Genomic DNA, 55,824 nt, shown 5'->3' with positions numbered 1-55,824 from the left:
GACCGGGGCGTAGGGCCCCGAACGAACGAACGCCGCCCGGTGACGAGGACTCGTCACCGGGCGGCGGCGGTGTTCTCGGGCGTTACGCGGTCTTGGCGGTGAGCGCGCCCCGGCGCGGTGCGGCCCGCCACAGCGGGACCGCGACCAGCACCAGCAGCAGGCCGACGCCGCCCGCGAGCAGGAAGCCCCAGGCCGCGCCCGCCTCGTCGATGACCCAGCCGGTGAGCGGGCCGCCCAGGGCCAGGCCGAGCGTCAGCGACGTCGAGTGCAGGCCCATCGCCTCGCCCCTGCTGGTGTCGGGGACGAGGCGGCTCAGCGCGTCCACGGCCGAGGCCATCGACGGCGCGCACAGCAGGCCCGCGGGGATGAGCGCGAAGGCAAGGAGCCGCCAGTCGGTGACGAAGCCGACCGGGGCCGTGGTGAGGGCCATGAGGGCGGCGACCGTCAGGGGGGACATGCCCTTCTTCAGGCCGCCGTAGACGAGGCCGCCGATGAGCGACCAGGCGCACCACAGGCCGATGACGAGTCCCGACCAGGTCGTCGCGTGGTCGTCCTCGAGGATCGCCACGATCGACAGCTCGGTCGCGGTGACCACGAAGGTGCCCGCCGCCGAGACCGCGAGCAGCGCGAGGAGCGCGGGGCTCAGCCACTCGCGACGGCGCGGGGGCGGCGCGGCGGACGCGGCGGGGTCGTCCGACGCCTCCCTGGTCGGCGGGTTCAGCAGGTACAGGGCCGCGCCCGCGCCGACGAGGCCGACGCCGACCGCCGCCATCGTCCAGTGGCTGCCGACGGCCGCGCTCGCGGCGACGGCGAAGGCCGGGCCGATCATGTAGGAGATCTCGCCGAGCACCGAGTCGAGCGAGTAGGCGGGCCGCCGGTGCTCGGGCGGGACCATCACCGACACGCACTGCCGCATGAGGCCCATGATCGGGATCGCGAGGATCCCGGACAGCAGCGCCCCCGCGAGGAGTGCCGCATACGGCAGGAAGGAGGCGGTGAGCCAGAAGGCGAGCTGGAAGACCGTCGTCACGCCGACGACGGGACGCAGCCCGTAACGGTCGATGAGGCGTCCGGCGACCGGCGCGCCGACCGCTATCCCCAGGGTCGCGCCCGCGCCGACGAGGCCGGCCTGGAAGAAGCCGAGGCCGAGTTCTTTGACCACGTACATGGTCAGCGTGAGTCCCGTCGCGGTGACGGGGACGCGGGCGACGAGCCCGACGAGCATGAGGGCACGGACCCCCGGCAGGGCGAGCACCCGCCGGTAAGGATCTACGGACATCTTGTTCATTACCTCCGGCGTCACAGTGTGCCATCTGTTGCACATGTGTTACGCCGCAACCCCGACTTCCGGGCGGTTTGTCCGCACTGTCGGCTTGACCGAGCGCAAACGGATCTGTGACCGTCGCGCGACTTACCGTTTCCGCGCACACGGATATCGCCGTATCGCTTGCCCCAACGCGTTACCGCCACTACATTCTTCCGAGATCGACCCGTGATCAACCCCCGAAGGTTGCGGCAACGCCGAGGAGTACTAGTGGATGCGGTAGGCCAGAAGCTCCTGGACCTCGCTGAGAGCGAACTGGGCTACAGCGAAGGCGCCGGCGGCTACACCAAGTTCGGCGACTGGTGGGTGAAGAACGTCGACGACGACGTCTACTTCAAGACCGCCCCCTGGTGCGACATGTTCATCGCCTGGGCCGCCGACAAGGCGGGGGTCACCGAGTGGGTCGGCCAGTTCGCCGCCACCCGCGACCACGCGCAGTGGTTCAAGGAGCAGGACGCCTGGGGCACCAAGCCCGAGCCCGGCGCGGTGGTGTTCTTCAACTGGGCGGGGTCCAAGGACCTCGGCTCGATCCAGCACGTCGGCCTGGTCAAGGCCGTCAAGGGCGGCAAGGTCGTCACGATCGAGGCCAACACCCACGACACCATCGCGGTCCGCGAGCGCGACCCCTCCGACATCGTCGGCTACGGGTATCCCTCCAAGGTCGAGATCGGCGGCATGACGTTCGCCGAGACCGTCGCCGCCGCCGAGGCCAAGACCGAAGCCGTCGAGGCGGGCACCACCGACGCGGCCTACACGCCCAAGCACGCCGCCCCCGCGCCCAGCGTCGCCGAGCTCGTCGCCCCCGAGGCCGGGGCCGCCGCGCTCACCGGGCAGTCGCCGTCCGACGGGTCGGGCGCGCACGACCTCCCGATCAAGGAGGCGGCGCTGACGGGCGTCGTCGGCATCGCGGTCCTTGCCGTCCTGGCGATCGGGGTCGCCAAGGTCGCCGCGGCCCGCGTCCCGGCCGCCGTCGCCGCCACCCCCAAGCCGCAGGTGCGCAAGCGCGGCCGCCACCACCGCACCTCCGGCGCGCCGCCCGTCGCGCTGCCGGTCGAGATGACCCACTACGACCTCGACGACGCCGAGTCCGGCACGCTGATGATGCCCGCGATCTCCGCCGAGGTCGCCCAGCAGGCCGAGGACCGCGAGTTCTGGGGCCGGATCGCCCACCTCAAGGAGGACGAGGAGCTGAACTTCTGGACCGACCTGCACACCGCGGTCACCAGCGACGGCTCCGCCACACACGCCGGACGGCACTGACCGTCCGGAAACGATCCCTGGGGATGAGGGAACAGAAGGGGTGCGGACCCACCGGTCCGCACCCCTTCGCTTCTGCCCGGCCGGTCAGGCCGAGGCCGTCAGCAGCTTGGCGGCGAACCCGAGGAAGCCGATGCCGACCGCGCTGGTCGCCGTCGCCGAGACCCGCTTGCGCCGCCGGAACGCCTCGGCCAGGCGCGTCCCCCCGAAGATCAGCAGGCTCAGATACGCGCCGCTGAACACCTGAAGGATCACCGCGAGCACAAGGAACGACAGCACGGGCGCGGGGTAGGCGGGGTCCACGAACTGCACGAAGAACGAGATGAAGAACAGGATCGCCTTCGGGTTCAGCAGGCTGATCAGCAGCGCCTTCCGGAACGGATTCCCCTCGGGCGCCCGCGCGCTCGTCGCCTCCGCGACGACGTCGGTGTTCCGCTCCTCGGCGTTCCGCTCCCGCCACATCCCCCACGCCGCCCGCAGCATCCCGACCGCGAGCCACAGCAGGTAGGCCCCGCCGAAGTACTTCACCACCGCGAACACCGTCGGATTGGCCCGCAACAGCGAGGCCACCCCCGCCGCCGAGGCCACCATGAGCACGAGGTCCCCCACGAAGACCCCGCCCGCGGCCCGGTACCCGCCCCGCACCCCGTCCCGCGCCGCCACGCTCAACGTGAACAACGAGTTCGGCCCGGGAAGCAACACGATCAAGAACGCCCCGAGCGCATACCCGGCGATGTCAGTAACCCCAAACATGCCCAGAGTGTGCCATGTCTGGACATGAGGCTGAGCGGGCGGGGCCGTCCGCCCGCACAGCCGATCCGGACCGCCCTGGGGTCAGCGGTGGCGGCAGAATTTGGCGAAGCCGCGGTCGTAGCCGTTCAGCCAGCCCCGGGTGTAGGCGTCGGTGCCGGAGAAGCTGCGGAAGTTGTTCTTTTTCTTGCAGGTGCGGTAGCCGTCTTTCACGCCCTGGCGGTAACCGGCGCGATAGCCCCTGTTGTATTGGCGCTGCTTGTATTGGCGCTGCTTCTTTTTGGGGCGGTAGATCTCGACGGACTGGACGGCCGCGGTGAGCTGGGTCCCCGTGCTCGCCGGGCTGGCCGGGGCCGGTGCGGCGGAGGCGGCGTGGGCCGGTGCGAAGGCTAGTCCGGCTAGGAGAGCCGTGCTCACCAGCAGGTTTTTGGGACGCATCGAGAAATCCCCCCATCTGCGGATCATGCCCGGACGGCATCACTCACAATAAGCGGGTCGCGATGATCCAAGTCAAAGGAAGTGCGGTAAACAATTCCTGGAAAGAACGGTCAGCTTTTCGGGTGGCGCGGGCGTCAGGCGGGGGCCGTGCCCCGGTCAGTGGCCATGCGCAGGGCGAAGGCGGCGAGGAACATGCCGGTGACGCGGCGCTGGAAGGCCATCCAGAAGGGGCGGGCCGTCAGGAAGGCCGCCAGGGACCCAGCGGCGAGGACGAACATGCCGTTGAAGGTGACGGCCACGGCGATCTGGACGAGGGCGAGCAGGAGGCTCTGGAGCGCCACATTGCCATGTTCCGGCACGACGAACTGCGGGAGCAGCGACACGTACAGGATCGCGATCTTCGGGTTGAGGAGCGAGGTGAGGAGGCCCATCGTGAACAGGCGGCGTGGGCCGTCCGGGGCGAGGTCGCGCGGCGCGAACGCCGAGCGTCCGCCGGGGCGCAGCGCCTGCCAGGCGAGCCAGCCGAGGTATCCGGCCCCGGCGAGCTTCAGCGCGGTGTAGAGCACGGGCACGAGCGCGAAGACCGCGACGAGCCCGGCCGTCACCGCTGCCGCGTAGACGGCGAAGCCGCACGCGACACCGCCCAGCGAGACGAGCCCCGCCCGCCTCCCCTGCGCCACCGAACGCGACACCAGGTACACCATGTTCGGCCCCGGCGTCAGGACCATGCCCAACGCCACCGCCGCGATCCCCAGGACCGCCCCGATCTCGATCACGCCTCCCACCCTCCCCCGAGGTGGCCCGCTTTCCCCAGGGCCAATCCCCGCAAGTGGCCTTTTCCGGGGGAACCAATCGCGGCGCGGAAAACCGGTTGGCCGACGGGGTGCCGGGCCGTAGGGTCCTAGCGGGGGTGCGGCATGACGGATCGGACAGACGGGCCCGGGCAAGCGCGCTGGGCGGAGCCTCAAGACCTCGCGGCGCTGCCGTCGGTCGAGGCGAGCGGCGACGCGCTGTTCGCCGCGGCGGGCATCGTGTTCCCGCCGGGTCCCACGGTCATCGAGGAGCTCAGCGAAAGCGCGCGGGTCCTCGTGCTCGGCGACCCGCCCGTCGGGTTCGCGGCGCTCACCACGGTCGACGGCCTGCCCTACCTCGAGCAGATCTCCGTGCACGCCGACCACACCGGCAAGGGTCTTGGCGGCGTCCTCCTACGCGCCGCCATCGAGGAGTCCCCCTCCGGGCTCACCCTCCTCACCTTCCGCGACATCCCGTGGAACGGCCCCTGGTACCGCCGCTTCGGCTTCACCGACCTTCCCCGTGCCGCGTGGGGCCCGGAACTGCGCGCCCACTGGGCGGCCGAGACGGCGGCGGGTCTGCACGCACTCGGCCCCCGGCTCGCCATGCGGCGCGCTTAAGCCGTCCGGGAGGTTCACTCCTTGAGGGCGGCCCCGGCGAGCAGAAGCCGGGTCGCGCTGTGGAGCTCGGCACGGGCGGTGCGTTCCAGGTAGGTGCCCTCGGCGGGCAGAGGGTCGGTGCGCGGGGCCGCGCCCAGGGCCGCCGACAGGGGGAAGCGCTCGGCGAAGTCGGGGGCGGCGTCCTGGAACGCGGCGGATTGGTCAGCCCACCAGGCGGACTCGTCGGAGGTCTCGGCGGCGTGGCGGGCGTCGCCGATGAGGCGGCCCGTATTGCGGCAGAGCGCGAAGAGCGCGGCGACGAGCGCGCGCACCCGGTCCGGGGCGAGGTCAAGGGGCGTCAGCTGGACGAGCAGCGCTTCAAGGACCGCCTGTTCGTGCGGGCCGAGGACCGGCCGCGCCCAGGAGACCTCGCCGAGCCAGTGGTGGCGGGCGTACAGGTCGGTGAGCGCGTCGGCCCAGGCGAGGACGCGGGCGGCCGGGTCGGGGCCGTCGATCTCGGGGAACTCGGCGTGGACGCGGTCGTACATCAGCCGCATCAGCGCGCGCTTGTGCGCGACGTAGGAGTACAGCGCCATGGGGGTGCGGCCGAGCCGGTCGGCGACGAGCCGCATCGACAGCGGGGGCGCGGCCCTGTCGTCGGCGATGGCCGTGCCCGCGTCCAGGATCGCGTCGAGGGTGAGTGACGCTTTGCGGCCCGGCCCGCGCACCGGCTCGCCCCCCGGACGCCGCCACAGCGCCCTCAGCAGCTCGGCGTCGTCGTCTTCCATGAATTCCCCTACGGTGTACAGTAATAATTTCTCTACACCGTACACTATTAGGGGAGTCCATGTCCGAGCTGCCGGTACGCCTGCACGACGGATCCACGATCACCGCCACGGTCCGGGGTTCAGGCCCCGCCGTCCTCCTGCCCGTGCGCACCGAACCGCACGACGCGCCGACCGCCGCCGCGATGCGCGCCTGGGGCGCGGACCCCGATCTCGGCGCGGCCCTCGCCGCCGCGCTCGCCGCCGACTTCACCGTCGTCACCGCCGACTACGAGGGCCACCGCATGGGCGTCCCGGCCCCGGAGACCCTCACCCCCGGCAACCTCGCCGCCGACCTCCTCGCCGTCGCCGACGCCGCGGGAGCCGACCGCTTCGCCTACTACGGCTACTCCTGGCTCGCCCTCGCCGGCCTCCAGCTCGCCGTACGCACCGACCGCCTGTGGGCCCTGGCCATGGGCGGCTACCCTCCCGCCGACGGCCCCTACGCCGCGATGCTCGATGTCACCCGCGCCGCCCACGCCAAGGCGCTCGCCCCGTCCGGTTCCGTGCCGGACGCGACCCCGGGCGACTGGGACGCCGTCCAGCCCACGGCCGCCCCGGAGACGACCCGCCAGTTCGTCACCCTGTACGAGGCCCTTCAGGACTTCGACGACACCGCCGCCATCCGCGCCCTCACCCTCCCCCGCCTCGCCTTCGCCGGTGCGTCCGACGACATCGTCTACGGCCCCGGCTGGGGCGACACGACGGTCAGGATCGCCTCCGCCCTCGCCGCGCGCCGCGCCGACCTCACCGCCCAGGGTTGGACCGTCGCCCTCCTCGAGGGCCTCGACCACATGTCCGCGATGCGCAGCGAGCACGTCCTCCCTGTCCTCCACCCTTGGCTGACCGCCCACGCCCCCCGCTGAACGCCCCGGGTGGCCGAGGCCGCGCGGAGGGTAAGGGTCGGAGATGAGGGTTCTGGTGGTGGGGGCCGGTGTGGGCGGGCTCGCGACCGCGCGCGGGCTCGTCGCGGCCGGGCACCGGGTCCGGGTGTTCGAGAAGGCCCCGAGCCTCCGGACGGCGGGCGCGGCGGTCACCCTGTGGAGCAACGGGTCGGGAATCCTCGCCGCCCTCGGGGTCGGGCTCGAGGGCTCGGGAAGCCCCATCCACCTGCTCGAGCGGCGGGCCGCGACCGGCAGGAGCGTCCTGCGCCTCGACCTCGGGCACGCCGTGCGCAGGTACGGGCACGGGCAGGTGTGCCTTCCGCGCCGCGACCTCGTCGGCCTCCTCGCCGAGGGCCTGCCGGACGGCGCGGTCGAGTTCGGCCGGACGTGCGAGGCCGTCGCGCACGACCGCGACGGGGTCCGCGTGGAGTTCGCCGACGGGGGCTTCGCGGAAGGCGACCTCCTGGTGGGCGCGGACGGGCGGCACTCGGTCGTCCGGGCGCACCTGTGGGGCGCGGACCCGGCGCGGCCCAGCGGCTGGACGACCCTGCAGGGCCTCGGCCGGATACCGATCGACGTCGTCGGCGGCACGACCGGCGTCCACATCGCGGGCCCCGAGGGCACCTGCGGGCTGCTCCCGGCCGGCGACGGGCTGCTGCTGTGGTGGTTCGACGTGCGGCGCGGGCCCGAGGCCGTCAAGGCCGACGCGCTGCGCCGCAGGTTCGGGCACTGGGCCGCGCCGGTCCCGCAGGTGCTCGAGGCGATCACCGAGGTCGAGGAGTTCGCGCACCACGGGCACCGGGTGCCGCGCGTGTGGGGCAGGGGCCGCTGCACGCTCGTCGGCGACGCCGCGCACACCATGCCGCCCGCGCAGGCGCAGGGCGCGAACCAGGCGCTTGAGGACGCGTGGGCGCTCGTCGCGGCGCTGCGGGACGTCACAGACCCGTCTAGCGCGCTACGCCGCTACGAGCGCCGCCGCTCGGTGCGCGCGTCACGTGCCGCGCGCGCGGCCAACACCGAGGCGACCAACGCGCTGCTCCCGTTCCTTTCCCTGGTGCCGGAAGGTCTCGCGGCCCGCGCGCACACCCTGTGGCTCCGCTCGGTCAGCGACTACCTGGCCGCCCACAGCTGACGGGTTTCACCCGAATACCCCGATCAGGTACAGCGACAGCCCCACCACGAGCGCGGCGAGGATCAGGGCCCCGAACGTGCAGACGAGCGCGAGGACGAGGGTCTCGACGGTGGCGGAGGCCCTGCCCTCGGGGGTGCTGACGTGGACGTCGTCACCGGTCAGCACCGGCCCGTGCGGACCGGGGGCGAGCGTGCCGGAGACGTACAGTTCGGCTCCTTCGCGGAGCACCCTCTCGCGCCTGTCCGGACCGTGTCCCGTGCCCTTGCCGAGGCCGCCGACCGGCTCGGCCCATCTGACGCGCCCGCGCCGCACGCGGACGGTCACCGCGCCCCCGTCACCCCGGATGACGAACGGCTCGGCCGACGCCTCCCCCTTGGCGTCGCCCACGGACCACCACACACAGGGTGTCTGGGACAGCGGTGAGGCGAGCGGCCCTTGGGGTCCCGCCTCGGCCCTGCCCGCGAGGACCACTCTTCCCGTGCCGTCTTGCGCGGCGTACTCCGCCCACGTCATGACGCGTCCCCGGTGGCCGAGCCACCGCCGCCACAGCGCGACCGCGGCGTCGCCGACGACCCATGCGCCCCTGCCGAGCAGGCCGATGCCGACGATCAGCGCGACGGTCTCCACCAGAGCCTCCGGTTGCGTAGGCGGTCCGCTCACGCTCCCACCGGACGGCCGGGCCCCGCACGGGACCTGCGTCCCCTCGTCCCCGGGCGGGACACATGCCAAAGGAGGCACCCCTCCCGAGGGGTGCCTCCGCAAGCGCGCTGTCAGGCGTCGGCCGCCAGCTTGGCCAGATCCTCCCGGATGACGTGCTTGGTCAGCTTGCCCGACGGGTTGCGCGGCAGCGCCGCCACGGTGACCGCCGCACGCGGCAGCTTGTAGCGCGCGACCTTGTCCGCGAGGAAGTCGCGCACCTCCTCGACGGTGATGTCCGCACCGTCGGAGGTCACGCACACCGCGACGACCGTTTCGCCCCACTCCGGGTGCGGCCGCCCCACGACGGCGACGTCGGCGATCCGCCCGTGCCCGCGCAACGCCTCCTCGACCTCCTGGGAGTGCACGTTCTCGCCGCCGACGATGATGACGTCCTTGAGCCGGTCGACGATGAACAGGTACCCGTCGTCGTCTATCCGGGCGACGTCTCCGGTGCGGAACCACGGCCCGGCGAACGCGTCGGCGGTCGCGGCCTCGTTGCCGTGGTAACCCTGCATGCGGGTGTCGGCGCGGAGCCAGATCTCGCCGGTGCCGCCCGGCGCGACGTCCTTGCCGTCGGTCCCGACCACGCGCAGGTCGACGCCGGGCATGCCGCCGCGTCCGATCGACCCGGCTTTGGCGAGCTGTTCCTCCGGGTACAGGGCGGTGCCCACCGGGCCCATCTCGCTCATGCCGTAGACCTGGAAGAACCTGTCGGTCCCGTACGCGTCGACAAGCGAACGCGCTACCTGCTCGCCGAGGGGCGCTCCCCCGTACAGCCACTTGTCCACGCTGCTGAGGTCGAAGTCCGAGAGCGACAGCTTGCCTGCGCGCGCCAGCTGCACGGGCGCGAGGTAGGCGATGGGCGCGCCGAAGAACGCGGTCACCCTGTGCCGCTCTACCGCGCGCAGGAAGCCGACGGGGTCGTACTCGCGTTGCAGGACCGTTGTCGCGCCGAGGAAGACCATGGTCAGCAGCCAGTCGTTGAGCGGCGCGGCGTGCCAGATCGGCATCGCGAGCAGGAACCGTTCGTCGCGGGTGAAGCCGAGGGTGCTGGTGATGAGCGGGCCGACCGCCGAGATCGTCCGGTGGGTGTGCACGCAGCCCTTGGGCGAGCTCGTCGTGCCGGAGGTGTAGAGGAACTGGGCGGGCGTCTCGTCGTCGTCTGACACCGGGCCGGCTATCGGGGCTGCCTCGCGGGTGCGGGCGTCGAAGTCGGCGAGCCCTTCGGCGGGCGTCTCGGTGGTGAACCAGACGACGTCGGGGCCCGCCGCCGTCGCGGTCGCGGCGAGTTCGCCGGACACCACGCCGAGGACCGCGCCGCTGTGCTGGACCGCGTAGCGCGTCTCCGGCACGGTCAGCTTGTGGTTGACCGGGACGAGGACTCCCCCGGCGAACCACGCGCCGAAGGCCGCGACGACGAATCCCGGCGTGTTGTACGTCATCACCGCGACCCTGTCGCCCGGCCGCAGCCCGGCCTCGCGGAAGACCGTCGCGGCGCGGCGGGCGAGGTCGAGCAGTTCGGCGTAGGAGACGGTCTGGTCGTCGGTGACCAGGGCGGCCTTATGCGGGACGCGGCGCGCGGCGCGCTCCAGGACTGCGGCGAGGTGCATGGTGCTGGTCTTTCTGGTTCGGGGTGGGGTGGGCCTGGGCGCGCGGCTCAGGCGCGGGCGACGATCCCGGCGAGGTCGAGCGACGGGTCGAGCGCGCCGTACTCGAGGCTCCGGTCCTCGCCGAGGCGCGCCGCGACGAACCCGTCGGCGACGGCGGCGGGGGCCTCCTTGATGACCACAGCGCCTTGCAGGCCGAGCGCGAGCGCCTCGACGACCCTGCGGGCCAGCGCGGGCGCGGCCGACGGGTCCTTGGCGACCCGGCCGAGCAGCCTGCGGGTGGCGGCGATGTGCGCGTCGTACACGGGGTACTGGCCGAGCGCGGAGGCGAGCTCGCGGTCCACCGCCTCGACGGACTCGGGCTCGCGTGCCATCGCGCGCAGCACGTCGAGGGCGATGACGTTGCCCGACCCCTCCCAGACGGCCATGACGGGCTGCTCGCGGTAGCGGCGGGCCAGGGGGAACTGCTCGGTGTAGCCGTTGCCTCCCAGGCACTCGAGCGCCTCGTAGGCATGGTTCGGGCCACGCTTGCAGATCCAGTACTTGCCTACGGCGGTCGCCAGACGGCGGAAGGCGGCGGACTCGTCGTCGTCGCGGTCGTAGGCGGCGGCGAGGCGCAGCGCGGTCCAGGTGGCGGCCTCGGCCTCGAGCTGGAGGTCGGCGATCACCGCGGTCATCGCGGGCTGGTCGATGAGGGTCGCGCCGAACGCGGCGCGGTGGCGGGTGTGCCAGGCGGCCTCGGCGACGGACTGGCGCATCCCGGCGGCGCTGCCGAGCACGCAGTCGAGCCTGGTCTGGGCGACCATCTCGATGATCGTCCGCACGCCGCGCCCCTCCTCGCCGACGAGCCAGCCGACGGTGTCCTCGAGCTCGATCTCCGAGGACGCGTTGGACTTGTTGCCGAGCTTGTCCTTGAGCCGCTGGATGCGGAACACGTTGCGCTCACCGCCGGGCAGGACGCGCGGGACGAGGAAGCACGACAGGCCGCCGGGGGCCTGGGCGAGCACGAGGAACGCGTCGGACTGCGGCGCGGAGCAGAACCACTTGTGGCCGGTCAGGCGGTAAGCGCCGTCCCCGGCGTCGACCGCGCGTGTGGTGTTGGCGCGGACGTCGGAGCCGCCCTGCTTCTCCGTCATCGCCATGCCGAAGATCGCCGACTGCTTGGTGGCCGGGTCGCGCAGCTCGGGGTCGTAGACGCGCGAGTAGACGCGCGGAATCCACTGCTCGGCCAGCTCGGGCGCGAACCCCAGCGACGGGACCACCGCGTGCGTCATGCTCACCGGGCAGCCGTGGCCCGGCTCGACCTGCGCGAACAGCATGAACGTCGCGGCCCGCGCCACGTGCGCGCCGGGCCGCGGGTCGGCCCAGCACGAGGTGTGCGCGCCGTGCTCGATCGCCGCGCCGATGATCCGGTGGTAGGCGGGGTGGAACTCGACGGCGTCGACCCGGTGGCCCCAGCGGTCGTGCGAGCTGAAGACCGGCGTGTGGGTGTTGGCGAGTTCCGCGTCGTGCTGGAAGTCGGCCCGGCCGACCAGCTCGCCGACCGAGGTGAGGTCGTCGGCCGACCACTGCGCGTCGTACCGCTTGACGGCCTCAGTGAGCGCCGCATTGGCCAGGTACTCGTTGACGTCGACGCGCGGCGGCGCCTGGTTCACGACTTCGTGGGTGGTGGTCACAGCGTCTCCTCGGTGCCGAGAGCCCGGAAACAGAACAGGCGGATGCCTTCGACGATCGCCTTGTCCTCCGGCGACGGGGCGGGCTCGTCCCCGTCGGCGGGGCGCAGGCCGCCGATCAGCGCCTCGGAGATCGCGCCCATCACCGCGGACGCGGCGAGGGACGGGTCCTGCGGGGCGAAGACGCCGTCGGCGACGCCGTCGCGGAGGATGGCGGCGAGCAGCTCGGTGTAGGACCTGCGGTAGACGAGCCGTTCTGCCTCCACGGCGGGGGTGACGGGCTCGAACAGCAGCGCCCAGGCCATGCGGCGGCCGCGCAGGGCGCGTCCGGCGAACGTGGTGATCACGGTGTCGAGGCGTTCACGCGGGTCGCTCCCCGCCTCGGCGACGGCGGTGCGCACGGCGTCGAGCTCGTGGCTCGCGGCACTGCGGAACACCTCGGCCAGCAGGTCCTCGCGGCCGTCGAAGTAGGAGTAGACCGACCCGACGCTCGCCGCGCACTCGGCGGCGATCGCCGCGACGGTCGCCGCGCCGAACCCGCGCTCGGCGACCAGCGAGCGCGCGGCCCGCAGGAAACCAGCGCGCTTGAGCTCGGCGTTACGCCGCGTCGTCTCCGTCGGCCGGTAGGCCACCGCGCCCCTCCGCAAGCTCTGAATCCGGTTTCAATCCTTACCCGAAGAAGTGAACCCCAATTCAAAGCTCTCCGCAAGGGGGCGGCGAGAGGATCTACCCCGGCACAGACAAGCCGCGCCCCGGGGAGCCAGGGACGCGGCGTGTGTTGAGCGCCGCGGGGACGCGGCGGGCGGGGGTCAGCTGTAGAAGTAGCGGGAGGCGCGGGTGACGACGGTGCCGCGCTCACCCCAGTAGGTGCGGATGTCCGCGCGGTAGTAGGTGTCCTCGTAGGCGCTGGCGAGGCTGCGGCATGAACTGCCGGAGTGGCCGTAGTAGTTGTTCTGGTCGGTCCAGGACGGGCTCGGGCCCGACCGGCTCAGCGGCACGAGCGTCACCTGGACCCAGCGCGCGCCCTCGGTGTTGTACGCCTGGGCGCAGAACGAGTCGGTGCCGTCGTTGTAGCTGACCGTCCCGTCGCCCACCGCCACCGGGCCGAAGGACGCGGCCGACGCGGGTTGCGCCAGGGCCAGCGCGGAAGCCGCGGCGAAACCCACCACGGCGGTCCTGATCAGGTTCTTCATCGTTTCTCCCTCATGGAGCCGACGTCTTTTCCGGACTCCACGATCTTGACCCGAACCGCCTATCACGGAAAGACCGCGCACGCGTTCTTCACCGTTCATACACGCGCGGTTCACCTTTCCGTCGTGTTGTTATCAAGGCTCTGAGCTGGGAGTTCTTCACTGAACACGTCTCTCACCAGGGGAAAGTCGACGCCCATCACGGGGACATCTCGGATGCCTCTTGAGCCGTTCCGGAAAATTGCCGGATTTGCTGTCGACAATGACCGATCGGGGCGTCTGAGGCACGGCCTCGCCGCCAATACGCGTGCGGGGGCGTGCCTTGATCGTCAATGGGCGCGCGTGCCGGGATGGATCAGGCCGGTCTCGTAGGCGGCGATGACCGCCTGCACCCGGTCCCGGAGCGCGAGTTTGGCGAGGACGTTGCTCACATGCGTCTTGACGGTGTGCTCGCTGACGACGAGGGCCGCCGCTATCTCGGCGTTGGACAGGCCCGCGCCGAGCAGCCGCAGGGTTTCGGTCTCCCTGGCGGTCAAGGCGGCGAGCCGTGACGCCTGCAGAGGCAGGGCGGCGCTACCCGAGGTGAAGGCGGCGATCAAGGTACGGGTCACCGAGGGAGCCAAGAGGGAGTCTCCCGAGGTGACCGCCCGTACGGCGTGCACAAGGTCGTCACGGCGTACGTCCTTCAGAAGGAAGCCGCTCGCGCCCGCGCGCAGGGCGTCGAAGAGATAGTCGTCGTGGTCGAAGGTCGTGAGCATCACCACCTTCGACGCGGTCTCCGCGCAGATGACCCGTGCCGCCTCGATCCCGTCCATCCCCGGCATCCGGATGTCGAGCAGCACCACGTCGGGGGCGTGCTCGCGGGCCAGGCCGACCGCGGCGAACCCGTCACCGGCCTCGGCGACCACCTCGATGTCGGGCTGGGCGTCGAGGATCATCGCGAACCCGGCCCGGACGAGATCCTGGTCGTCGGCGACCACCACGCGGATCGTCATGCGGCGCTCCCCTCAAGACGCGCGGCGACGGGCAGCCGCGCGCTCACCTCGAAGCCGGGCAGGCCGTCGGAGCGCGGACCCGCCTTGGCCGTGCCGCCGCAGGCCGCGGCCCGCTCACGGACGCCGATCAGGCCGTGCCCGCCGGACGGCAGCGCGTGCGCAGCGCCCCTGCCGTCGTCGGTGATCCGCAGGTCGAGGCCGTCGGCGTGCCAGTGCAGGCGTACCTCGGCGCTGGCCGCCCCCGAGTGCTTCACGGCGTTCGTCAGCGCCTCCTGGACGATCCGGTAGGCGGCGACGCCGCAGTCGGCGGGCAGCGCGCGCGGCTCGCCCTCCACGACGCAGACGGCCGCCAGGCCCGCGCCGTTGACCTGCGCGGCGAGGGCCGGCACGTCGGCGACCGTCGGCTGCGGCGCGCGCGTCCCGTCGGCGTCCTTGAGCACCGAGAGCATCCGGCGGAGCTGGTCGAGCGCGTCGCGGCCGGTGCCCGCGATCGCCTCGAACGCGTCGGCGGCGCGTGCGGGAGCGCGCTCGACGACCGCCGCGCCCGCCTCGGCCTGCACCACCATCAGGCTGATGGAGTGGGCGAGCACGTCGTGCATGTCGCGGGCGATCCGCGCGCGTTCCCGCTCGGCGGCGCGCTCGGCGTCCACTCTGCGGTCGCGCTCAAGCCGTGCGGCGCGCTCCTCCAGCGCCTCGGCCTGCGCGCGTCTGCCCGCCGCCGCCCTCCCGAGCGCGTACGCGGCGGCGTACATGACGATCCCCCGGGCCGCCGTGTCGGCCGACCCCACGGTGAGCAGCCCTATCCCGCAGACCAACGTGAAGATCGTGAGCCGCGTCTTGGCCGAGCACAGGGACGCGACCCCGTACAGCGCGACGAGGACCCCGTACCAGAGCGGCTGAGGGGCGACGACGTCAACGAGGTCGTACAGCGAGCCGACGGTGATGCACACGACCAGGACCGTGACGGGGGCGCGCCGACGCGCCGCGACAGGCAGCGACGCGCCTATCGCGACCACGTACCCCCACCAGTGCCAGGGCTGCCCCGACACGTCGCTCCGGAAGAGCAGCGGCGCGGTCTGCGCGGCGGCGAGCACGAGCGCGAGGGCCGCGTCCGCCCACGGCGACCCGGCGAGCCGACGCGCCCGGACAAGGAGGCTCGGGACGGACACAGCGCCGGATTCTTCCATAGTCATCACGAGATGCACGGTTCGCCGGGAGTGCTTCAGGCGGTGAGCGCGAAGGACGGCTCGGCGCGCCGCGCCAGCGGTGCGAGCCCGAGCGTCATGAGGATCCCCGCGACGGGCAGCAGATCGAGCCCGCCGAACGGGGTGAGCACCCCGAGCACCACGCACCCGGCCGCCCACGCGGGCAGCCTCACGAGCGCCGCGAGATGGCACGCGGCGACCAGGAGGCCCACGTAGAAGAGCAGCGGACCCGCGACATAGACGGCGAGTTCGACCCCCGGCACGTCCTTGACCGCCGCGAACATCGGGGACATCGCCGCGTGGTCGGCGGCGCGCGCGCCCACCACGAGGTCGATCACGAACTGGGCAATCGAGCACGCGACGCCGACGAGCGCCGCCCCGGCCGTCAGGGTGGCGAGGGCCCCGCCCCCGGCCCTGCGCCGCATCTCCCAGAGCGCCACGGCGAACAGCGCGAGCGCCGCGAGGAAGGCGAGGTGCCCGCCCGTCCAGGCGAGGCCCGGCCCCCGCTCCCCGTCCCACCCGTCCACCAGCCGGACGGCCCCGTAGACCACGGTGAGCGCGGGCGCGGCCACGAACACCCACCGGCCTCCACGATGCGTGCCGCTGTGTCGAACTTTGTCGTTCCGCGTGTTGTTTGCGTTGTTCATGTCGTTGATCCTCGTCGCGCGCCCCCTTCGCGCACATCGCCGACGCGACCCATTCGCGGCGTCACCCGCACGACGGACGTCCCGGGCTTGCCCCGGACAAGAACACGTTCTAGTTTCGCGTCATGGACGACACCCTGGCCCGTCTCGCGGCAGTCGAGGACATCAAGCGGCTCAAGTACCGCTACCTGCGCACCCTCGACCTGAAGCGGTGGGACGAGTTCGCCGAGACCCTCGCCCCCGACGCCACGGCCGACTACGGCTCCCACGCCGGCGGCACGCCGCTGCGCTTCGCGGGCCGCGACGCGATCGTCGGCTACCTGAGCGGCGCGCTCGGCCCCGACATCACGACGGTCCACGTCTGCCACCACCCCGAGATCACCGTCGACGGGGACACCGCGCAGGCGACCTGGTGCCTTGAGGACACCGTCCTCGCCACGCCGTTCCGCACGCTCATCCGAGGTGCCGCCTACTACACCGACACCTACCGCCGTGACGCCGCCGCCTGGCGCATCTCGCACACCTCCTACACGCGCCTGTACGAGGCGACCATCCCGTACACCGACCTCCCCAACCTCCACCTGACGACGCCCGAGGGGTCGTGAGCCGTCACAGGAGGGCGTACATGCGGATGGCTATGGCGTGCGGGCCTGCGTCGCGCGCAAGGCCGACGAAGACCATGCGCGTCAGCCAGAGGTGGGGTGCGGCGTCGGTACGGAAGACCGGTGAGGTCCGGTAGTAGACGCCGGGAGCGGACGTCTTGAGGGGTCCGTCCTGCTGGGCGGGGGCCGTGGGGTCGTCCTCGTGGTAGTAGCCGCGGTTGGCGATGTCGATGACGGCTCCGTCGTCGGCCTGCAGGAGGTAGCGGGCGTCGAGCTCGCAGACCGTGCCCCGGGTGCTCGACCAGTCGCCGCCGCCGGGCAGGACAGCGCCGTTGAGGAGGGGGCCGGTGACCTTGCCGCCGGTGATGGGGGTGAACTCGGTGCGTTCGCCGGTGCCGTGGCCGATGTGCAGGGTCGGGGCGAGGTCCACGTGGATCTCGAAGGCGAAGCGCAGGGCGGGGACGTCGGTCATGGGGAGCTCCTTGGAAGGAGGCGGCGGGCGGGTGCGTGACGCCCGCCGCCGGGGCGGTCAGGAAGGGCCGATGAGGAGGCGGCTCGGGGAGTCGCCGCCCAGGGTGACCGTGCGCGGGGACGGGGTGCCCGGGAGCGCGGACCACGGGTCGACGCCCGGCGGGGCCTCGGGGACGTGGTCGGGGAAGTCGCTGCTGGTGAGGTCGAGCGCGAGGCGGTGGCCCGCGCGGAGGCGGTAGGCGACCTCGAGGAGGTCGACGCGGACTTCGGTGCGGTCGGTCTGTTCGGCGATCCTGATCTGGCCCTTGGTGATGAGGCGCGCGTCGCCGTCGGGGGCCTGGTCGAGCAGCCTGACGTGCAGGTGGGCTCCTGCGGGCGCGGAGAGCCTCGCGTGAAGGGCGACGGGGCCGAGGAGGTCGGTGTCGTGGTCGGCGGCCTCGCCGGTGAAGCGCAGGACGTCCTGGCGCTCGGCCGTCGCGCGCAGGTCGGCGCGGTCCTTGAGCGCGGCGAACGGGTTGGCCCCCGGCGACGGGACCAGGTCGGCCGGATCGTGCGTCCAGCGGAGTTCCCGTTCCTCAGCGCGCTCCCCGGCAGCCTCCTTGACGAGCCCTGCGGCCGGAGTCAGTACGTACGCCAAGGCATCCGCGGAAGGAGGAGGCCACTGTGAGGCCGTCAGCCGCTCGCCGTGGCAGACCTCGTAGGAGACGCGCGGATACTCCGCCATACGGTCGCCGAGGACGGCGTCGAAGAAGGCGAGCGCGGGATCGAGGTAGCGGGGAAGCAGCCTGACGAGTGCGTCGGGCGAGGTCGTGTGGTCGTCTTCGGGGGCGATGGGCGCGTCGGCGAGGCGGTAGTTCTCGTGGTCGATGGCCTCCATGCGCAGGTGCAGGCGGGACGCCCAGCGTGGGTGCGCCGCGAGGGCGCGCACGTCGTGCCACGACCAGAGCGCGCAGTTGTCGAACCAGCCGATCGTGTAGAGCGCGGGGATAGGCGGGGCCTCGAGCAGCGCCTTCAGCGGCGGCGGCACGAACGGCGACGGCCCGGCGAACTCGGCGTCGAAGTTGGCCGAGCGTTTCCCGATCGCCGCGTAGAACGCCTCGAACTCCGCGCGCAGCGGCCGGACCGACCAGTCGGGTTCCCACTCGTATCCGTCGTTGTCCACATAATGTGCGGCGAAGTAGACCTTGCGGGCGGTCTGTTCGACTTCGCGGGTGCCGTCGCCGTAGTCGAGGACCGTCGAGAGCTGTGAGCCGGTGAGCCGTGGCGCGATCGCCTTGAGCGCGGGATGCGCGCCAACGGCCGCCGCGATCGTGGTGTAGCCGTAGTAGGAGTCACCCCACATCACCACGTTTCCGTCACACCAGTCACGTCCGGCGATCCAGGCGATGGTGTCGTGGCCGTCATCGGGCTCGTGCAGGCCGAACTCGGTCGCGCCCTCCGAGCGGTACTTGCCGCGCACGTCCTGCACGACGACGTGGTAGCCGCGCGCCCGGAAATACCTGGCGATCTCCGGCATGAAGCAGTATGCGCCGTTCTTGTCGTACGGCAGCCGCACAAGGATGACGGGCCTCGGCTCGTCGCCTTCGACGCGGTAGAGGTCGGCGGCGAGCCTGACCCCGTCGCGCATCGGGATCGTCAGGGCTGCGGCGTCGGACGGTGCCGGGGCGGGACCGGCCTTCTGCACGGTGGGCACGTGGCCTCCAAGGGTCGGGGGTTCGCTTTCATGGCGCGGCGCGTTTCACCGGCGCTGCCGCGTGATCTGCCGCGTCGAGCGCGCGGCGGTCGCGCGCGACCCGCTCGAGGTCCCAGCCGGGGCCGGGGATCGAGTCGAGCAGCAGCCGCGTGTACGGGTGCGCGGGGGCGCGCAGGATCTCCTCGGTCGGTCCGCTCTCCACGACCCTGCCGTGCCGCATGACAAGGGCCGTCTCGGTGACGTGCCTGACGACGGCGAGGTCGTGGCTGACGAACACGTAGGCGATCCCTGCGTCCCTGCGCAGGTCGGCGAGCAGGCCGAGGATCTGGGCCTGGATGGAGACGTCGAGGGCGGCGACCGCCTCGTCGAGGACGAGGACGCGCGGGGTGATGCCCAGCGCGCGGGCGATCGCGGCGCGCTGCCGCTGCCCTCCGGAAAGGTCGCGCGGAAGCGCGCCGCCCAGCCGCGCGCTGAGTCCGACCTGTTCCAGCAGTTCGGATACGCGCGCGCGGTGGTCGGTTCCGGGGGCGTGCAGGCGCAGCGGCTCGGCGATCGACTGGGCGATGGTGAGGCGCGGGTCGAACGAGCCGTGCGGGTCCTGGAAGATCATCTGGAGGCGGCGCGCCTGCCAGCGCCTGTCGCGCCGGGACCGCGCGTCGAGGACGCGTCCGTCGAGCTCGACGGTGCCCGAGGTGGGCGTCTCGAGGCCGGCGAGGATGCGTGCCGTGGTCGTCTTGCCCGAGCCGGATTCGCCGACGATCCCGAGAGAGTGGCCGGGCGGCAGCTCGAAGCCGACTCCGTCGACGGCGGTGAATCCGCCGAACCGCTTCACCAGGGACGTCACGCGCAGGACGGGTCCGGTCATCTTCCCGTTCCTTCCGGGTCGAGGCATGCCACGAGGGACAGTCCGTGGGCGATGGCGGCGGGCACGTCGGCCGCGCAGGCGTCGGCGGCCTTCGGGCAGCGGTCGCGGAACGCGCAGCCCGTCGGGGCCTCGGCCAGCGCGCGGGGGCGTCCGGCGATGGCCCGCAGTTCGGCGCGTTCTCCGCGCACCGAAGGGCTCGCCTCCAGCAGCGCCCGCGTGTACGGGTGGCCGGGAGCGCCGAACAGCGCGGCCCCCGGGGCCTCCTCGACGGTCCGGCCCGCGTACATGACGTACACGCGGTCGCAGATCGCGGCGGCCAGATCGAGGTCGTGCGTCACGAACACCATGCCGGTGCCGTGCTCGCGCTGGAGGCCGCGCAGCAGCGCGACGACCTCGGCCTGGGTGGTGACGTCCAGGGCCGTGGTGGGCTCGTCGGCGAGCAGGAGCGCGGGTTCGGTGGCCAGGGCCCCGGCGATGACGACGCGTTGCAGCATCCCGCCGGAGAACTCGTGCGGGAACCTGCGCAGCGCGCCGCGCGGGTCGCGGATGCCGACCCGTTCCAGCAGGTCGAGCGCGCGCGCTTCGGCGGCGCGCCTTGGCACGCCGCGGGCCCGCAGCCCCTCGGTGAGGTAGTCCCCGATCCTGCGGACGGGGTTGAGCGCGGCCCTCGGGTCCTGGAACACCATCGAGGCGCGGGTGCGGCGGATCTCCCGCAGCGCGCGGGGCGAGGCAGTCAGCACCTGCTCGCCCGCGACCGCGACCGAACCCGACGCCCTCGCCCCGCGCGGCAGCATCCCGAGGGCCGAGCGCACGGTCAGCGACTTGCCCGACCCCGACTCCCCCACCAGCCCGACGGTCTCGCCGCGCGCCACCCGCAGCGTCACATCGGCGAGCAGCGGCGTCCCGCGCACCGCGAGGGACAGCCCGGCGATCTCCAGCACCGTGTCGGTCTTGTCGGTCTTGTCGGGATTCACCCCTTCACCTCCTGACGGCGCGCCACCGAGGCGCTGATGTGCTCGCCGAGCACGTTGACGCTGACCACCGTCAGCAGGACGGCGACGCCGGGGACGATCGCGCTCCACGGCGAGCCCTGGAGGATCGCGCCGCGCGCCTGGTTGATCATCGAGCCCCAGTCGGCGTTCGGCGGCTGGACGCCAAGGCCCAGGTAGGACAGCGAGGCGAGGTCGACGAGCGCGTAACCGAAGCCGAGCGCGCTCTGGGCGGCGAGGAGGGGCGCGATGTTCGGCAGCAGGTGCCTTAGCGTCACCGTGAGCTCGCCGAAGCCCATGACCCGGTACGCCTCCACGTACGGCCGCGCGCCTTCCTGGAGTGCCGCGCCGCGCACGATCCGGCCGATGAACGGCGTATAGGAGACCGCGAGCGCGCAGATCGGGGCGAGCAGCCCGGGTCCGGCGACCGCGACGACGAGCATCGCAAGCAGCAGGCTCGGGAACGCGAAGACAACGTCCATCGAGCGGGAGACGACGGCGTCGGCCCAGCCGCCCGCGCGGGCCGCGAGCAGGCCGAGCGCGGTGCCGAGCACCCCCGACAGCAGCACCACGCCGAGCGGTGCCAGCAGCGACAGCCGCGCCCCGTACAGGAGGCGGGACAGCACGTCGCGTCCGGTGGAGTCAGCGCCGAGCCAGTATCCGGACGTTCCGGGCGGCGCGAGCGACGCTGAAAGGCTCGTCGCGTCCGGCGAGTGCGGGGCGAGGACCGGCGCGAACAGCGCGGCGCAGGCCGCGAGACCGAGGAGGCCGAGCGCGCACCGCACGGTGAGCCGTCCCCGCTTTCGCGGACGGGTGCGCCGCGCGCGCAGCGCCGGGATGGTGAGCGTCATGCGTCGGCCCTGCCTGCCTTGACTCGGGGGTCGATGAGCGGGACCAGGAGGTCCACCAGGGTGTTGACCGCGACGAACAGCACGACGGCGATCAGCGCGACGCCCTGCACGACGGGGAAGTCACGGCGCGACACCGACGCGACGAGCAGCGAGCCGACCCCGTCGAGGCCGAACGCGCTCTCCACGACGGCGGTGCCGACGAACAGACCCGCCACGAGGACGCCAGCGACCGTGAGGAGCGGCGTGAGGGCGTTGCGGACCACGTGCCGCCGGATCACCGCCGAGCGGCCCACGCCCCGGCTGAGGGCCGTCTCGACGTGTTCACGGCCCATCGCCTCGGCGAGCGCGGCGTGCCCGACACGGGCCAGGACGCCGAACGCGGCCAGCGCCATCGCGACGGCCGGCAGGGTGAGGTGCCAGAGCCGGTCGAGCAGGCTCCCTGAGCCGGCGCCCGTCGCGGGGAACCAGCCGAGCCCCACGGCGAACACCGACAGCAGGATGATCGCCGCGACGAACGGCGGCGTCGCGGTGGTGACCGCCGCGGCGACGCCCGCCGCGCGGTTCACCGCGCCGCCCTTGACCGCGGCGGCGAGCGCCGCGCCGAACCCGAGCACCACGGCGAGCGTGGCCGCGTAGGCCAGGAGCAGGCCCGACACCTTCAGCCGCGCGCCGATGAGCGCGGACACGTCGGTCTGGTAGGTGAGCGAGGTGCCGAGGTCGAGCCGGAGCGCGCCGCCCGCCCAGGACAGGTAGCCCTGGACGAACCCCCGGTCCAGACCGAGCCGCTGGCGCAGCGCCTCGATCTGGTCCGGGGTCAGCCGCCGTCCGGCCGACAGCGTGAGCACCGGGTCGCCTGGCACGAGGCGCAGCGCCCCGTAGATGACGACCGAGGCGACGAGGACGGTCAGGAGCGCGCCCGCGGCGCGTCCGCCGATCCGGCGGCCGAGCGAGCCCTTCATGTCAGACGCCGCCCAGGGATGCCGCCCAAGGGGTGTTCACGTACGTCTGGCGCGGGACGAGCCCGGTCAGGCTGTCGCTGTAGAACACCCGCACGTACTGGGTCGCGATCGGGATGTTGGCGAGGTCGGCGGCCATGACGCCCTGTGCCTTGGCGACGAGCGCCGCGCGGGCCGCCGGGTCCTCGGTGGCGATCGCCTGGAAGATCGCGGCGTCGTAGTCGGCGTTGGCGTAGCCGCCGAAGTTGTAAAAGTGGCCGGTCGTGAAGAACTGGTAGTAGGCGAGCGGCTCAGGGAAGTCCAGGTAGCCCGACGAGAGGAGCAGGTCGATGCCTTCGCGCGCGGTGGGCGCGATGAACACCGCGCCGAACTGCTCGGCGGTGAGCGGGCGCAGCTCGATCGTCATCCCGGCCTGGGCCGCGGCGTCGGCGATCGCGGTGGCGATCCTGCTCTCCTCGTCGATCGCCGTGGTGTAGGCGAGGACGATCTTCTCCTTGGCCTTCGGCGTCTTGTCGACGAGTTCCTTGGCCTTGGCGAGGTCCTGCGACGGCTCGGGCAGCTTGTCGTACTCGGCCTTGAAGACGTCGGCGGCGTAGCCCCACGCCTCCGGCGGGACCAGCGCGCGCAGCGGCTGCGCGGTGCCCTGGTAGACCGAGTCGAGGACGCCCCGGTAGTCGATCAGCGCCTGGAGGGCCTGACGTGTCGCGGGCTCGGCGAGCGCGCCCTTGGCGTTCAGCACCGACAGGAACGTCGGGGCGAGGCTCGGGCCGAACAGCAGGTTGCCCTTGCCCTTGAGCTGGGACTCGGCCGCGAGCGGGATGCTGAACTGGCCGTCGACGTCGCCACTGGCCAGGGCCGCGGTCTGCGCGGAAGGGTCGGTGATGAAGGTGAAGCGAATGTCCTTCACCTTCGGCGCGGCCCCGTTCCACCACGCGTCGTTACGGGTGACGGTGACGTCCTGGCCCTGCGTCCACTTGTCGAGCTTGTAGGGGCCCGTGCACATCAGGCCGCCGGAAGCCGACCCGAAGGCGCGGCCCGCCTTCTCGGCGAACTCCTTCTGCACGACGAAGAACGCGGGCATCGCGAAGAAGTTCGGGACGACGGCGTCGGGACGCTTCAGCCGGACCGTGATCTCGCGGTCGCCGGTCGCCCGGATGTCGCGCAGGTTCGCCGCCCACCCGATCCACGACGAGCCGAGCGCGGGGTCGAGGATGCGGTTCACGCTGAACAGCACGTCCTCGGGCGTCACCGGGTCGCCGTTCCAGAACTTCGCGTCCGCGCGCAGGGACAGCACGTAGGTGAGCGGGTCGGGGTGCTCGACGCCGGTGGCCAGCGCGGGCTGCGGCGTGTAGTCGGGACCGAGGGTGAACAGGCCCTCGCACAGGTTCCCGGTGATCGTGCTGACCGACTCGATGCCCGACTGCGCGGGATCGAGCGTCGGCGGCTCCCCGGCGGGGACGTTCCACGTCAGCGACGCGACCTCCCGCGTGGGGGCCGGAACAGCCGTGGTGATAGCGTGATCGGCGGTCTTCTTGTCGGCGTCGCCGCCGGAACAGGCCGCCAGCGCGGACGCGCCGAGCGCGACCACGACAAGGGCGTGCAGGGGACGCCGGGCGCGGAAACGCACGGCGGGCAGGGCGAATGGCATGGCGAGGGGACCCTTCGAGCTGGGACGGGTCAACGGGGGGACACGCGCGGTTGGCAGGCGCGCGGAAACCGGCAAACCACCCGACACCGGAACGCTGTCCACGGCGATTCCCGAGCACGCGTGACGAGCACACGACAATGCCCGGCCAGGCGGCCAAAGCCGATCAAGATCACAACAAATGCGCCAAAGCGCACCACGAAATCAACACACCGCCTCACTCCGAGGCGACAGTTCGCGACAACAAACGCGCCGAGATTCCAACGCGTTCACTAACGCCCGTGGCGATACATCCCGGTCCGCACAAACGGCCGGGCGACTTCTCACGGCGGCCCCCGCGCGACTCCAAGTCGGCGTAGCACAGAAATCCCAAACTTCGACATAAGTTCCCCTTCTTCTCAATTCGGCCGCTCGCGTCGCGGACCCAGCTGGACCACCTCCCCCAACCCCACAGCCTCGGCCGCGTCGCGGCCGTGCGTCGCGGTCGCGGGTTGCGGTCGTGCGTTGTGGTCGCGGGCTGCGGGTCGCGGGTTGCGGTCGTGGGCGAGGCCGAGCCGTTCCAGAACCCGGGTCCTTGCCCCTGGGCGGGGGCGGGTTAGTTTTTTGGGGCGGTCAGGAGGACGTTGACGAGGCGGTCTACGAGGGGGCCGATGCGTTCGGTGGGCCAGCCCTGGGGGTCCTCGAGGCTGGAGAGGTAGAAGCCGCGCAGGACGAGGTGCAGGATGTCGGCGGTGAAGGCGGCGTCGGACGCGCCGGCGGCCTCGGCGGCGGCGGCAAGGCCGTCGTGGGCCTGGCGGGCGTCCTGGCGGAGCAGCGCGACGGCGTCGGAGTCCGGCTCGCTGCGGCCGAGGATCTCCATGAACAGCCTGCGCAGCACCGCGTCGTCGCCGGTCGTCGAGCAGGCCCAGCGGACCATGACGGCGAGCCGTTCCTGTTCGGACGCGCCCGCGACGACCCCCTCGGTCTCGGCGTCCCAAGCGGTCAGAGCGTGTTCGACCGCGTTGCGCAGCAGGTCCTCGCGGGTCGGCAGGTAGTTCGTGACAAGCGTGGTCGACCCGCCGATCCGCTTGGCGACCGCGCGGATGCTGACGGCGTCGATGCCGCCCGTCGCGACGAGGTCGAGGGTTGCCTCGGCGATCGTCGCCAGGCGCTGGGTGAGGTCGATCTCCATCGGCATGGCGACACGGTAACCAACACACCGACAGAAATACAACACCGTTGTACATCGCTGTTGCATCACGTACTCTCCCCACCATGCCGTGCGGACCCCGCCCCGCGCCGCCGTCACTTCGGCATGGGCCCGCGGGGTTCGCCTACGATCGACTTGGAGAAGGCATGGAACTGTGGCAGCTGTCCGCGACCGAGCTCGCAGCGGGGATCCGCGACCGGGAGTTCTCGTCCGTCGAGGCCGTGCGGTCCTTCCTCGGGCGGATCGAGGCGGTCAACCCCGCCCTGAACGCGCTCGTCGAGGTCCTACCGGACGACGCCCTCGAGGCCGCGCGACACGCCGACCAGGCGGTCGCGGCAGGGGCCGAGCTCGGCCCGCTTCACGGCGTCCCGGTGAACACCAAGATCAACACCTCTGAGCGCGGCAAGCTCGCCAGCCACGGCCTCACCATCGCGGCGCAGGCCAGGGCCACCGGAGACGCCGCGTGCGTGGCGGGGCTGCGCGCGTCCGGCGCGGTGTTCCTCGGCCGCAGCAACGCCCCGGCCTTCTCGATGCGCTGGTTCTCCAGCAATGACCCGCACGGACGCACCCTCAACCCGTGGGACGCCTCCCGCACGCCCGGCGGCTCAAGCGGGGGCGCGGCCGCCGCCGTCGCCGCGGGCATGGCCCCGATCGGGCAGGGCAACGACATCGCCGGCTCGATCCGCTTCCCCGCCGCGTGCTGCGGCGTCGTCGGCATCCGGCCCACGGTCGGCCTGGTCTCCGGCTGGGAGCCGCCCGGCGGCCCCGAGCTCGAGGGCCCCCTGACGTTCCAGACCTGGGCCGTGCACGGACCGATCGCCAAGACCGTCGCCGACGCCGGGCTCGCGCTCGCCGCCATGGCGGGCCCCGACCTGCGCGACCCGTTCGGCATCCCCGCCCTGCCCTCCCCCCTTTACGCCGAGGGCCCGGTCCGGATCGGCGTCGTGCGTGACGTCGGGCTCGCCAAGTCCCACCCGTCGGTCGAGGCGGCGCTCGACCTCGCGGCGCGCCGGCTCGCCGACGCGGGCCACACCGTCGAGGAGATCGACGTGCCGCTCCTCGGCGAGGCCGCCCGGCTCTGGTCGCTGCTGCTCATGGAGGACCTGAAGCCGCTCGCCCCGGGCATGCGGGAGATCGGCGACGAGGCCACCCGCCGCAACCTCGCCTTCGGCTTCGAGGCCGCCGCCGAGCTGTGGGGCGAGGTCGGCGTCACCGACTACATCCAGGGCTGGGCCCGCCGCGCCACGCTCATCACCCGTCTCCAGGAACTCCTCACCGGCGGGGACCGCCCCACCCTCCTGCTCACCCCCGTCTGCGCCGAACCCCCCTTCGAGCAGGACGCCGACATCATCGACCCGGCCCGCGCCCGCTCCCTCTTCTCCGCCATGTGGCCCATGACCTCGGTCCCCGTCCTCGGCTTCCCCGCCATAACCCTCCCCGTCACCGTCACCGACGGCCTCCCCCTGTCCATCCAGCTCATCGCCCCCCGCTTCGCCGACCCCCTCCTCCTCACCACAGCCGCCACCCTCGAATCCAGCACCCCCACCCTCACCCCACCCCTCCCCTCCTAACCCACCCCTCCTCCCCACACCCCACCCACACACCCCTCCCCCCGCCCGTCCCCGCGCGCCCACCCCCGCGCACCCTCGCCGCGCGCCCACCCCTGCGCACCCTCCCCACGCACCCTCGCCGCGTGCCCCTCGACCGCACCCCTTCCCCTTTCCGCCCCTAACCCGCACCCCCTCCCCCGGGCACCCCGCCCCCGCACGCCCGGTTCCTGCACACCCGATGCCCGCACACCCAGTGCTCGCGCGCCCCGCGCCCGCACACCCCTCCTTCCCGGGCACCCCGCCCCCGCACGCCCGGTTCCTGCACACCCGGTGCTCGCGCGCCCCGCGCCCGCGCACCCCTCCTCCCCGCCCTTCCCGGGCACCCCCGCCCCCGCACGCCCCTCGCCCGCACGCCCAACGCCTCCCCCGCACGCCCAACGCCCGCACCCGCACCCGCACCGCGCGCCCGCCCCTCACCCATACGCCTTTCCTCCGCACCCCCTTCCTCCGCACCCCCTTCACCCGCACGCCCAGCGCCCTCACCCATACGCCCTTCCTCCTCGCGCCCTTCCTCCCTCCCTCGCTCCGGTCCTTTCAAAGGATCGGAGCGCTCCGGGAGGGAGTTGGCGGCGCGGGAGGAGTCGGGGTGCAGGGGGAGTTGGGGTGCGCGGGGAGTTGGGGTGCGCGGGGAGTTGGGGTGCGGGGGGAGTTGGGGTGCGGGGGTGGGGTTAGGGGAGGAGGGGGAGCCAGGTGGTGAGGGCGGTGGCGATGGGGGCTGGTTGGTCTTCGGCGGCGTGGTGGCCGGCTGGGCCGCAGTGGGTGATGGTGAGGGAGGGGATGTTGTCCTTGCACCAGGCAGCAAGGGCGGGGGTGATGAGGAGGGTGGGTGAGGAGTCGAAGGTGAGGAGGAGTTTGGGGATTTCGGGGGTGGTGCGGAGCCAGTCGGCCCCGGCGTTCAGGCGGGCGGCGACGTCGGCTGGGTCGCCGTCGACGGGCATGGAGCGGGCCCAGGCAAGGAGCGGGCGGCGGCTTTCGCGGGACGGGTAGGGGGCGAGGTAAGGGGCGATCTCCTCCTCGGTGAGCGGGGTGCGGACGCCGCCGGTGTAGGCGGTGGTGATGAGGAAGGTCGAGTCGAGGGCGCGGGCCTCGCCTTCGGCCGACCTCAGCATGGCGAAGCGGGCGCGGGCCTGGTCGGACAGTTCCGCCGGGCCCACCGGGCGCACCATCGCCTCGAAGAACGCGACGGCGCTGACCCGGCCCGGGTGGCGGGCGGCGTAATCGAAGGCGAGCGCGCCGCCCCAGTCGTGGCCGACGAACACGACGTCGTCAAGGCCGAGGGCGTCGAGGAACTCCTCGAGGTAGCGGGCGTGGTCGGCGAAGGAGTAGGCGAGGTCCGGCTTGCCTGACGCGCCCATGCCGATGAGGTCGGGCGCGATCAGCCGGTGGCCGGAGACCAGCGGCAGCACCTCGCGCCACATGTACGAGGACGCCGGATTGCCGTGCAGGAACACGACGGGCTTGCCGCTCCCCAGCTCCACGTAGTGCATGGTCGAGTCGAGAACGTCGATGACGGGCATGGGAAGAACTCCTGTTGAGTTGACGCGCTTCACGCGACGGGTGCGGGCGGAGGGTTCAGACACGGGCCGGATCCGGCCCGGCCGGATACGCGGGCGGGGCGGAGTAGCGGGCGGATAAGCGTTCTGAGCGTCCACCGGGTTGTGCGGGCGGGCTGGCGGATAAGCGCTCGGAGCGTGCACCGGGCTGTGCGGGTGGGAGTTCGGGAGGGGCGGTGAGGAGGGCGTCGGCCCGGGTGAGGAGCGTGGTGAGGACGCGTTCGGCGACGGCGACGTCCGCCGGGGGCAGGGCGGCCCACAGGGGTGCGGTCGCCTGGTCGAGGGATGCGCGCAGGGCCGACCAGCGGGATCTGCCCTCGGCGGTGACCGTGATGCGGCCGGAGGGGTCTTCGGCGAGGAAGCCCGAGGCCGTAAGGGCGGTGAGGTGTTCGGCGACCTCCTCCCGGGGGAAGCGGGCGGTGCGGTGCACATGGGAGATCAGGTCGGTGCGTGCCGTGGGGCTCGGGGCCGCGACGGCGAGGGTGAGCGTGACCCACCGGGATTCGGTGAGGCCGGTGCCGGTGAGGCCGCGGCACAGCAGGGCGTTGAGCGCCTTCTCGACCTGGCCGATCAGGGCGGGGCCGAAGGGCGGGGCGATGATCTCCATGACGGCGAACTCCGTTCGTCGGTTGAACGTTTGAAGCACTAACGTTAGTGCCATGAACGAACATACATCGTTAGTCGCACTAACACAACCCCGGCTAGAATTCACGGCATGGTCAGCGCCGAAGACACCGGGGACGCCGCCGCAGGCGAGACGCTCGAGACGCCGGGGCGGCTCGAAAGGCTGCCCAGCAGGCTGCTCGCGATCGCGGCGGCCGAGGCCGAGCGCGTCGTCGGGGCGGGCCTGGCGGCCGCCGACTCGCGCAAGTGGCACTACGCGGTGCTCGCCTCGCTCGGCGAGTTCGGCCCGGCGAGCCAGGCGGCGCTGAGCCGTCGCACCGGCATCTACCGCAGCGACATGGTCGGCCTGCTCAACGAGCTCGCCGAACGCGGCCTCATCGAGCGGACGCCCGATCCCGACGACAGGCGGCGCAACGTCGTCACGCTCACCGAGCTGGGCCGGAGCCGCCTGCACGACCTCGACGCGGTCCAGGCCGACCTCCAGGACCAGCTGCTCACCCCGCTGTCCACCAACGAACGCGAGCAGCTCGTGGAGATGCTGCTGCGCCTGCGCGAGCACCACGCGCGCACCTCCCCCGACTCCTGGGGCACATGACCGCGCGATGGAACAAGTCCACAGAGGTATGGAGCTTTCGGGTCGGTACGGTGTAAACAGTCGTACGTCGTACAGATCGGGAGGGGGACACGGTGAAGGTGCGGATAGACGCCGGGCTGTGCCAGGGGCACGGACGGTGTTACGACCTCGCCCCGGAGGTGTTCGGCGAGGACGAGGAGGGCTACGGGATCGTGCCGCTGCCCGACGGGGTCGTCCCGCCGGAGGCACTGCCGGACGCGCGCAAGGCCGCCGCGAACTGCCCGGAACGCGCGGTCCTGCTCACCGAGGAGGGCTGACATGACCGAGAACGAGCGGTTCGCGAGGCCGCAGCGGCGGGGCGGGACGGTCTCGGAGATCGTCACGGGTCCGGTCGAGGACTGGGCGACCGACTTCTCCCATCTTGATGAGGAATGGGCGGCCGACCCGTACCGCATCCAGGACGACCTGCGCGGCAGCTGCCCTGTCGCGCACACCGAGCGTTTCGGCGGCGCGTGGCTGCCGACGCGTTACGAGGACGTCGCCGACATCGCCTACGACACCGAGCGGTTCTCCTCCCGCGCGATCGTCGTCGGCAACTACCGGCCGCCGCGGGAACTCGCCCCGGTCGGCTCGATCCCGCCGATCTCCTCGGACCCGCCGTTCCACAAGGGCGCGCGCAAGCTGCTGCTCCCGGCGTTCACCAAGTCCGCGGTGGCGCGCCGCGAGGAGGCGACGCGCGCGTTCTGCCACGGCCTCATCGACGGCCTCGCCGGGCGTGACGTGGTCGACGCCGCGCAGGACTACGCCCAGCACATCCCGATGCGGGTCATCGCCGACATGCTGGGCTTCCCGCCGGAGGACGCGCCGAAGTTCCGCGAGTTCGTCGAGGACGTGCTCGAGGGCGTCAACCTTCCGCCGCAGGAGCGCGGCGCGAAGATCTCCGTGGTGTTCGACTACCTGTTCGCGCAGATCCAGGACCATGTCGCCAACCCCCGCGACGACCTCACGAGCTACCTCATCGACGCCGAACTCGACGGCCGTCCCCTGTCGGCCAACCATGTCGCGGGGACGATCGGTCTGCTGCTCATCGCGGGCATCGACACGACGTGGAGCGCGATCGGCGCGTCGCTGTGGCATCTGGCCAAGACGCCCGCCGACCGGGAGCGGCTGGTGGCGGACCCGTCGCTGCTGCCGACGGCGATGGAGGAGTTCCTGCGCGCCTACGCCCCGGTGACGATGGCGCGGCTGGTGAAGGAGGACATGTCGTGGAACGGCGTCGAGATGAAGGCCGAGGACTGGATCCTGCTGTCCTTCCCGGCCGCCAACCGCGACCCCGCGCAGTTCGAGCGGGCCGCCGACGTCGTCATCGACCGTGAGGTGAACCGGCACGCGGCCTTCGGGCTCGGCATCCACCGCTGTGTGGGCTCACATCTGGCACGGATGGAGCTGCGGGTGGCGCTCGAGGTGTGGCTTGAACGCTTCCCCGCGTTCTCGCTCGCCGATCCCGCCGCCGTCCGATGGGCGACAGGCCAGGTGCGCGGCCCACGCGCACTACCGGTACGGATCGACACACGCGCACGATGACACACCGCGCTCAACCAACGGTTGACGGCCAAGCCCCCCGCACACGCGGAGGGTGTCCCAATCCACACCACGACCAGCCCGCCCAAAACAACAACCCGCAAGCAACCCAAAATGACCATTAACCTACAACTAACGAAAAAAGCACCCCTCCCCACCTAAAGCCGCTGGTCAGCCCCTCTACTCCCCGCACACGCGGGGGTGATCCCTGTTTCCCCCGCGCCCACGTTCAGGAAGATGGCTACTCCCCGCACGCGCGGGGGTGATCCCTCGGAGCCCCACAGGCCCGACCAGGCGTTGTCCTACTCCCCGCACACGCGGGGGTGATCCCGTATCACTGTGCGAACGCCGACGGCCGAGGAACTACTCCCCGCACACGCGGGGGTGATCCCTCCACAGCGGCTCATGGAGCACCTACGACTGGCTACTCCCCGCACACGCGGGGGTGATCCCACACCTCACAAGCGCATGTGAGTAGCAGGACCGCCACTCCCCGCACACGCGGGGGTGATCCCCAGCGTCCACACCCACATCGCGATGCCGTCGACTACTCCCCGCACACGCGGGGGTGATCCCAGCCAGGTCGTGCCTGCTGGATCGGGGAACTGCTACTCCCCGCGCACGCGGGGGTGATCCCGGCTTCCTCGAGGAGTGGTACCGAGAGTCGGGCTGCTCCCCGCGCACGCGGGGATGATCCCGCCGCCACCCTCGCCGCCGCCGCACAGGCGGGCTACTCCCCGCGCACGTGGGGGTGGGGGCTTCTTGGGGTGGGTGGGTGGGTGGGTATGGGTGGGTGGGTTGTCAGGGGTGGGTGCTGGGTGGTCCTATGGGGAGGTGGGTTCTCCCTGGATGAGAGTGAGGTTCTGCTTTGGTTTCCAGCAAGGTGCGGTCGCTGTGGAAAGAGCGTCCTGACTATCGGGTTGATGTGCTGGCCAGGACGAATGTGTTCACTGCGGCGCTGGGCGGGGTGGTGCTGGCTCGTAGTGCGTCGTGTCTTGTGGTGGACGAGCAGGACCATGGGCTTGTCGTCTACTTTCCGGCTGATTCGGTGGACTTCGGGAGGCTCGTGGCGATCGAGTTGCACAGCGTCTGCCCGTTCAAGGGGCAGGCCGCGTACTGGCGGGCCGTCGACGGCGACGACGACTGGGTGGCGTGGAGTTATCCCGACCCGTTCCCCGAGGTCGCGAGGATCGCCGGATATCTCGCCTTCGACCAGGAGAAGGTGACCGTGGCGATCGGCAAGGGCGCCTACACCGGGACGCACCGATGAGCGAGTCCACCCTCCTCGGACTCCTCGACGTCTTCGACGTCACCGCCCTCGACGACCTGTCCTACGAAGGCGGCTCCGACGCGGGAGGCCGTCAGGTCGTGGACGGGAGCCAGCTGCTCGCGCAGTCGGTCGTCGCCGCCGCGAAGGCGTTCCCTGACCTCAGTGTCAGGACCGCGCAGGCGATGTTCGCGACCGCGACGCGTCCTGACGAGCCGATCTCCTTCACCGTCGCGCCCCTGCGCGCTGGGAGTTCGTTCGTCTTCGCGACGGTCACGGCCGCGCAAGGCGGCGTGCCCAAGACGACGGTCAACGTGCTGCTCGACCGGCCGCAGCCCGATGTCGTCCGCCGCGACCGCTGGACGGGTCCGCCGCCCCAGGGCCCCGAGGCCGCCTACGACTCCCCCATGCCGCTGCCGGGACGCACGCTGCGGATCGAGGGCGTCCGCGACCGCAACGACCCGGCCGAGACCGGCCCGCCGCTGCTCGACGCGTGGCTGCGGTATCTGCCGATCCCCGACCGCGCTGACCTGCGCCGCGCGCTGCTCGCCCATTTCACCGGCCATCTGTCGATCGCGACGACCCTGCGCGCCCATCCCGGCATCGGCCCCGCGCAGGCACATCACACGCTTTCCACGGCTCCCCTGACGATCTCCGTGCACTTCCACGAACCGGTCGAGTGGGACGGTTGGCTGCGGTACCACCACGAGAGCACCTATGTCGGCGCGGGCATGTCGCATGTGCGGGGCCAGATCCTCACCAGGGGCGGGCGGCTGCTCGCGTCGTTCACCCAGGACGCGATGATCCGCACGCTGGGTGAGCGCGCCGCCGCGGTCCCCGCCGCCGCGCGGTTGTGACGGCGCTGCTGTGACGCCTCAGCCCTGAAGCCGCGCCGCGAGGGCGGACTTGATGGCCGGGCGGGTGCCGAACACGAGGAGGAACGCCGCCTCGCGGACGAGTCTTTCGGCGTTTCCGCCGCGCAGTACCGAGCCGCTGCCTTCCGCGACGGCGAGCCCGGCCGCCGCGCGCATGGCGAGGTCGGAGACCGCCGCGCGCGCCTCCGGAAGCCCCTCGGGTTCGGCCTCGCCGAGCCTGGCGCGCACGGAGGCCACCCGCGCGTCCCAGGGGCTCGGCCCGATGAGCGCGGCGCAGCGCTCGGCGACCCCGAGCGCGAGATAGCCGTTGGTGCGCAGCCCCGCCCTGTCGCGTTCGGCGAGCCCTTCCGACGGCTCCGCACCGAGCAGCCGCTCGGCCGGCACCCGATGCCCGTCGAACACGAGACGGACTGTGCCGCTGGCGCGCGCGGCCGTCAGGTCGAGGGGTTCGGCGGCCAGCGACGGCCCGGGCACGGCGTCCAGGTACATCCAGCGGATGCTGTCGTGCTCGTCGCGGGCGGCGAGCAGGAACACGTCGACCAGCCCCCACCCGGTGAACCACGGCGACGCCCCGTCGAGGACGACCCCGTAGCCGTCCTCCCGGGCGCGCAGCGGCGCGTGGGGCCACAGCCCGCCGAGCGCCACGCCCGCTTTGACCCGCCCTGTCCGTAGTTCGGCGAGCAGATCCGGGTGCGTCCCGAATCCGGCAAGCGCCTTGGCCAGGCCCGCGTGCTGCAGCCAGACGAACGCGGTCGCCAGGCAGCCGCCCGCGAGGATCGCCACGACGTCCTGGTAGACGTCGGGCGGGGCGTCGACGGCGAGCCCGTACAGGCCGCTGTCCGCCAGCGCGGCGAGATGCCCGGAGGGCACGAGGTCAAGCCGGTCCACCCGTGCCGCGTCCGGGAACAGCAGCCCGTCGGCCAACTCCCGCGCGATCTCACGCACATCGCTCACCCCATGAGCCTGCCCGTCCCGCACCCGTGGATCAACCCGCGCACGGTCCCCGTCGGGTCGAAAGGGCCCCTCCGGAGAGGGGCCGGGCGTAAAGTCGGGGTGCGCGCGCCCTGATGGTCTTGGAGTATGTGTGGCAGTTCGTCCGCTCATCGCGGTTCCCGGGCGTTTTTCCGCAGGCGCTACCGCGCTCAGGTACGCGGGGGTGGTCGCGGCGCGTGCCGTCGCGGAGGCCGTGTGGCGGGCGGGCGGTGAGCCGTTCGTCATGTACCCGGGCGCGCCCGAGGAGGCCGCCGTACGCCTCAGCCGTTGTGACGGCCTGCTCCTGCCGGGCGGGAGCGACATCTCACCGCGCAGGTACGGGGCTGACGAGACGCACGAGCGGGTCTACGACGTCAACGACGCCCAGGACGCGTTCGACCTCGCAGCCGCCGACCACGCGCTCGCAAGCGGCCTGCCGACGCTGGCGATCTGCCGCGGCCTCCAGGTGGCGAACGTCGCGGCGGGCGGGACGCTGCGCCAGCACCTCGACCCCGACCACATGGCCTACGCGCACCGGGTGACGCCCGAGCCCGGCTCGCTGCTCGCCAAGACCGCGCAGGGGGAGCCGCTGCCCGTGTCGTGCTTCCACCACCAGGCCGTCGAGACGCTCGCCGAGGGCCTGACGGTGACCGCGCGCGCCGCCGACGGCACGGTCGAGGCGGTCGAGCGCGCCGACGGCGCGGCGTGGTTCCTCGCCGTCCAGTGGCATCCCGAGGACACCGCCGAGGCCGACCCCTTCCAGCAGGCGCTGTTCGACGGCCTGGTCAGGGCGGCGCGCGGCGAGGCGTGACCGTCAGGAGGCGGCGAGGCAGCGGGCGAACACCGACGTCTCGAGGCGCTCGGCCACCGCGTCGTCGAGCGCCTTGACGGGATCGAGGCCGAGCCCGCCGAGCCGTCGCACGATCTTCCCGTACAACTCGGCGTAGAGCCCTTCCCACAGGTTCGTGGAAGCGAGGCGTTCGGCTTCTGCGGCGGTCGCGGCGTCCGGATCGTCGCGCAGCCCCGCCAGGACGGCCAGCGCGCCGAGGAACCGCCGCAGCGAGGGATCGGGGACGGGCCCTGCAGCGTCCGGCGCGGCGCTCAGCACGTAACGGCGCGCATGGACGGCGGCAAGGAGGAAGTCCCCATCCGTGACGGACCCGGCATCCGCGACATACAGGACGTCCCACACCCCCGGCGGCACCCGGTCGGGGTCGGCGCAGGTGATCATGGCGGCTTCGGCGGGCCGTCCGGTGAGCAGGGCGCGGCGCGCCTCTGCCTCGGCGCGCCAGGCGCCCTCCGGCTCCCCGCCGAGCACCTGCGCGGCGGCCTCGTTCGCGCTCTGGACGGCCTCGCGCGCCGTCTCCTCCTCGCGGCGCATGCGGCTCGCGTCGGAGGTGATGGTCTTCTCCAGGTCCGCGAGCGCGGCCTCGGCGTCCACGAGGGTCTGGGTGGTGACGGTGACGGCCTGCGCGGTCTCGGCGGCGTTCTTCTCGGCGGCGGCGAGCCCGGCGCGGGCGGCGGCGAGGCGTTCCTCTGCGGCGATGCCCTGCGCGCGGGCCTGGTCGGCGGGCTCGGCCGTCGCGCGGGCGTGCGCGGCGGCCTCGGCGGCCAGCGCGGCGAGGCGTTCGTGCTCGGCGCGGGCGGGCAGCAGATCCTCTTCGAGGCGCGGGATGTCGGCCGCCGCCCGGCTGCGCGCCTCGCGGGCCGCACCGATCTCACGGTCGCCGCTCTCCAGGAACGCGGCGATCCCGGCGCGCTCGGACTCCGCGCGCTGCCGCGCCCCCTGGAGCTCGACCGCGCGGTTCTGGGCCTGCTCGTTCTCCAGTCGGCACGAGGCGACCGCCGCGCGCTTGTCGGCGACCTCGGAGCTCGCCGGGGCCAGGTGCAGCCGCTGGCCGAGGCTCTGCCGCTTGCGGACGGCGGCCAGCGCGGACTCGGCGCTGGCGAGCCGGTAGTAGGTGGCGTGGGCGAGCGCCTCGGCCTCGGTGGCCGCCGCCGCGGTGCGCTCGGCCTCGGCGGTGGCGGCCGGCAGCTGCTCGCGCGCCTGGTCGAGGCGGCGGCCGAGGTCGACCTCCGCCTGTTCCGCCCCGGCGACCTGGGCCCTTGCGGCGGCGAGCCGCTGTTCGAGGGAGACCGCGTGCTGCTGTGCGGCCTGCGCGGCCCGCGCCGCCTCGTTGGCGGCGTCGGCCGCCTCGTCGGCCGCGGTCTTGGCGGCGGTGAAGGCCGCGAGGCGCTCGGCGGAGTCAGCCGACGCCTCGCGCTCTTCGATGACCGCGTTCTCCAATGCGCCCGTGGCGTGGTCGGCGGCCGCCCTGGCCTGCGCCTTCGCGCCGAGCGCCGCGTCGATGGCCGCGGTGAGGCCGACGCGCCGGGCGGCCGAGTCGCGCTCGGCTGCCTCGCGTGCGGCACGCGCCCGGCTCAGCGCCTCGCCGGCGGCGTGCAGCCGGTCGAGCGCGGCGAGGCCGCCGCCGAGCCGTTCCAGCTCACGGCCGAACGCGGAGCCGACGGGCTGTCCTTCCGGCCCGACGGCGAGCAGGTCTTCCGGCAGCGCCTCGGGCGGGCCGACGAACAGCACGCGCTCGCCGAGCCGCACCGACTCCGCGACGAGTTCGCCGAGCCGCTCGGGCCTTGTGCTCACCGCGACGTCGGGAACGCTGCGCTCGGCGGGGGCGAGCAGCGCGTCGGCGAGCGCGGCGCGGCTGCCGGGAAGGTCGCCCTCGCGCAGCACGCGCAGCACCGCGAGGCGCGCGGCCCAGTCGGCCGACGGGACCGCGCCCGGCTCCCTGCCCCTGGTCTGGAGGATCTGGTAGAGCGCCACGAGAGCGGCGTATCCGGATGAGATCCGGTGTTGGATTTCTGCCTCGGCGCGCATGTGTTCAAAAATATCCCAGCGCGGACTCGCCGCCGCTCGCTTCGGCCGACCGCCTGGACCACATCTTCCCTTTGTCTGAGAATTTCCGCACCGACCTTCCTGGGCCCACTCCCAGCGCCTAGGGTTACGGGATGCCTTTCCCGACGGCCCACCCCTCTCCCGTCCGGCTCGGTTGGCTCGACATGCTGCGCGGCGTCGCGGCGCTGGTCGTCGCGGCGCATCACGGCGCCGCGTACTTCACGCCCGACCAGCACACCGTGGTCAACACCTGGTTCAATCCCGGCAAATACGGCGTCCTCCTGTTCTTTCTCATCAGCGGATACATCATTCCCGCGTCCCTGGAACGGCACGGAAGGCTCCGCGCGTTCTGGATCGGCAGGGCCACCCGGATCTACCCTCTGCTGCTGGTCTGCCTCGCCGCGACCGCCGTGCCCGCCGCGTTCGGCGCGTGGAGGCTGCACGGCGGCCTGGACGACGCGGGCACGCCAGTCGCGATCGTCGCCCACCTCACGATGCTCCAGGACCTCCTGGCCGTGCCCAGCGCGCTCAACGTGCTGTGGACGCTGTCGTACGAACTCGTCTTCTACTTCCTCGTCGCCGCGCTGTTCGTCGCGGGCCGGCACCGGGCGTCGGCGGCGACCACGATGGCCTTCGCGGTCGGCGCGCTCGCCCTCGGCGGACTGCTCCCGGAGCAGTGGATCTCGGACAACGCCGGGATCGCGCCCGTCGTCCTGGGTGCGTTCGCGGTGATGGCGCTCGCGATCGCCGCGGCGGTTTCGGGACGCGCGGGGATCGCCCGTGCGGGAGCGCTCGCGGGCGGCGTGTTCGGCCTGTGCCTGCTGCTCTTCAACAGCCGCGCCGGGGTGTGGGAGAGCGTGTCGATCCTCGCGGTGATGTTCCTCGGCACCGCCCTGTACCGGGCCGAGCACGGGCAGGGCCGCGCCTGGACGGCCGCCCTGGCGACGGCGTCGGTGGTCGGGTGCAGCGTCGCGGCAGGGCTCGTCCACGGCTACCCGGTGCTCGACGGCACGCTCGTGCGGCAGTTCACCGCCGACTGGATCGTCCCCCTGCTCGCCGCCCTGCTGAGCTTCGCCGCCGGGTGGGCGGTGCGCCGCCGTCGCGTCCCCGGGCCGCTGCTGTGGCTCGGCGCGATCAGCTTCTCGGTGTACCTCGTGCACCCGATCCTGCTGCTGCCGGTCCACGAGCACCTTGTGGTCGGGCCGACCCGGGCGGTGTGGCTCGCGGTGTTCCTGGGCGCGGTCCTCGCGGTGAGCTGGGCGACCTACCGGTGGATCGAGCTGCCGTTCCAGCGGTGGGGAAAGCGGCTCGCCGCCCCCTCTCCCGCCGGGGAGAAGGAGCGGCAGGAAGCCGTGCTCGCCGCGCGCTAGACGGCCTCGTCAAGCGCGCGGCACGGGGTCAGGAGCCGTCCTCGGCACCGGGGATCGCGGGGACCTCGATGTCGTCGGCGTTCACCGGGTTGCCCGACGGGTCGGTGAACGCCTCCTCGTCGATGCCGAGCACGCCGAGCCCGCTCAGCAGCCACGCGCCGTCGCCCTGCCGCTGGAGCTCCACGAGCAGCCGCATGCCGGTGACCGTGCGGACGAACTTGTCGCTGACGATCTGGCTGTCGGCGACGACGACGGCCTTGGCGACGGGCCCGTCGAAGTCGTTGACGAACACGTCGCGGACCGCGACCTCCGAGGACGCCTTGAGCTGGGTGATCAGCGGTTCCTGGAGCTTGATCGCGCCGCTCACCGCCGTCCGGTAGTCGGGTGCGGCGAGGTCGGTCAGCCGCTTCTCCCAGCCGCCGAGGTCGTCCTTGTCGTAGAGCAGGAACGCGGTGACGACCTCGGCCGAGCGGGTCCGCACCTGCTGCTGCCCGGCGAGTTCGTCGGACGCACCCGCGTAGGCGCGCCACAGGAACGCCGCCGTCACGATCGACGCCGTCAGCGCGAGCAGCACCACGACGGCCGTCACCCTGTCGTCCAGCGAGACCCTGGGCAGCCGCCTACGCTTCTTCTCTACGACCTCTCCCTCAACCGCCTTGCTCTCGACGGTCTCGCTCTCTTCCGCCTCGGGCTTCCCGGACTCGGACTCCGAGGTCTCCTCGGCCTTCGCCTCGTCCGCCGCAGCGGCCTCCGTCTCCTCCGGGTCTGCCGGGGAGGCGACGGCTTCTTCGGCGTCGGTCTCTGGCTGCTGTGCGGTGTGGCTCATCGGGGCCTCCTGGGGCTAGCGGCCGCCGCGCCTGCGGACGACGGTCAGGGTGCGGCGGGCGGTCACGGCGAGGATCGCCGCGGCCAGGATGATCGGGATCAGGGTCAGCCAGCGTCCGGCCGGCGAGGATTCGGCGGCGGGCCTGGCCTGCGCCTGGTCGGGGGCCTCGACCTCGGTGAACGGCCCTGCCGCGCGCGCGGGCTTGCCGGTGACCGAGACGGGCTCCGCGGTCTTCTCCTCGAGGTCGTCGGCCTTGTACGCCTTCGTGCAGTAGTAAAGGCGCGGGGTCTTGGGCCCCTTGGCGCGCTCGGCGTACTCCTTGGCGGCCGGGACGGGTCCGCCGCCGGTGATGACCATGGTGACGCGGGCGTAGTCGCCGCCGGGGCCCTTCTCGATGACGTCATTGACGATCTTCGGGAAGCGCCCGGTCATGAGGCCGAGCGCGTGGCCGAGCTGCTTGCTCGCCTGCGGGGTGAACAGCGGCGGCGACGGGGTGCCGAGCGCCGTCAGCAGGCAGCTGAAGCCAGGACGCGAGTCGTTCAGCAGCGCCTCGACCTCGCGCATGAACGCGGGGCCGTTCTCCAGGATGGAGTTGAGTTCTGCGCGTTTGTCGGAGAGTGCCTGGGTCGCCCCGGCGAGTCCGTCGAGTCCCGAGGCGAGTTCGGGGCCGCCGTCGGCGAGGATGTCGGTCAGCTCGGTCAGCTGGACCGACAGCTTGTCGAGGGTCTCGGCGTTCTCGGCGAGGGTGCCGGTGAGCTGGTGGGCGTCGCCGATGAGGTCGCGGATGGTGACGTCGCGGCCTTCGAGGCCGGTCGCGAGCTCGTGCACGAGGGTGCGCGCGTCGTCGGGGTCGACCGCCTTGAGGAGGTTGCCCGCGCCGTCGAACAGGCGCTTGTACTCCACGGCGACCTCGGTCCGCGCGAGCGGGATCACGTCGCCCTGCCGCAGCGACCGCTCGGGAGCCGCCGGCGGCGGGCTGAGCTCGATGTACGGCTCGCCGATCGCGGACTTGCGCAGCACCGCGGCCCCGGAGTTCGACGGCACCTCCACGCCCCGGTCCATGTGCATCGCGACGACGACCTTGCCCTCCTCGAGCCGGACCGTGTCGACGGAGCCGACCCGTACGCCAAGGTAGGCCACTTCGAGGTCGGTGCGAAGACCCGGCGACGAGGCGAACTCGGCCTCGACGGTGAAGGGCCTGCGCAGCGCGTCGACGGTGACGATGCTGGTGAGCGCCCACACCACGAGCACGACGCCCAGGACGGCGAACGCCACGAGGTTGAGCAGGATTCTGGGCCGCATCAGTCCCCCTTGTGGCCGATGGGCGACAGCGCCCGGTCGGCGGCGGTGGTGAGGTCGACGGGCTCGCCCGCGCCCTGGTTCGCGGTGACGTGCGAGGGGTCGGAGTCGAACCCGACGAACCCGGCGAGCCACACCAGCATCAGGCCCTGGCTCTTGTAGGTGAGCGAGGGCGCGGCGAGCAGGCCCGTGTCGAGGCCCTTGATGAGCGCCTTCAGCGTCTCCTTGCCGCGCAGCATCGCCTTGAGGATGCGGTCGAGCTTGGTCAGGAGCGTCTTCAGCCGGGCGGCGTGCCGGGTCTCGATCTTGTCGTTGAACTGCTCGCCGAGCGCCACGAGCTCCTGGACCGCCTTCTTCAGCTCCTTGCGGTCGGCCTCGATCCGGTCGGTGGCGACGATGATCCGGCCGGGGAGCGCGTCGAGGTCGCCGCTCTTGGCCTCCAGCGCGCTGCCGAGCCTGGCGAGGCCGTCGATGGTGTCCTGGAGGTCCTTGGCGGCCCCGGCGTAGCTGTCGCCGACGTCGCTGATGTCCTTGATGAGCTTGTTCAGCTCGGGGCCCTTGTCCTTCAGCGCGGTGGCGACGGCGTCGACTATCTGGCTGAGGTTCTGGCCGCCGAGCGCGGCGAGGACCGGCCCGACCTTCTCGGAGATGCTCTCCAGGTCGGGCTGCACGGACGTCTCGGTGATGACCGCGCCCTCCGGCAGGCTCGGTCCCTGCCCGATGACGGCGCCGTCGGGGAGGATGATCCGCACGTAGTTCTCGCCGAGCAGGGAGGTCTTGGCGATCGCCGCGCTGACGCCCTGCGGCAGCGACGTGCCCGACTTCAGCTCCATCGTGACGTGCGCCTTGAAGTCGTCGGACAGCTCGATCCCGGTGACGGTGCCGACCCGCACGTCGGAGATCTGCACGCTGTGCCCGACGACGAGGGCCTGCACGTCGGTGAACTCCGCCTCGAACTCGAAGCCGCCCTTGGGCGCGCCGAGCGTCTGCACCGAGCACGCGGTGCAGGAGACGGCGAGGACCGCGGCGAGCAGGGGTTTCCTCACGAGCCACCTGCCTTCTTGTCGGTCTTGGGCTTCTTGGGCTTCTTGTCCACGACCTTCGTGGGGCAGTTGCCGAGCGGCTGGTCAAGGCACGGGACCGGCCCGAGGCCCATCGCGGTGTAAAGCGGCTGGAGCCAGGCGCGGGCGATCCCGCTGATCTGCAGCCGGACGATGATCATCTTGCGCTTGGGGTCGTAGGCGCGGACCACGGTGTCGGTGAACTTGGCGAGCCCGGCGATGGCCTCGGCGAGCGACCCTGTGCTCGCCTTCATCGACATGACGATCTCCGACGCGTCCGCGACGGTCCGCGGCAGCTTCTCGTGGTACGCCTCGACGATCACGTCGCCGCGTTTGATGACAGCTTCGAGTCCGCCGATGAACCCGCGCAGCGTGTCGCGTTCGTCGGCGAGGAGGCCGCCGGCGTCGTTGAACGCGGTGAACAGCGCCTTCAGCTTCTCGTCGCGCGCGTTGAGCGAGGCGGCGAGGTCGTTGAGGTCGGTCGCGAGCCGCACGAGCCGCTCGTCCTGCGCGGCCAGGTCGCTGGTGAGGTCGCCGACGGTCTGGAGGCCCTGGTTGAGGCCGTCGCCCTTGTCGCGCAGGATGTCCGCGCCGCCCGCGAAGGTGTCGCGGAGCTTGTCGGGGTCGACGGACTCGGCGAGCGCGCTGAACGCCTCGAGCGCCTCGTCGATCTCGACGGGCAGGTCGGTGCGGTCGCGCGGGATGACCGCGCCGTCGGCGATCTCCGGCACGCCCTCCTTCCACGCCGGGTAGAGCACGATGTTGCGTTCGCCGATGGTGTTGGTGGCGAGGATCGCGGCGCGCGCGTCGGCGGGGACCGGCACGTCGGAGCGGACGCTGAGGGTGACCTTGACGCCGCCGTTCTTCTCGTCAACGTCGATCTTGTCGATGGTGCCCACGTCTGCGCCCATCACCTTCACCCTCGACCCCTCGTACAGGGACGGGGTCTTGGCGAAGTCCGCGGTGAGCGTGTACGTGCCCGTGCCTCCGACGACCGAGCAGCCGCCGGCCGTCAGGGTGAGGACGAGCGCGGCGCACGCGGGAAGGGCCCGCCTCATTTGCGTGCCTCCTTCATCAGCGCGTTGAGCTTGGCGAGGTCGGCGGGCGACAGCTGGCCGATCTGCGTGAAGATGGTGTCCACCCAGTTGCCGGTGTTGCCGATGTTGGTGAAGGCGGTGAGCGACGGGCCCGCCCACGTCATCGCGGCGTTGAGCTCGTCCATGCGGGGGTCGATCGCGTCGGTGGTGCGGCCGAGGTCGTCGAGGAGGCTGATCAGGTCCTTCTGCTGGCCCTGGATCAGCGAGTCGAGCGACTTGACCGTGCCCGACCCCGAGCCGAGCAGCAGGGACAGCTGGGTGCGGCGCTGGCGCAGCGTGGAGATGAGCGTCATCGCGTTGTCGGCGAGGTTCGACAGCGTCTTCTCCTTGTCGCGGACCGTGCCGATGATCCGTTCGCTGTTGTCGAGGAGTTCGCCGATCTCGACGTCCTCGCCGTTCAGCTCCTCGGCGATGTCGGAGAGGTTGCTGAGCGCGTCGGCGAGTTCCTTGCGGCTCTTCTTCGGCAGCCCGCCGAGCTTGTCGAGGACCTTGCCGAACGTCTCGGCGTCGAGGCCCTGCAACGCGTTCGTGCCCTCCTGGAGCACGTCGTTGACCGTGGTGGGGATCTGGGTGCGCCGGATCGGGATCTGTCTTTCGCGCTCCGGCTTGTCCTCCATGTACGGCGCGATGACGGGTCCGGTGAGCCGCAGGTAGCGGCCGCCGAGGATGTTGGTCATCCGGATCTCGGCGCGGGTGTCGGGGCCGAGTTCGACGCCGGAGTCGACCTTCCAGGTGACCAGGACGTGCCCGGCCCTGAAGTCGGGCTTGACCCCGGTGACCTCGCCGACCCGGACGCCCGCGACGAGCACGTCGTTGCCGTCGCGCAGGCCGCCGGTGTCGGCGAAGATGCCGCTCATCTTGTACTGGCTCTTCAACAGGCCCATCGTGCCGACCGCGAAGGTGACGGCGATCGCCGTGCCGAGCGCGAGCAGCGAGACGAGGCCGACGACGATCGGCGACCTGTCACGGAATGACTTCAGCGCCATCAGCTTCCCCCGATCAGGATCTTGCGGAGGAGGGCGGGGTCCTGCGGCTTGCCCTGGTAGTCCTTGAGGACGACCGGGTAGGGGCACTGGCCCGGGACCAGGGTCAGGCATGCCACGTTGCCCTTGGCGTACTCTCCGTCGTTGAAGGCCGAGAACAGCCGTTGCAGCTTCGGCCCGGTCAGCTCCAGCACGTTGTCGATACTGCCGAGGTTGTGCTCGATGCCCGCGGCGACCAGCGCGAGCCCGCCGATGACCTGGTCGAGCTGGTCGCCGTTGCCGGTGAGCAGCGCGTCGGACGTCCGGAACGTCTTGGACAGCTCGACGATGGCGTCGTCAAGGAGTTCGCGGTTGCGGACGAACGCCTCGGTCAGCTCCACGAGGTTGTCGGTCATCTGCCGGATCTGCCCGTCCCTGCGGGCGAGGACCTCGGTGATCGTCGTGTAGTCCTTCAGCATGTTCTTGAGGGTCGTGCGGCGCGCGGCGATCGTGGACGACAGCTGGTCGACGTCGGAGATCAGCTGGGTGACCTCCTCCTTGTTGCCGTCGAGCGCCAGGTAGATCGCGGTGAGGATCTGGTTCAGCCGCTCCGGCTCGAGGCTGCGCGCGAGCGGCGCGAGCTGGTCGACCAGCTCGCCGATGTCCACGACCGAGCGGGTCTTGGTGATCCGCGCGCCGTCCTTGATCTTCTCCGGCGCGGTGCCGGGGATGACGTAGACGACGCGCTGGCCGACCGCGCTGCGCCAGCGGATGGCGACCTCGCTGTCGGCCGGGACCCGGTAGCGCTTCTGGACCGACAGCTGGACGACCGCCTTGCCCTTGTCGACCTCGATCGAGTCGACCCGCCCGACCGGCGCGCCCGCGATCTTGACGACGTCGCCGCGCATGAGGCCGGTGGCGTCGTCGAAGACCGCGACGAGCTTGTAGCCGCTGTCGAAGGACACGCGGGCGATCTGGCTGCCGATGAGGAAGGTGAGCAGGCCCGTCACCGCGAAGAACGCGGCGAGCCGCAGGAAGGTCGCCCGGCGCTGCCGGCGCATCTCGCTCGCGCCCGCCATCAGCGGTTCCCCTTCTGCTTCGTGTCACTGTTCTTGCCGGTCTTCTTGCCGGGCTTGGCGTTCTTGCCTGTCGCGTCGCTCGGGCAGACGCCGAGGATGATCGCGCACGGGTTCGCCGGGATCAGCACCTTGACCGCGAGCATCCGCCGGTCGCCGGGGGCCTTCGGCCACGCGACCGCCTTGTAGACCGGCAGGAGGTTCACGATCGTGCGCAGACCGGGGCCGAGCCTGCCGAGCTGGGCGTCGATGACGCCCGCGGCGCGCTCGGCGGAGTGGAACCCGTCGCGCAGGTCGCCGCCGTGCGAGGACAGGCCGTGCGCGGTCAGCCCCGAGATGCCCGACAGGGCGTCGGCGAAGGCGCGCAGCCGTCCGTCGCCCTGCGCGGCGGTCTCGATGACCGCGTTGGTGCCCGCGACGATCGCCGCGATGTCCTCGCCCGCGCCGCCGATGCGGGCGAGCCTGGCCAGGTCGGCGAGGAACAGCTCGGCGTTGCGCCGGTTGTCGTGCGCGACCCCGACGATGACGCCGACGCTGTCGATCGTCTCGCGCAGGTTCTGGCCCTGCCCGGCGAGGCCGGAGGCGAGCGCGTCGACGATGATCGCCATCTCGGCGGGGTCGAGCGCGGCGAGCGTCTGGTTGGCGTCGGCGAGCAGGTCGTTGAGGTCGCGCGGGTCGGACGTCTTGCCGATCGCGGTCCCCGCGGCGAGGTAGGGGCCGCCGACCTCGTGTTCGCCGGGCAGCAGGTTGATGAACTTCGGCCCGAACACCGACTCGGGCTCCAGCGACGCCGTCGCGGTGTCCGGGACGCGCACGCCGGGGTGCATCGTCATGGTGACGCGGGCGCGCCCGTTCGGCAGCAGCTCGATCGCGCTCACCCTGCCGACGTGCATGCCGCGCACCTTCACCGGCGACGTCGTGCCGAGGCCCTGCCCCGCCGAGCCGAACTCGGCGGTGAACTTGTCACCTTCGCTCTCGTACGGCTTGGTGATGAGGACGAACAGCAGCAGCGCGGTGGCCACGACGGTGACGGCGGAGATCGCCGCCCTGCGGGCCAGGGAGTGTTCGGTCATCCGGAGAGCCTCACCGTTCCGCCCTGGCCCCAGAAGACATAGGACAGCAGCAGGTTGAGAGTGACGATCATGACGATCGACAGCCGGATGGCGCGGCCCGCGGCGGTGCCGACGCCGACGGGGCCGCCGGTCGCGTTGTAGCCGTAGTAGCAGTGGATGGTGATGACGGCGAAGGCGAACACCGCGACCTTGACCGCGCTGAAGGCGAGGTCCTTCAGCGGCAGGTACAGGTGGAAGTAGTAGTCGTAGACGCCGGGGGCCAGCCCGAAGAACTCCGTGGAGACGAACCGGGTGGCGAAGAAGCTCGCGAACAGCGCGATCAGGTACAGCGGCACGAGCGCGATGAGCGCGGCGACGACGCGGGTGCAGATGAGGTAGGCGAAGGAGTTGATGCCCATGACCTCGAGCGCGTCGATCTCCTCGCTGATCCGCATCGCGCCGAGCTCGGCGGTGAAGGCCGAGCCGCACTGCGCGGCGAGCGCGATCGCGGCGATGATCGGGGTGATCTCGCGGACGTTGATGAAGCTGCCGACGAGTCCCATGAAGGACTCCGCGCCGATGATCTCAAGGCCGGTGTAGACCTGGAGTCCGATCTCGGTGCCGACGAACAGCGACATCGTGAACGTCACGAACACCATGCCGCCGCCGACGACGGTGCCGCCGACGCCGACGACGATGTCGCTGACGTGCTGGCCGACGGTCTTGGCGTACTTGGCGCGGAAGATGATGTCGCGGAAGCAGTACAGGAGCACGCGGCCGAGGAACAGCGGCCAGCCGGACAGGCCCGCGAACCGTTCGACGGCCGCCGTGGAGCCGCGGGCCGCGCCGAGCACGGCCTTGCGTGGGACGTTCGTCAGCATCGCGCCTCAGATCTTCGGGGGGTAGGCGATGACGTAGATGGTGGTGATCACGTAGTTGAAGCCGAACACCAGGAGCAGGGCGACGACCGTCGCCTGGTTGACCGCGCGGCCCACGCCGACGGGGCTCTGCTCGCACGTCATGCCCTTGTAGCAGGCGACCATCGCGGCGATGAGGCCGAACAGCCACGCCTTGAAGAGGGTCACCACGAGGTCGGAGATCTGCAGCAGGCCGAGCGCGCCGTCGAAGTAGGCGCCTGGCGTGACGTCCTGGAGCAGGACGTTGAAGAAGAACCCGCCGATCGCGCCGGACAGGATGACCAGCGACGACAGCATCGTGGACACCAGGCTCGCGGCCCACATCCGCGGGGTGACCAGGCGGTGGACCGGGTTGACGGCCATCACCTCCATGGCCGACAGCTCGTCGCGGATACGTCTGGCCCCCATGTCGGAGGTCATCGCCGAGCCGCCCGCGCCCGCGATGATGAGGGCCGCGGCGATGGGCGCGACCTCTCTGACGAGCCCGACGACGACCGCGCCGCCGGTGGCGGACTGCGCGCCGAGCTGTCCCGCGAGGTCGCCCACCTGGAGGGCGACCGTCGCGCCGAGCGGGAGCGCGATGAGGATGACCGGCAGGGTGGTCACCCTGGCCAGGAACCAGCACTGTTCGACGAACTCCCAGAACCAGTTCCTGATGTCCCAGGTACGTCTCAGACCTTCGAGCGCGATGGTGAACAGCTCACCTATCTGGGTGAGCACTCCGCGCATCTTCACGGTGACCATCACGGGCACACTCGCCATCGGCCACCCCTCCGCGAGTAATGATCCGTTTACAGACCAAGCGCTTGGTACCGTAACGCGCGTCACACTCGAGCCACAAGACCTTTCATCCAATAGATGCAGGAAGACGGAGGATTCAGAGCATCAGGACTACCACTTGGCTCCGCGGTCCGCACGGGCCCGCGCGCCCCAAGTCCTACCCCGGCCAGGACCGCGTCTTCGCTCTACGCTGGGCGGGAGGCGAACACGCACGTCACGGTGTGCACGGCGGCGCTACGCCGCGCGCGTGACGGGCGGAGAAAGAGGGCTGACGTGGGACGGGTGACCGAGCGGCGGCGGATCGACCGCTGGACGGGACAGGGCAGCACCGAGCGGGTGGACACGCTCGCGGTCGAGGAGCCGCTGGAGATCCGGATCGGGGGCCGTCCCCTGACCGTCACGATGCGCACGCCGGGGGCGGACTTCGACCTCGTCGCCGGGTTCCTGCTGGCCGAGGGCGTCATCTCCGGGCCCGCCGAGCTCGTGGCGATGAAGTCGTGCGGCGACGACGAGTTCAACATCGTGGACGTCGCGCTCGACCGCCCCTATGACGGCCCGGTCCGCGCCTTCACCACGACGTCGGCGTGCGGGGTGTGCGGCACGAACACCATCGACGACCTGGCCCGCCGCGCGGCCTTCGACGTCGCGGCCGATCCCGTCGCGGTGTCGGCCGAGGTGCTGACGTCGCTGCCGGGGGTGCTGCGCGAGGCGCAGAAGGTGTTCGCCAGCACCGGCGGCCTGCACGCGGCGGGCCTGTTCACCGCGGACGGGGAGCTGCGCTGCCTGCGCGAGGACGTCGGACGGCACAACGCGGTCGACAAGATCGTCGGCCACGCGCTCAAGGAGGGGCTGCTTCCGCTGCGCGAGCACATCCTCCTGGTGAGCGGCAGGGCGTCGTTCGAGCTGACGCAGAAGGCGTGGATGGCGGGCATCCCGGTGCTCGCGGCGGTGTCGGCCCCGTCGTCGCTCGCGGTGTCGCTCGCCGCGCAGGCCGGGATCACGCTCGTCGGGTTCCTCAGGCCGCCGACCTTCAACGTCTACACGAGAACCGACAGGGTTGGTCAGTGATTACTTACGGCGATCGGTTAGGGTGCGTTCATCTGGAAACGCACCAAACCACAAAGGAGGCGACCGGTGGACTTCACCCTGCCGGAGAGCGCGCTCGCCGTCCGCGACGGCATCGCCGCTGTCACCGCCAAGTACGGCTACGAGTACTGGGACAGGTGCGACGACGAGCACCGCTGGCCCGAGGAGGTCTACCGCGACCTCGCCGAGGGCGGCTGGCTCGGCCTCGCCGTCCCCGAGGAGTACGGCGGCGGCGGCCAGGGCCTGCTCGAACTGGCCGTCGCCCTCGAGTCCCTGGCGGGCTCCGGCGCGGGGGCCGCCGCGTCCTTCATCTACCTGCTGAGCCCCGGCTTCGGCGCGCTGACCGTCACCCGGCACGGCACCGAGGCGCAGAAGGCCAAGTACCTGCCCGGCCTCGCCCAGGGCCAGATCGAGACGTGCTTCGCGCTCACCGAGCCCGACGCGGGCAGCAACGCCATCAACATCTCCACCCATGCCCGCCGCGACGGCGACGGCTGGCTGGTGAAGGGCCAGAAGATCTGGATCTCCGGCGTCGAGCGCGCCGACTACATGCTCCTGGTCACCCGCACCATCCCCGCCGCCGAGGCCAAGCCGCGCGCCAACGGCTTCACCGTCTTCATCGTTGACGTGAAGGCAGCCGTCGAGGCCGGGACGCTCACCTACCAGCCGATCCCCAAGCTCGGCACCAACACCGTCGCCTCCAGCATGGTCTTCCTCGACGACCTGCGCGTCACCGAGGACGACGTGCTCGGCGCGGTCGACGGCGGCTTCGCCGTGCTGTGGGACATCCTCAACCCCGAGCGCATCCTCGCCTCGGCCGCCGGCGTCGGCGGCGCGGAGGCCGCGCTGAAGGTCGCGGTGTCCTACGCCATCGACCGCGCGCCCTTCGGCAAGCCGATCGGCACCAACCAGGCGCTCGCCTTCCCCCTCGCCAAGATCAAGGCGCAGACCGAGCTGGCCCGCCTCATGACCTACAAGGCCGCGTGGCTGTGGGACCGGGGCGAGCCGTGCGGCTCGGAGGCCAACATCGCCAAGCTGACCGCGTCGGAGGCCGCCTGGCAGGCCGCCGACCGCACCTTCCAGACGCACGGCGGCATGGCCTACTCCCTGGAGTACCCCGTCGCCCGCATGTTCCGCGACGCGCGCATCGGCAAGAACATCCCGGTCGCCGAGGAACTCGTCCTCGCGCACATCGCCCAGCACGACCTCGGCCTGCCGAAGTCCTACTGAATCCCTCTCCATATACATAGGTCGCATACATAGGTCGCACAGAGGTCGCACAGAGGGACCGCGCGGGGCCGCGCCGCCGTCAGCCGACGGCGTCGGCCTCGCCCGCGGCCGCCACGGCGACCTGGGCGACGAGCGCCTGGAACAGGCTCAGGTCGTCGCCCTCCTCCGGGTGCCACTGCACGCCGACGCCGAAGGGGTGCCCTTCCAGCTCCACCGCCTCGATCACCTTGTCGGCGGCCCACGCCACCGCCACGAGCCCTGAGCCGAGCCGTCCGACGGCCTGGTGGTGGTAGGTGGGGACGTCGGCCAACGCGCCCATCGCCTTGCCCGTCCGGCTTTCCGGGGCGATCCGCACGCGGTGCCGCGAGAACCTGCCGGGAACCGGCGCGTGGCCCTCGTGGCCGACCTCGTCGGGCAGATGCTGGATGAGGGTGCCGCCGCGCACCACGTTGAGCAGCTGCATCCCCCGGCACACCGCGAGGAACGGCAGGTGCGCGTCGACCGCCGCGTGCAGCAGGGCCGACTCGTACCTGTCGCGCGCCTGGTTGGGCTCGCCGGTGCGCTCGTGCGGCCGTGCCCCGTACCGCGACGGGTCGATGTCGGGCCCGCCCGCGACGACGAGGGCGTCGAGCCGCGCGACGAGTTCGGGCGCCCCCTCGAGGTCGGCGAGCGGAGGCAGCAGCACGGGCAGGCCGCCCGCGCGTTCCACCGAGCGCTGGTAGGACACGGGCAGCAGCGCCGCCTCGCGGACCCACGCGCCCCAGCGGGCGGCGTCCTGGTAGGTCGTGACACCGATCAACGGACGAGCCATCAGCACCCTCCCTTGTCCCCTAGGTAGCTTGCCGCACCCGCGTGCGGGTGGACAGCCCCGGGCCGTAGCAGACCGAGATGAATTTCCGGTAGGAGCGATCTCTTCCGGGGTGTAAGGAATGTCATGCCGCCCGGACGCCCCGGTCAATGCGGCACGCCTCCCTCCCCCGCGAAAAGGGCCTTTCACCCGAAAAGCCCAGGCTACCGAACGGTATTCCACTCCTCCGGGTGATCACCCCATGAGCACAGCCTGTCACCCATCGTAGATAGTGGGGCGTCTTATCGGGAAACGGTTGAGCTTCACCACCCCTGGTGTAACACTCCGAGCAAGGCCATCGGCACCGTGCGTACCGACACCCGCGGCCAAGGGGGGAAGCGGGTGGCGTCCGGGGTGGACGGCCGGCTCCACAGTCGCCGTTGATTTTCCCTGTGTTTTCCGTGGGTTTGCCAGTTTTGACAGTTTTGCCAAGGGGGGCGAGATTGCCACATGTCATTGAATCCCCGGCTCGTCAAAGAGAGCTTCGCACTTCTCGAACCGGACTCGCCGAGGGCCGCCGCATATTTCTACGGCAGGCTGTTCGCCGAGCACCCCGAGCTGCGCGCGCTGTTCCCGCCGTCGATGGACGTGCAGCGCAACCGGCTGTTCACCGCGCTCACCACCATCGTGTGGAGCCTCGACAGCCCTGACGCGCTCACCACCTACCTCAGCGAACTCGGCCGCGACCACCGCAAGTTCGGCGTCTCCGAGGCGCACTACGCCGCGGTCGGCGGCGCGCTGCTGGCCACCGTCCGCAAGTTCCTCGGCGAGCGCTGGACGCCGGAGATCGAGGAGAGCTGGGCCACCGCCTACGGCATCGCCTCGGAGATCATGCACGGTGCGGCCGTCGCCGACGCGCTCATCGCGCCGCCCTGGTGGATCGGCGAGGTCGTCGGGCACGAGCGGCGCGGCGGCGACCTCGCCGTCGTCACCGTCCGGCCCGCGCAGCCGCTGCCGTATGAGGCGGGCCAGCACGTCAGCCTCCAGGTGTCGCGATGGCCGCGCATGTGGCGGCCCTTCTCCATCGCCAACGCGCCGCGCGCCGACGGCAGGGTCAGCTTCCACGTCCGCTCGCTGTCGGGCGGCTGGGTGAGCTCGGCGCTGGTCAGGCACACCGAGGTCGGCCACTCGGTCCTGCTCGGCCCCGCGATGGGCGCGATGACGCTCGCCCGCGACGGCGACCGCGACCTGCTGTGCGTCGCCGGAGGCACCGGCCTCGCCCCGCTCAAGGCGATCGTGGAGCAGGTCGCCGCCGAGGGCGGCCGCCGCCGCGTCCACCTGGTCGTCGGCGCGCGCCACCGCGACGACCTGTACGACCTGCCCGACCTGCTCCGCCTCGCCGCCGAACAGCCGTGGCTGCGGGTCGTGCCCGTCGTCTCCGAGGACCCCTCCTACGACGGGCTGCACGGCCGCGTCGCCGAAGTGCTCGCCGACCTCGGCGACTTCAGCGAGCGCGAGGCGTACGTGTCGGGCCCCGCCGAGATGGTCGCCGACACCGTCGGCAGGCTCGGTGCGCTCGGCCTGCCGCCCGAACGCGTCCACCACGACGCGCTGCACCTGGAACGCCGCGTGTCGTGCCCGCACCTGTCCGGCTACATCGGGGCGGGTCCGCTGCTCACCCCGCCGTGACCCGCGCCGCGCCCCAGCGCACCGGCGCTCCCCCGCGCCGCGCGACCTTGCCCGCCTTCTCCAGCACCACGAGGTGCGCGAGGGTCTCCAGCATCGCGGTGCGCCGCATGAACGGCTGGATCTCGTCCCACGGCCGCGACCAGGTCAGCTCCTGCGCGAGCTCCCAGGTGGTGGGCGGCTCGGCGGCGTCCGCGAGCGCCGCGGTGATCTCGTCAAGGCGCGCGCCGTGGTGGGCGAGCAGCGCGCCCACCCGGTCGGCGAGCCCGGCGAAGCGGTACTCGTGCGCGGGCAGCACCTCGGCCACCGGAAGGTCCCTGACCTTCTCCAGCGACGCGAAGAACGCGCCGAGCGGATCGTCCGACGCGCGCGGGAACAGCCCGATCGCCGGGGTGATCCTGGGCAGCACGTGGTCGCCGGACAGCAGCAGGCCGCCCCGGACGTCGTGGAAGCACACGTGGCCGGGCGAGTGGCCCGGCGTCCAGACCGTCCGCAGGTCCCAGCCCTCGACGGGCGGGGCGGTGCCGTCCTCGAGCATCAGGTCGGGCATCGCGTGGCCGGTCATCGCGAGCATCTTCGTCGACGCGTCGGCGAGGGTCCCCGCGGAGTCGGCGGGCACCCCGTGCTCGGCCATCTGCGCCATCATCGCCGCGACGAGCCCGGCGGGGTCGGTGTGCCGCTCGTCAATGAGCCGCGCGTCCTCCGGATGCAGCCCGACCCACGCCCCCGACGCCTCGCGCACCCGCGCCGCGAGCCCCCAGTGGTCATGGTGCATGTGCGTGACGAGGACGCCCTTGACGTCCCCCATCGCATAGCCCGCGGTCTTCAGCCCCGCGTTGAGCGCGTCCCACGCCTCGGGGGTGTCCCATCCGGCGTCGATCAGCGTGACGCCGGACGGCCCTTCGAGCACATAGACCAGCACATACCTGAGGGGGTTGTCCGGCAGCGGCACCGGCACCGACCACAGCCCGGGCCGCACCCGCTCCACGGGCGGCAGCACCCTGTCGATCCACGCCTGCTTCTGCGCCACGCCGGTGACCTCCACCGGAGCCTCCTTCTAGAACGAAGTTCTAAGCCCCCAGTGGTATCACGCCGGTGTCCGCCCGTTCACCCCCACCCCAACGGCTCACACCTTCCGCCACCGAGGCACCCAGGCCCCCTCCACCACCTCATAATCCCCAAACAACGCAGGCGCCTCCGCCTTGACGACCTCGGCGATCCTGCCGAACAGCAGGCGGATCTCCTCCTCCGCGCCCTCAGCGGTGCGGGCCTCGATCGTGTGCCGCAGCGTGCGGACGTTGGCCGTCCAGACGAGGCCCGTCGCGACGCCCTCGGGGGCGAAGCGGCGCATGAACGACGTCCGGTGCTTCTTCTCCTTGAACGGCACGCCCTCGCCGTCGAGGTCGAAGTGCTCGGCCATCCAGCCCTGGAACTCCTCCATGCGCCCGAGCAGCTCGGTGGCCCGCTCCATCAGCTCGGGGTCCTCCCTGGCCCACTCGGGGAACCAGAAGGGCAGGTCCTGGAGCCTGACGAACCGCAGCGACTCCTGCGAGATCGCCACGCCGGGACGATGCCGCGCCAGTTCATGGGTCAGGACGCGGCTGACGTTGTGCAGCGCGAAGGAGAAGGAGACGTGCTCGAGGACTGAGCCGTGCAGGCTCGCGAGGATGTTCTGGAGGTACTCGGTCTGGTCGGTGCGGACCCGCACCACGTTCGGGTTCAGGCCCGGCTCCCAGGACCGGTAGCACAGGCGTCCGGCGAACTCCGCGAGGTTCTGGGGGTCGTTCAGCTCGGCGTCGAGGTCTCCCCGGTCGAGGCGCTCAAGCCACGCCTCACCGCCGACCTCCTTGAGGTATGCCGCGATCGCGTCGTAGTCGAGCTGCGGCTTGGCGATCAGGAACACCTCGGGCTCGACGCTCTTCACTGACTTCCTCTCCCCCGGCGGAGGCCAGCGCCCCCTGCGAACGAACGCCCCGGAACGGTCCCGGGGCGTCCGTCAGATTACTGGAAGATCGGCAGCTCAGGTCGCCCCGCGTCAGCCCTGCCTGGCGAGGCGGAGGACGTTGCGGATGATTTTGTGGCCGTTGCCGCCGGTGGCGGTGAGGATGGATTCCGGGTGGAACTGGACTGCCCAGCGGCGGCGGACGGGGTCCTCGAGGGACATGACGACGCCGTCTTCGGTGGCGGAGGTGATGGTGAAGCCGCCGTCGCCGAGGAGGGCGGGCGTGGTGTGCAGGGAGTGGTAGCGGGCGGCGGTGAACTCCTCGGGCAGGCCCGCGAGGATGTCGCTCGCCGGGAAGCCGCCGGTGCGGACGTGGCCCGGCTTGCCGTGCTGCGGGTAGTCGAGGATCGCGAGTTCGCCGCCGTAGTGCTCGACCATCGCCTGGAGGCCGAGGCAGACGCCGAAGGCCGCCTTGTTGCGGGCGTCCAGGGCCTTCAGCAGGCCGGAGGTGTCGAAGTCCACGGGACGGCCCGGGCCGGGCGACAGGACGACGAGGTCGGGGTCGATCTCGTCAAGGAGCCGCTCGGGGAAGCCGAACCGCAGCGTGGTGACGTCCGCGCCCTCCTGCCGGAAGTAGTCGGCGAGGGTGTTGACGAAGGAGTCCTGGTGGTCGACCACCAGGACCTTCAGCCCGAGTCCCGGCAGTTCCGGCGCGGGCGCGGCGACGGGCTCTGCCTGCTCGGTCTGCGACGACGACAGCGCCTCAAGGAGGGCGCGCGCCTTGAGCAGGGTCTCGCGCTCCTCGGCGTCGGGGTCGGAGTCGTACAGCAGGGTCGCCCCGGCGCGGACGGCGGCGACGCCGTCGCGGATCTGGGCGGTGCGCAGGGTGAGGCCGGTGTTCATCGACCCGTCGAACCCGACGAACCCGACGGCCCCGCCGTACCAGCGGCGCGGGGTCTTCTCGTGGTCCTCGATGAACTGCATCGCCCAGGTCTTGGGCGCTCCGGTGACGGTGACGGCCCACATGTGGCTGAGGAACGCGTCGAGGGCGTCGAAGCCGGGCCGGAGCCTTCCCTCGATGTGGTCGACGGTGTGGATCAGCTTGGAGTACATCTCGATCTGGCGGCGGCCGATGACCTTGACGCTGCCGGGCACGCAGACGCGCGACTTGTCGTTGCGGTCGACGTCGGTGCACATGGTCAGCTCCGACTCCTCCTTGAGGGAGGACAGGAGCGTGCGGATGTTGTCGGCGTCCTCCAGCGGGTCGGCCCCGCGCTGGATGGTGCCGGAGATCGGGCAGGTCTCGACCCTGTCGCCGTTGACGCGGACGAACATCTCAGGGGACGCGCCGACCAGGTACTCGCCGTCGCCGAGGTTGAAGAAGAACTCGTACGGGGCGGGGTTGGTGTCGCGCAGGCGGTCGAAGAACC

54 protein-coding genes and 1 CRISPR repeat array (1 of these 55 cut by a window edge) are annotated in these 55,824 nt (G+C 71.8%); of the genes, 16 read left to right on the top strand and 38 right to left on the bottom strand.

The features are described from left to right. Positions 1–82 precede the first annotated feature (82 nt). Complete coding sequence (locus tag R9X44_RS16525; RefSeq protein ID WP_319815056.1) at positions 83–1,279, bottom strand: MFS transporter; 1,197 nt, start codon at positions 1,277–1,279, stop codon at positions 83–85. A 255-nt stretch (positions 1,280–1,534) separates the two neighbouring features. Between R9X44_RS16525 and R9X44_RS16520 the strand changes: the two genes are divergently transcribed. Next, entirely contained in the window at positions 1,535–2,584 is a 1,050-nt protein-coding gene (locus tag R9X44_RS16520) for a CHAP domain-containing protein (RefSeq protein WP_319815055.1), read from the top strand. An 84-nt stretch (positions 2,585–2,668) separates the two neighbouring features. On the opposite strand, the gene leuE is transcribed toward R9X44_RS16520, so the two are convergent. The 3 genes from leuE to R9X44_RS16505 form a co-directional block, all read right to left on the bottom strand. Continuing rightward, positions 2,669–3,334, bottom strand: a complete 666-nt coding sequence (gene leuE, locus R9X44_RS16515; RefSeq protein WP_319815054.1) for a leucine efflux protein LeuE — start codon at positions 3,332–3,334, stop codon at positions 2,669–2,671. An 81-nt stretch (positions 3,335–3,415) separates the two neighbouring features. Beyond that, positions 3,416–3,796, bottom strand: a complete 381-nt coding sequence (locus R9X44_RS16510; protein ID WP_319815053.1) for a hypothetical protein — start codon at positions 3,794–3,796, stop codon at positions 3,416–3,418. Between the two features lie 107 nt (positions 3,797–3,903). After that, a complete protein-coding gene (locus R9X44_RS16505) occupies positions 3,904–4,545 on the bottom strand; it encodes a LysE family translocator (protein ID WP_319815052.1) in 642 nt (213 codons plus the stop codon). Between the two features lie 141 nt (positions 4,546–4,686). On the opposite strand from R9X44_RS16505, the gene R9X44_RS16500 reads away from it, so the two are divergent. Further along, positions 4,687–5,181 carry a GNAT family N-acetyltransferase gene (locus R9X44_RS16500; RefSeq protein WP_319815051.1) on the top strand — a complete coding sequence of 165 codons (495 nt, stop codon included), beginning with the start codon at positions 4,687–4,689 and terminating at the stop codon, positions 5,179–5,181. Between the two features lie 14 nt (positions 5,182–5,195). Here the strand turns inward: R9X44_RS16500 and R9X44_RS16495 are convergent, their stop codons facing one another. Beyond that, a complete protein-coding gene (locus R9X44_RS16495) occupies positions 5,196–5,948 on the bottom strand; it encodes a TetR/AcrR family transcriptional regulator (RefSeq protein WP_319815050.1) in 753 nt (250 codons plus the stop codon). A gap of 59 nt (positions 5,949–6,007) precedes the next feature. On the opposite strand from R9X44_RS16495, the gene R9X44_RS16490 reads away from it, so the two are divergent. Then, positions 6,008–6,850 (top strand): alpha/beta hydrolase, encoded by an 843-nt coding sequence (locus R9X44_RS16490; RefSeq protein WP_319815049.1) that lies wholly within the window; start codon positions 6,008–6,010, stop codon positions 6,848–6,850. Between the two features lie 43 nt (positions 6,851–6,893). Then, positions 6,894–8,000 (top strand): NAD(P)/FAD-dependent oxidoreductase, encoded by a 1,107-nt coding sequence (locus R9X44_RS16485; protein WP_319815048.1) that lies wholly within the window; start codon positions 6,894–6,896, stop codon positions 7,998–8,000. A 6-nt stretch (positions 8,001–8,006) separates the two neighbouring features. Here the strand turns inward: R9X44_RS16485 and R9X44_RS16480 are convergent, their stop codons facing one another. The 8 genes from R9X44_RS16480 to R9X44_RS16445 all read right to left on the bottom strand — a co-directional run bounded on the left by R9X44_RS16480 (position 8,007) and on the right by R9X44_RS16445 (position 15,947). After that, entirely contained in the window at positions 8,007–8,627 is a 621-nt protein-coding gene (locus R9X44_RS16480) for a hypothetical protein (RefSeq protein WP_319815047.1), read from the bottom strand. Positions 8,628–8,770: 143 nt separating this feature from the next. After that, the gene (locus R9X44_RS16475) at positions 8,771–10,309 is read right to left on the bottom strand and encodes a class I adenylate-forming enzyme family protein (RefSeq protein WP_319815046.1); all 1,539 of its coding nucleotides are present in this window, start codon (positions 10,307–10,309) and stop codon (positions 8,771–8,773) included. 47 nt (positions 10,310–10,356) lie between these two features. Next, positions 10,357–11,982, bottom strand: coding sequence for an acyl-CoA dehydrogenase family protein (locus R9X44_RS16470; protein WP_319815045.1), 1,626 nt, complete (start codon positions 11,980–11,982; stop codon positions 10,357–10,359). Next, positions 11,979–12,611 carry a TetR/AcrR family transcriptional regulator gene (locus tag R9X44_RS16465; RefSeq protein WP_319815044.1) on the bottom strand — a complete coding sequence of 211 codons (633 nt, stop codon included), beginning with the start codon at positions 12,609–12,611 and terminating at the stop codon, positions 11,979–11,981. The genes R9X44_RS16470 and R9X44_RS16465 overlap by 4 nt, the downstream gene beginning before the upstream one ends. 177 nt (positions 12,612–12,788) lie before the next feature. Beyond that, complete coding sequence (locus tag R9X44_RS16460) at positions 12,789–13,172, bottom strand: hypothetical protein (RefSeq protein WP_319815043.1); 384 nt, start codon at positions 13,170–13,172, stop codon at positions 12,789–12,791. Between the two features lie 326 nt (positions 13,173–13,498). Continuing rightward, on the bottom strand, positions 13,499–14,164 hold the full coding sequence (locus R9X44_RS16455; protein ID WP_319815042.1) for a response regulator transcription factor: 666 nt from the start codon (positions 14,162–14,164) through the stop codon (positions 13,499–13,501). Continuing rightward, complete coding sequence (locus R9X44_RS16450) at positions 14,161–15,333, bottom strand: sensor histidine kinase (RefSeq protein ID WP_319815041.1); 1,173 nt, start codon at positions 15,331–15,333, stop codon at positions 14,161–14,163. Before R9X44_RS16450 ends, R9X44_RS16455 begins: the two co-directional genes overlap by 4 nt. A gap of 53 nt (positions 15,334–15,386) precedes the next feature. Continuing rightward, entirely contained in the window at positions 15,387–15,947 is a 561-nt protein-coding gene (locus R9X44_RS16445) for a hypothetical protein (RefSeq protein WP_319815040.1), read from the bottom strand. A gap of 191 nt (positions 15,948–16,138) precedes the next feature. On the opposite strand from R9X44_RS16445, the gene R9X44_RS16440 reads away from it, so the two are divergent. After that, positions 16,139–16,618: a nuclear transport factor 2 family protein gene (locus R9X44_RS16440; protein WP_319815039.1), complete on the top strand. Its 480-nt coding sequence runs from the start codon at positions 16,139–16,141 to the stop codon at positions 16,616–16,618. Between the two features lie 4 nt (positions 16,619–16,622). On the opposite strand, the gene R9X44_RS16435 is transcribed toward R9X44_RS16440, so the two are convergent. The 8 genes from R9X44_RS16435 to R9X44_RS16400 all read right to left on the bottom strand — a co-directional run bounded on the left by R9X44_RS16435 (position 16,623) and on the right by R9X44_RS16400 (position 25,262). Then, on the bottom strand, positions 16,623–17,087 hold the full coding sequence (locus R9X44_RS16435; RefSeq protein ID WP_319815038.1) for a DUF3237 domain-containing protein: 465 nt from the start codon (positions 17,085–17,087) through the stop codon (positions 16,623–16,625). A 57-nt stretch (positions 17,088–17,144) separates the two neighbouring features. Beyond that, a complete protein-coding gene (locus R9X44_RS16430; protein ID WP_319815037.1) occupies positions 17,145–18,779 on the bottom strand; it encodes a CocE/NonD family hydrolase in 1,635 nt (544 codons plus the stop codon). A 28-nt stretch (positions 18,780–18,807) separates the two neighbouring features. Next, the gene (locus R9X44_RS16425; RefSeq protein WP_319815036.1) at positions 18,808–19,644 is read right to left on the bottom strand and encodes an ABC transporter ATP-binding protein; all 837 of its coding nucleotides are present in this window, start codon (positions 19,642–19,644) and stop codon (positions 18,808–18,810) included. Further along, on the bottom strand, positions 19,641–20,618 hold the full coding sequence (locus tag R9X44_RS16420) for an ABC transporter ATP-binding protein (RefSeq protein ID WP_319815035.1): 978 nt from the start codon (positions 20,616–20,618) through the stop codon (positions 19,641–19,643). The genes R9X44_RS16425 and R9X44_RS16420 overlap by 4 nt, the downstream gene beginning before the upstream one ends. After that, the gene (locus R9X44_RS16415; protein ID WP_319815034.1) at positions 20,615–21,484 is read right to left on the bottom strand and encodes an ABC transporter permease; all 870 of its coding nucleotides are present in this window, start codon (positions 21,482–21,484) and stop codon (positions 20,615–20,617) included. The genes R9X44_RS16420 and R9X44_RS16415 overlap by 4 nt, the downstream gene beginning before the upstream one ends. Continuing rightward, positions 21,481–22,443, bottom strand: a complete 963-nt coding sequence (locus tag R9X44_RS16410) for an ABC transporter permease (RefSeq protein WP_319815033.1) — start codon at positions 22,441–22,443, stop codon at positions 21,481–21,483. Before R9X44_RS16410 ends, R9X44_RS16415 begins: the two co-directional genes overlap by 4 nt. Position 22,444: 1 nt before the next feature. Then, the gene (locus tag R9X44_RS16405; RefSeq protein ID WP_319815032.1) at positions 22,445–24,088 is read right to left on the bottom strand and encodes an ABC transporter substrate-binding protein; all 1,644 of its coding nucleotides are present in this window, start codon (positions 24,086–24,088) and stop codon (positions 22,445–22,447) included. Positions 24,089–24,680: 592 nt separating this feature from the next. Continuing rightward, positions 24,681–25,262 (bottom strand): TetR/AcrR family transcriptional regulator, encoded by a 582-nt coding sequence (locus tag R9X44_RS16400; protein ID WP_319815031.1) that lies wholly within the window; start codon positions 25,260–25,262, stop codon positions 24,681–24,683. Positions 25,263–25,420: 158 nt separating this feature from the next. On the opposite strand from R9X44_RS16400, the gene R9X44_RS16395 reads away from it, so the two are divergent. Further along, entirely contained in the window at positions 25,421–26,845 is a 1,425-nt protein-coding gene (locus R9X44_RS16395; RefSeq protein ID WP_319815030.1) for an amidase, read from the top strand. A 707-nt stretch (positions 26,846–27,552) separates the two neighbouring features. Here the strand turns inward: R9X44_RS16395 and R9X44_RS16390 are convergent. Both R9X44_RS16390 and R9X44_RS16385 read right to left on the bottom strand, forming a co-directional pair. Then, the gene (locus R9X44_RS16390) at positions 27,553–28,401 is read right to left on the bottom strand and encodes a haloalkane dehalogenase (RefSeq protein ID WP_319815029.1); all 849 of its coding nucleotides are present in this window, start codon (positions 28,399–28,401) and stop codon (positions 27,553–27,555) included. A 55-nt stretch (positions 28,402–28,456) separates the two neighbouring features. Continuing rightward, on the bottom strand, positions 28,457–29,044 hold the full coding sequence (locus R9X44_RS16385; protein WP_319815028.1) for a hypothetical protein: 588 nt from the start codon (positions 29,042–29,044) through the stop codon (positions 28,457–28,459). A 108-nt stretch (positions 29,045–29,152) separates the two neighbouring features. Here R9X44_RS16385 and R9X44_RS16380 point away from each other — a divergent pair, with 108 nt between their 5' ends. The 5 genes from R9X44_RS16380 to R9X44_RS16360 all read left to right on the top strand — a co-directional run bounded on the left by R9X44_RS16380 (position 29,153) and on the right by R9X44_RS16360 (position 33,340). Next, positions 29,153–29,656, top strand: a complete 504-nt coding sequence (locus tag R9X44_RS16380) for a MarR family winged helix-turn-helix transcriptional regulator (protein ID WP_319815027.1) — start codon at positions 29,153–29,155, stop codon at positions 29,654–29,656. 92 nt (positions 29,657–29,748) lie between these two features. Then, the gene (locus tag R9X44_RS16375; RefSeq protein WP_319815026.1) at positions 29,749–29,952 is read left to right on the top strand and encodes a ferredoxin; all 204 of its coding nucleotides are present in this window, start codon (positions 29,749–29,751) and stop codon (positions 29,950–29,952) included. Between the two features lies 1 nt (position 29,953). Next, a complete protein-coding gene (locus tag R9X44_RS16370; RefSeq protein WP_319815025.1) occupies positions 29,954–31,219 on the top strand; it encodes a cytochrome P450 in 1,266 nt (421 codons plus the stop codon). A 179-nt stretch (positions 31,220–31,398) separates the two neighbouring features. Beyond that, a CRISPR array of direct repeats spans positions 31,399–31,914; the repeat unit is 27 nt; unit sequence ACTCCCCGCACACGCGGGGGTGATCCC. A gap of 170 nt (positions 31,915–32,084) precedes the next feature. After that, complete coding sequence (locus R9X44_RS16365; protein WP_319815024.1) at positions 32,085–32,486, top strand: DUF427 domain-containing protein; 402 nt, start codon at positions 32,085–32,087, stop codon at positions 32,484–32,486. Next, the gene (locus R9X44_RS16360; RefSeq protein WP_319815023.1) at positions 32,483–33,340 is read left to right on the top strand and encodes an acyl-CoA thioesterase; all 858 of its coding nucleotides are present in this window, start codon (positions 32,483–32,485) and stop codon (positions 33,338–33,340) included. Before R9X44_RS16365 ends, R9X44_RS16360 begins: the two co-directional genes overlap by 4 nt. Positions 33,341–33,358: 18 nt before the next feature. On the opposite strand, the gene R9X44_RS16355 is transcribed toward R9X44_RS16360, so the two are convergent. Beyond that, positions 33,359–34,312: a hypothetical protein gene (locus R9X44_RS16355; protein WP_319815022.1), complete on the bottom strand. Its 954-nt coding sequence runs from the start codon at positions 34,310–34,312 to the stop codon at positions 33,359–33,361. A gap of 130 nt (positions 34,313–34,442) precedes the next feature. On the opposite strand from R9X44_RS16355, the gene R9X44_RS16350 reads away from it, so the two are divergent. Next, entirely contained in the window at positions 34,443–35,141 is a 699-nt protein-coding gene (locus R9X44_RS16350; protein ID WP_319815021.1) for a gamma-glutamyl-gamma-aminobutyrate hydrolase family protein, read from the top strand. A 3-nt stretch (positions 35,142–35,144) separates the two neighbouring features. On the opposite strand, the gene R9X44_RS16345 is transcribed toward R9X44_RS16350, so the two are convergent. Continuing rightward, positions 35,145–37,205 carry a hypothetical protein gene (locus R9X44_RS16345; protein WP_319815020.1) on the bottom strand — a complete coding sequence of 687 codons (2,061 nt, stop codon included), beginning with the start codon at positions 37,203–37,205 and terminating at the stop codon, positions 35,145–35,147. Positions 37,206–37,336: 131 nt separating this feature from the next. Between R9X44_RS16345 and R9X44_RS16340 the strand changes: the two genes are divergently transcribed. Further along, entirely contained in the window at positions 37,337–38,593 is a 1,257-nt protein-coding gene (locus R9X44_RS16340; protein WP_319815019.1) for an acyltransferase, read from the top strand. A gap of 28 nt (positions 38,594–38,621) precedes the next feature. Here R9X44_RS16340 and R9X44_RS16335 read toward each other — a convergent pair whose 3' ends face one another. Genes R9X44_RS16335 through R9X44_RS16295 form a run of 9 tightly spaced genes read right to left on the bottom strand, consistent with a single transcriptional unit; the run spans position 38,622 to position 47,645 of the window. After that, positions 38,622–39,419: a hypothetical protein gene (locus R9X44_RS16335; RefSeq protein WP_319815018.1), complete on the bottom strand. Its 798-nt coding sequence runs from the start codon at positions 39,417–39,419 to the stop codon at positions 38,622–38,624. 15 nt (positions 39,420–39,434) lie between these two features. Continuing rightward, positions 39,435–40,721, bottom strand: coding sequence for an MCE family protein (locus tag R9X44_RS16330; protein WP_319815017.1), 1,287 nt, complete (start codon positions 40,719–40,721; stop codon positions 39,435–39,437). Further along, the gene (locus R9X44_RS16325; protein ID WP_319815016.1) at positions 40,721–41,764 is read right to left on the bottom strand and encodes an MCE family protein; all 1,044 of its coding nucleotides are present in this window, start codon (positions 41,762–41,764) and stop codon (positions 40,721–40,723) included. Before R9X44_RS16325 ends, R9X44_RS16330 begins: the two co-directional genes overlap by 1 nt. After that, entirely contained in the window at positions 41,761–42,837 is a 1,077-nt protein-coding gene (locus tag R9X44_RS16320; RefSeq protein ID WP_319815015.1) for an MlaD family protein, read from the bottom strand. The genes R9X44_RS16325 and R9X44_RS16320 overlap by 4 nt, the downstream gene beginning before the upstream one ends. After that, complete coding sequence (locus R9X44_RS16315) at positions 42,834–43,862, bottom strand: MlaD family protein (protein WP_319815014.1); 1,029 nt, start codon at positions 43,860–43,862, stop codon at positions 42,834–42,836. Before R9X44_RS16315 ends, R9X44_RS16320 begins: the two co-directional genes overlap by 4 nt. Next, positions 43,862–44,917, bottom strand: coding sequence for an MlaD family protein (locus R9X44_RS16310; RefSeq protein WP_319815013.1), 1,056 nt, complete (start codon positions 44,915–44,917; stop codon positions 43,862–43,864). The genes R9X44_RS16315 and R9X44_RS16310 overlap by 1 nt, the downstream gene beginning before the upstream one ends. Further along, entirely contained in the window at positions 44,917–45,987 is a 1,071-nt protein-coding gene (locus R9X44_RS16305) for an MlaD family protein (protein ID WP_319815012.1), read from the bottom strand. Before R9X44_RS16305 ends, R9X44_RS16310 begins: the two co-directional genes overlap by 1 nt. Further along, complete coding sequence (locus R9X44_RS16300) at positions 45,984–46,847, bottom strand: ABC transporter permease (RefSeq protein ID WP_319815011.1); 864 nt, start codon at positions 46,845–46,847, stop codon at positions 45,984–45,986. Before R9X44_RS16300 ends, R9X44_RS16305 begins: the two co-directional genes overlap by 4 nt. 6 nt (positions 46,848–46,853) lie before the next feature. Then, positions 46,854–47,645 carry an ABC transporter permease gene (locus tag R9X44_RS16295; RefSeq protein WP_319815010.1) on the bottom strand — a complete coding sequence of 264 codons (792 nt, stop codon included), beginning with the start codon at positions 47,643–47,645 and terminating at the stop codon, positions 46,854–46,856. A gap of 291 nt (positions 47,646–47,936) precedes the next feature. Between R9X44_RS16295 and fdhD the strand changes: the two genes are divergently transcribed. Further along, entirely contained in the window at positions 47,937–48,731 is a 795-nt protein-coding gene (gene fdhD, locus R9X44_RS16290) for a formate dehydrogenase accessory sulfurtransferase FdhD (protein ID WP_319815009.1), read from the top strand. A 66-nt stretch (positions 48,732–48,797) separates the two neighbouring features. Further along, on the top strand, positions 48,798–49,979 hold the full coding sequence (locus R9X44_RS16285) for an acyl-CoA dehydrogenase family protein (protein WP_319815008.1): 1,182 nt from the start codon (positions 48,798–48,800) through the stop codon (positions 49,977–49,979). A gap of 79 nt (positions 49,980–50,058) precedes the next feature. On the opposite strand, the gene R9X44_RS16280 is transcribed toward R9X44_RS16285, so the two are convergent. Next, complete coding sequence (locus R9X44_RS16280; protein WP_319815007.1) at positions 50,059–50,790, bottom strand: gamma-glutamyl-gamma-aminobutyrate hydrolase family protein; 732 nt, start codon at positions 50,788–50,790, stop codon at positions 50,059–50,061. Positions 50,791–51,276: 486 nt separating this feature from the next. Here R9X44_RS16280 and R9X44_RS16275 point away from each other — a divergent pair, with 486 nt between their 5' ends. Continuing rightward, complete coding sequence (locus R9X44_RS16275; protein WP_319815006.1) at positions 51,277–52,455, top strand: globin domain-containing protein; 1,179 nt, start codon at positions 51,277–51,279, stop codon at positions 52,453–52,455. Here R9X44_RS16275 and R9X44_RS16270 read toward each other — a convergent pair. The 3 genes from R9X44_RS16270 to R9X44_RS16260 all read right to left on the bottom strand — a co-directional run. Further along, the gene (locus R9X44_RS16270) at positions 52,442–53,497 is read right to left on the bottom strand and encodes an MBL fold metallo-hydrolase (protein WP_319815005.1); all 1,056 of its coding nucleotides are present in this window, start codon (positions 53,495–53,497) and stop codon (positions 52,442–52,444) included. The genes R9X44_RS16275 and R9X44_RS16270 overlap by 14 nt on opposite strands. 81 nt (positions 53,498–53,578) lie before the next feature. Continuing rightward, positions 53,579–54,376, bottom strand: coding sequence for an FAD-dependent thymidylate synthase (thyX, locus tag R9X44_RS16265; RefSeq protein WP_319815004.1), 798 nt, complete (start codon positions 54,374–54,376; stop codon positions 53,579–53,581). Between the two features lie 111 nt (positions 54,377–54,487). Continuing rightward, on the bottom strand, positions 54,488–55,824 hold the 3' portion of the coding sequence (locus R9X44_RS16260) for an anthranilate synthase component I (protein ID WP_319815003.1). 859 nt of this gene lie beyond the right edge of the window; the window shows 1,337 of its 2,196 coding nt (coding positions 860–2,196); its start codon lies beyond the right edge, outside the window — the gene reads right to left on this strand; its stop codon occupies positions 54,488–54,490.

It is taken from the genome of Actinocorallia sp. A-T 12471 (assembly GCF_033875155.1).
Lineage (GTDB): Bacteria > Actinomycetota > Actinomycetes > Streptosporangiales > Streptosporangiaceae > Actinocorallia.
Note: the sequence above shows the minus strand (reverse complement) of the source record. Positions and strands in the feature narration are given on the sequence as shown.

Excerpts from the sequence above, each read along its gene's own strand:
- R9X44_RS16525 (WP_319815056.1), bottom strand. The coding sequence starts at position 1,279 with ATGTCCGTAGATCCTTACCGGCGGGTGCTCGCCCTGCCGGGGGTCCGT.
- leuE (WP_319815054.1), bottom strand. The coding sequence starts at position 3,334 with ATGTTTGGGGTTACTGACATCGCCGGGTATGCGCTCGGGGCGTTCTTG.
- R9X44_RS16510 (WP_319815053.1), bottom strand. The coding sequence starts at position 3,796 with ATGATCCGCAGATGGGGGGATTTCTCGATGCGTCCCAAAAACCTGCTG.
- R9X44_RS16500 (WP_319815051.1), top strand. The coding sequence starts at position 4,687 with ATGACGGATCGGACAGACGGGCCCGGGCAAGCGCGCTGGGCGGAGCCT.
- R9X44_RS16495 (WP_319815050.1), bottom strand. The coding sequence starts at position 5,948 with ATGGAAGACGACGACGCCGAGCTGCTGAGGGCGCTGTGGCGGCGTCCG.
- R9X44_RS16490 (WP_319815049.1), top strand. The coding sequence starts at position 6,008 with ATGTCCGAGCTGCCGGTACGCCTGCACGACGGATCCACGATCACCGCC.
- R9X44_RS16485 (WP_319815048.1), top strand. The coding sequence starts at position 6,894 with ATGAGGGTTCTGGTGGTGGGGGCCGGTGTGGGCGGGCTCGCGACCGCG.
- R9X44_RS16475 (WP_319815046.1), bottom strand. The coding sequence starts at position 10,309 with ATGCACCTCGCCGCAGTCCTGGAGCGCGCCGCGCGCCGCGTCCCGCAT.
- R9X44_RS16460 (WP_319815043.1), bottom strand. The coding sequence starts at position 13,172 with ATGAAGAACCTGATCAGGACCGCCGTGGTGGGTTTCGCCGCGGCTTCC.
- R9X44_RS16455 (WP_319815042.1), bottom strand. The coding sequence starts at position 14,164 with ATGACGATCCGCGTGGTGGTCGCCGACGACCAGGATCTCGTCCGGGCC.
- R9X44_RS16440 (WP_319815039.1), top strand. The coding sequence starts at position 16,139 with ATGGACGACACCCTGGCCCGTCTCGCGGCAGTCGAGGACATCAAGCGG.
- R9X44_RS16435 (WP_319815038.1), bottom strand. The coding sequence starts at position 17,087 with ATGACCGACGTCCCCGCCCTGCGCTTCGCCTTCGAGATCCACGTGGAC.
- R9X44_RS16425 (WP_319815036.1), bottom strand. The coding sequence starts at position 19,644 with ATGACCGGACCCGTCCTGCGCGTGACGTCCCTGGTGAAGCGGTTCGGC.
- R9X44_RS16415 (WP_319815034.1), bottom strand. The coding sequence starts at position 21,484 with ATGACGCTCACCATCCCGGCGCTGCGCGCGCGGCGCACCCGTCCGCGA.
- R9X44_RS16410 (WP_319815033.1), bottom strand. The coding sequence starts at position 22,443 with ATGAAGGGCTCGCTCGGCCGCCGGATCGGCGGACGCGCCGCGGGCGCG.
- R9X44_RS16405 (WP_319815032.1), bottom strand. The coding sequence starts at position 24,088 with ATGCCATTCGCCCTGCCCGCCGTGCGTTTCCGCGCCCGGCGTCCCCTG.
- R9X44_RS16400 (WP_319815031.1), bottom strand. The coding sequence starts at position 25,262 with ATGCCGATGGAGATCGACCTCACCCAGCGCCTGGCGACGATCGCCGAG.
- R9X44_RS16395 (WP_319815030.1), top strand. The coding sequence starts at position 25,421 with ATGGAACTGTGGCAGCTGTCCGCGACCGAGCTCGCAGCGGGGATCCGC.
- R9X44_RS16390 (WP_319815029.1), bottom strand. The coding sequence starts at position 28,401 with ATGCCCGTCATCGACGTTCTCGACTCGACCATGCACTACGTGGAGCTG.
- R9X44_RS16385 (WP_319815028.1), bottom strand. The coding sequence starts at position 29,044 with ATGGAGATCATCGCCCCGCCCTTCGGCCCCGCCCTGATCGGCCAGGTC.
- R9X44_RS16380 (WP_319815027.1), top strand. The coding sequence starts at position 29,153 with ATGGTCAGCGCCGAAGACACCGGGGACGCCGCCGCAGGCGAGACGCTC.
- R9X44_RS16370 (WP_319815025.1), top strand. The coding sequence starts at position 29,954 with ATGACCGAGAACGAGCGGTTCGCGAGGCCGCAGCGGCGGGGCGGGACG.
- R9X44_RS16360 (WP_319815023.1), top strand. The coding sequence starts at position 32,483 with ATGAGCGAGTCCACCCTCCTCGGACTCCTCGACGTCTTCGACGTCACC.
- R9X44_RS16345 (WP_319815020.1), bottom strand. The coding sequence starts at position 37,205 with ATGCGCGCCGAGGCAGAAATCCAACACCGGATCTCATCCGGATACGCC.
- R9X44_RS16340 (WP_319815019.1), top strand. The coding sequence starts at position 37,337 with ATGCCTTTCCCGACGGCCCACCCCTCTCCCGTCCGGCTCGGTTGGCTC.
- R9X44_RS16335 (WP_319815018.1), bottom strand. The coding sequence starts at position 39,419 with ATGAGCCACACCGCACAGCAGCCAGAGACCGACGCCGAAGAAGCCGTC.
- R9X44_RS16330 (WP_319815017.1), bottom strand. The coding sequence starts at position 40,721 with ATGCGGCCCAGAATCCTGCTCAACCTCGTGGCGTTCGCCGTCCTGGGC.
- R9X44_RS16320 (WP_319815015.1), bottom strand. The coding sequence starts at position 42,837 with ATGAGGCGGGCCCTTCCCGCGTGCGCCGCGCTCGTCCTCACCCTGACG.
- R9X44_RS16315 (WP_319815014.1), bottom strand. The coding sequence starts at position 43,862 with ATGGCGCTGAAGTCATTCCGTGACAGGTCGCCGATCGTCGTCGGCCTC.
- R9X44_RS16310 (WP_319815013.1), bottom strand. The coding sequence starts at position 44,917 with ATGGCGGGCGCGAGCGAGATGCGCCGGCAGCGCCGGGCGACCTTCCTG.
- R9X44_RS16305 (WP_319815012.1), bottom strand. The coding sequence starts at position 45,987 with ATGACCGAACACTCCCTGGCCCGCAGGGCGGCGATCTCCGCCGTCACC.
- R9X44_RS16300 (WP_319815011.1), bottom strand. The coding sequence starts at position 46,847 with ATGCTGACGAACGTCCCACGCAAGGCCGTGCTCGGCGCGGCCCGCGGC.
- R9X44_RS16295 (WP_319815010.1), bottom strand. The coding sequence starts at position 47,645 with ATGGCGAGTGTGCCCGTGATGGTCACCGTGAAGATGCGCGGAGTGCTC.
- R9X44_RS16280 (WP_319815007.1), bottom strand. The coding sequence starts at position 50,790 with ATGGCTCGTCCGTTGATCGGTGTCACGACCTACCAGGACGCCGCCCGC.
- R9X44_RS16275 (WP_319815006.1), top strand. The coding sequence starts at position 51,277 with ATGTCATTGAATCCCCGGCTCGTCAAAGAGAGCTTCGCACTTCTCGAA.